The following is a 57671-nucleotide window of genomic DNA, read 5'->3' as shown; positions in this document are numbered from 1 at the left end:
CCTGCATGGGCTTATCGCCTTCGAAGACGTACAGCTTTTTAGCGTAAAATTGGTGCGAATTCACATCCATCATGTTTGGCATACCTCCTCGCCCCATTTAGGACCAATCGGTGTATAGATCCGTCCTGCGGTCACGCCATGTGGTGACAGAACCTTTTTCGCGGACAAGGGTTAGTAAATCTAGATCCAAATCAGCCGTGACCACCATGTCGCCGTTGATTTCGCCTTCGACCATAATGCCTTTTGGCGGAAAAGGCACATCATTCGGGGTTAGCACTGCAGCCTGCCCGAAATTCGCCCTCATGAAATCAACCGTTGGCAGCGCGCCGACCGTACCCGTAGTAACGACGTAGATTTGATTCTCAATAGTCCGTGCATGGCACGTGTAGCGCACTCGGTGGAACCCATGCCGGTCATCCGTACAGGAAGGAGCGAACAGCACATCAGCGCCGCGAGCTCTAGCCATTCGGACGATTTCCGGGAATTCCACGTCATAGCAGACGAGTATCGCGATGCGGCCTTTCTCCGTGTCAAAAACCTGCAGCGAATCCCCAGCACCCATATTCCATTCCTTCACCTCGGTCGGGGTAATGTGCAGTTTTTTCTGCTCCCCAACACGTCCGTCCGGATAAAATAAAAAGGCCGTGTTATACAGCTTACCCTCTTCAGAGGTAATGTGCGTGCCGCCAATGATATGCATGTCTGTTTGCTTCGCCAACCCCTGAAATAGCGTCCGATAAGCCTCCGTAAACGACGGCAACGCCTCAATCGACAGTGCTTTGCCATTCTCATCGCCAATGGACATCAATTGTGTCGTAAACAGCTCTGGAAACAGCACAAAATCCGCCTCAAACTCCTGAGCCACCTTCACATAATGCTCCACCTGCGCAGCGAACTCTTCAAAATTGTGTATCGTATGCAAATGGTACTGCACGGCCGAAACTCGCATTTTCAACGTCATCTCTCCCAACTTGTCATCATTTGTATGGGCCAGAGTTACAAGCTAACAAGCACTCGCCCTCTAACTTTCCCGTCCAAAACCTCTTGTGTCGCTTCGGCAACCCCATCCAATGTCACTTCTTTGTACACCATCTGCTCGATCAGCCGCGGCTTCAATTCCCCAGCTATCCGTTCCCAAAGGGGCCGCCGAATATCGGATGGGCAGAGCACCGAATCAATACCCAATAGATTCACGCCCCGCAGTATAAAAGGAAACACCGTCGCGGCAAATTCACCGCCGCCTGTCACTCCGCTCAGCGCTACGGATCCGCCGTATTTCATCCGGCTCAGCACATAGGCTAGCGACTCTCCTCCCACCGGGTCGACACAGCCTGCCCAATATTCCTTGTCCAGCGGCTTTCTGACGGACGGGGAAAGCTCTTCCCGGGGCACGACACGTTTCGCCCCCAATTCGAGCAAATAGGCATGGTCAGCGGACTTGCCCGTACTGGCCTCCACCTCATAACCGAGCGCAGCCAGCATCGACACACTGTTGCTGCCTACTCCGCCGGTAGCACCGCGAACGAGTACAGGACCCTTCTCTTTGCTCAGTCTATTCTCCTCCATGCGCTGAATCGAGAGAGCTGCCGTAAAACCAGCCGTCCCCAGTATCATGGACTCCCTGTGGGACAACCCCTTCGGCAGCGGCACAACCCAATCGGCTGGAACGCGCGCATAGGCGCTAAACCCGCCGTAATGTCCCGTTCCCAGCTCATAGCTGGTCACAAGCACCTCATCCCCTTCGCGAAAGCGCGGGTCTGACGAAACAGCCACAGTACCTGCCAGATCGATGCCAGGCACGATAGGATACTTGCGCACAACACGCCCGTTCGGCGTGCAGGCCAACGCATCTTTATAATTAATACCCGAGTAGCGCACGCGTATCGTCACTTCACCCGGTGGTAAATCTTCAATTCGCAGCTCTTTCACTTGGGCGGAAAAACGTTCCTCTGTCTTCTCCACCATTAACGCCTTAAAGCTATCCATGCTGGTTTAGCCTCCTCGGTCCTCCTAGGATTCGATCAAGTGAACCTTCCATCAACTACCTTTAGTTTACTAAAATCGTGTCCAGTATTCAAAGGGTTGATGCTTCACCAAAACCGCTAGACGGGCGGGTACCGCCTGCACAATATACCACCTCACGTGCACTTAGAGCACTCCTCCCGCTGAAATCCCCCTTGGGTAGATCGGATGAAACTTCTAAAAGGGTGGTTGCACGAAAGGAACTACAGGGTCTTAATTCGGAGGAACAGGCCTATTTGTAGGTCCAGGCGGAACTACAGGGTCTTATTCACGCTCAAATCTGCTTATTTCCATCAAAATAGCCAAAATAGTGGACTGTAGTTCCCCCTCGCTGCCTCAATCGGCTATTCCCATTGAAATAGCGCCCTGTAGTTCCCCTAACAGTACGCGGAGTGCTCCTCCTCCTACGCCAAATCGCAAAAAACTCCCCGGTCCATATGACCAGGGAGCTCCTCTTTATTGCTGCTGCGCAAAGCCAGCAGCTATCAAAAACCGTTCAAAAGCCGCTTGCCCGGCTTCATCACGCTTGAACACGCCCGCGTCGAGCAGCACGTCCATGAACTTGCTGCCAACTTCCTCCTGCAGCAACGCTTTCGCGCCGTTCGCCGTCAGCGGAGCGCTGATCTTCGCGAGCATCGCCTCGATCCAAGCCGCATGCTTATGCAGCGGATGGGCGGCCTCATCGCGGATTGCGCTGCCGAAGTCGGCTTCGCCCGTGAGGATCTTGGCGATATCCGCCAGCTCCTCCTGCAAGCGGCCAGGCAGTACCGCCAGCCCCATAACCTCAATCAAGCCGATGTTCTCCTTCTTGATGTGGTGTAAGTTCTGGTGCGGATGGAAGATGCCATCCGGATGCTCTGCGCTGGTGCGGTTGTTCCGCAGCACCAGGTCAAGCTCGTACTCGCCCCGTGCGTTGTTGCGGGCGATCGGGGTGATCGTGTTATGCGGGATCCGCTGTCCGTCCTTCTCGCTGAAGGCGAGGACGTCCGCTTCCGCATCACTGTACGCACGCCAGTCTTCGAGCAGCTTGCTCGAGAGCTTATAAAGCTGCTGCTTGTTATGGCCGCTCAAGCGGATTACCGACATCGGCCACTTCACGATAGCGGCCTTCACACCAGCGAACTCAGCGTTCGTGAAGGCTTTCTCACTTGGCGCTTTTTCCATCGGGAATTGATGGCGTCCGCCCTGGAAGTGGTCATGATTCAGGATGGAGCCGCCCACGATCGGCAGATCCGCATTGGAGCCGATGAAGTAATGCGGGAATTGATCGATGAAATCCAGCAATCGATAGAACGTATTCGCCGTAGTTTTCATCGGGATGTGCTTCTCATGGAAAATAATGCTGTGCTCGTTGTAATACACGTAAGGCGAGTATTGCAAGTACCATTTCTCATTATCCAGCTCTAACGGAATGATCCGTAGATTCTGTCTTGCCGGGTGATTCACACGTCCGGCATAGCCTAAGTTGTCTGCGCAGAGCAGACATGCGGGGTAGCTGCTTTGTGGCAGCGTTTTGAGCAGGGCAATTTCCTTCGGATCCTTCTCCGGTTTGGAGAGATTGATCGTGATCTCCAGATCGCCGTAAGCTGTCCCAGCGAGCCAGTATTCATTTTTCTGAATACGATCCATCCGAATATAATTAGAATCAATGGACTGCTTGTAAAAGTAATTCGTTGCCGACTCTATGCCATTGGTCTTCGCTGTGTTCCAGAATTGATTCACAACCTCGGAAGGACGAGGCATGAGCAGCCCCATAATCCGTGCGTCCAACAGATCTCGGTACGTGGCTGTATTCTCTTCCAGGAGACCCGCCTCGAAAGCGGCATCCAGCAGCTCTTCTAGCAGGGCTACAGGGCTGCTTAACTTCTCATCTGGCACTTCTCCTGCATAAGGCTCAGCAAGCCCGAATAAATCAAGCAAAGCATTTCGTGAAATATAGACATCCAATTGCTCGATAAGTCCATTTTGCTTCGCAAACTGAAGGAGCCTTTCTATGGTCAATGCGGTAAACTGCGATGCTTCAACTGTCCGTTCCATGTGATCCACATTCCTTTCTAAGCAAGCTTACTCAGCGTAACCGCTCGGGTTATTTTGGTGCCAGTTCCATGCGCTTTCAATGATCGATTCCAGGGAATCGCGGCTCGGCTTCCAGCCCAGCTCCGTTCTTGCACGCTCTGACGAGGCAATCAATGTTGCAGGGTCACCCGCTCTGCGCGGCTCCATTACTGCAGGAATAGCATGCCCTGTTACTTTGCGGGCGATTTCAATTACTTGCTTAACCGAGAAGCCTGTGCCATTGCCCAGGTTATAAATATTGCTTTCCGCTCCGCCACGCAGCTTCTCTACCGCGAGCACATGAGCGCTAGCCAAATCGCTGACGTGAATGTAATCGCGCACGCAAGTGCCGTCTTCCGTAGCATAATCGTCTCCGTAGATGGAGATATGCGCTCTTTGACCGAGTGCCACTTGTAAAATGATTGGAATAAGGTGCGTCTCTGGGCTGTGATCCTCACCGATTTTGCCGCCGGCATGCGCGCCCGCTGCATTAAAATATCGCAAAGAGACATATTTGATGCCATGGGCCGTGTCGAACCATTTCATCATTTTTTCCATCGCGAGCTTCGTTTCGCCATACGTATTCGTAGGCAAGGTACGGTCGCTTTCCAAAATCGGAATGTTCTCAGGTTCGCCATACGTAGCTGCTGTTGACGAGAACACGATATTTTTCACGCCGTATTGATTCATTTTTTCAAGCAAGCAGAGCGTTCCGTACACGTTATTATGATAGTATTTGGCTGGATTAGTCATGCTCTCGCCAACTAGCGAATTCGCTGCGAAATGGATGATGGCATCAATGCTGTTTTCTGAAAAAACAGTATCCAGAAACTCGCCATCACGCAGATCACCGACATACAGCTTGCCGCCAAGCACAGCATCTCTGTGCCCTTGTTGCAAGTTATCGACAATAACAACCTCTTCGCCTTTTTCCAGCAGCTCAGCCACTGCATGCGAACCGATATACCCGGCTCCGCCCGTTACTAGAATCGCCATTTACAACGCCTCCTCGATCTGTTCAACGCCATTTCCGATATCGCATACGTAGAAACTTGGTGTCAAACCTGTTTGTTCTGTATATTCTTTGCCGACTTGATCGATAAATGTTTGTACACTGTCTTCATGAACCAAGGAAACCGTACATCCGCCGAAGCCTGCGCCAGTCATGCGTGCACCTAGTACACCTGGAACCTTGAGCGCTGCCGCAACCATCGTATCCAGCTCAACGCCAGTTACTTCATACAGATCACGCAGAGAGTTGTGGGAACCAACCATTAGCTTGCCAAAAGATTCAAGATCATTTTGTTCTAGAACTTCGATCGACTTAAGAACACGATCAATTTCTTCTACAACGTGCTGCGCTCTGCGGCGAACCGTTTCGTCCGGAATCAGATGCTTGTATTCGTTGAACTGATCAAGGTTTAACTGACCAAGCAGCGTGATCGCTGGGAACTGCTTCTGCAAGTAAGTGACCGCCTGCTCGCATTGGCTTCTTCTTTCATTGTAAGCGGAGTCGACGAGCCCTCTGCGTTTGTTCGTATTTCCAATCACCAGCTTGTAGCTGCCGCTTTGGAATGGCACATGGCGGTACTCAAGCGTATCGCACATGAGCAGGATTGCGTTATCCTTTTTCCCATTAGCTACAGCGAATTGGTCCATGATGCCACAATTCACGCCAACGAATTGGTTCTCTGTTTTTTGCGCTAGCAGGGCAATCTTGACGGTATCAATCGGATACTTCTCAAGAGTTTCAAGGGCATAGGCTGTTACAACTTCGATGGAAGCTGAGGACGAGAGCCCAGCGCCATTCGGAATTTCACCATGGAACAAAAGGTCGTAGCCTTTCGTAACTGGCATGCCTTCTTGGGCCAAGTGGAAGAAGATGCCTTTCGGATAGTTTATCCAGTTATCTTCTTCTTGGTAGGTCAAGTCATCTATGGAAATTTGTTTGCGAAGCGCCAGATTGGTCGATGCAAATCCAATGACACGATCTTGTCTTGGACGGATCAGCAGCGTCGTTCCGAACGTTAATGCCGCTGGGAATACATAACCCCCATTGTAATCCGTGTGCTCACCGATCAGGTTAACCCGGCCTGGAGCATGAAACGCTGAAATTGGCGCTGCGGATTCCCCGTAAATTTCAATAAACGTGTCTTTTAAAGCTTGCAAATCTGCCATTCTGGCACCGCCTTTAGTTTTTTATAGGATTGATGTAAGAGCAAGTTTGTAACTTCAGTATAAGAGAAGAACGCACTGTTGGCTATGGAAGCATGTTATCTTCACATGGAAAAATGTGATTTCGACCTTTCCTCATGACTGCTGACTATGGTAAATTAAAAGGACTATTAAGACATATCCATCGGAGATGAAGACAAGTGATGCCCAAGCAGGAAAGCTACTATGTCGTCTCTAATCCATTACCATCTGGAGAGAGCGCTTTGACCGTGCTGTTTGCTGGAGAGAGTCAGACGAAGCCTGTACACCGTCTAGGTCCCAAGGTGTACGACTACTACTTAATTCACTATGTGATTTCAGGCAGAGGCGTGTTTTCCACACAGGGGGAAGAATATGCGTTAGGTGCAGGAGACAGCTTCATCATCGAGCCAGAGCAGCTTATCAGCTATGTTTCGGATGAAAACGATCCGTGGCATTACTGCTGGATTGCCTTCACGGGCGAACAAGCTCCCACTTTGGTAGCTTCGACAGGCATCAATCCTCTGCAGCCTATCCTGCATAGCAAACGCAATCGACACATCCCTGTGCTGTTTCGCCATATTCAACAAGCCTTGCGTGCCAAGAAAGTGAGCGCACAGCTGAAATCCATCGGATATCTACTCCTATTATTAGGTGAGTATTGCGAAGCTCTATCTGCCTCCACAACAGCCGGTATCGTCACGGAGGCGGAAAGCGATCGAATCGTTCAGCAAGCTATTCACTATTTGTCCACCCAATATGCCGAGCCGATTACTATTGAAATGATGGCAGAGAGCTTAGGCTATAATCGCGCCTATTTGTCGCGCCTATTCAAGCGTCACACCAAGGTCACTCCCGTCACGTTTCTGCTCAAGCTTCGCGTCGATAAAGCGCGTCAACTGCTGCGTGAGCGGCTGGAACTGACAATTGAGCAGATCGCTGCCTCTGTGGGCTTTTATGATCCGTTATATTTTTCCAAACAATTCCGCCGCTTATACGGCGTTTCTCCGAGCGAGTACAGGAATCAGATCAAATCGCTGTGAGCTGATTCCCTATAACTGCTGCTGCCACTCCTCCACTATTACTACTCCTGTCCTACTCCGATTGCTACCGTTACTCCCCCTGCTGCTCCTCCCGCTATTGCTACCGCTACTACTACTCCTACTCCTACTCCCACTTCTATCGCTACCGCTTCCCCCCTGCTCAGCGAAAGGGAACTACGGTCCCCTATTCAGCTGATTTGCTGCTATCAAACACCATTCGAGCGCGAATAAGGCCCTGTAGTTCCGCTTGACCCCTCAAATCTGCCTAATCCCCCGAAATAAGGCCCTATAGTTCCCCACACACAAAAAACACCCCTTAGAATTCAATCGGATCAACCCAAAGGGGATGTCCAATGTCTATTCTAAGGGGTGTACTTCCTAGTTCTTATCGTTTGCCCGGATCGTATGGCTCACCAAGAGCCGATGGCGCTTTCGCCCGGCCCACTGCGCCTGCCAGTACTAAGATCGTTAACACATAAGGCAGCATGTACAGGAACTCCTGCGGGATGTTCTTGGAGAAATCAAACAATCGCATGAAGTTGTTCAGCGCCTGCGCCATACCGAAGAACACGGCAGCGCCCAGTGCGCCAAACGGATGCCACTTGCCGAAGATCATCGCAGCCATAGCGATGAAGCCTTGGCCGGAAATCGTGTTATGCGAGAAGGCACTTGTTGTCGTCAACGTGATCGTCGCGCCGCCAAGACCGCCAAGCAAACCGCTAATCAGAACAGCGATGTAACGAACCCGTTTCACCTTGATTCCAACGGTATCCGCAGCACTCGGATGCTCACCAACGGAGCGAAGGCGCAGACCGAATGGTGTTTTGAACAAAACATAGTACGTAACAGCAACGAGAATTAGAGCAATATAGGTAGTCGGATAAGCGGTAAATATCGCATATCCGATATACGGAATTTTCGACAACAGCGGAAACTCCCATTTGGAAAATACATCGTTTAACGTTTCCGTTTGCCCAGCGCCATTGAATAGTACTTTTACCAGAAACAACGTCACGCCAGCAGCCAAGAAGTTAATAACGACACCGCTGATGACCTGATTCGCTTTAAAGGTAATTGTCGCTACCGCATGTATAAGCGCAAAAATCATGGCAAACACCATAGCCGTTAGTAAGCCGATCCACGGAGACCAAACTCCCATGTTCGCCTCTTCCGCATAATAAGCGCCAACCGCAGAAGCGAAGGCTCCAGAGACCATAAGTCCCTCAATCCCGATATTGACCACACCGGAACGTTCCGAGTAAATACCAGCTAGAGCTCCGAAGATAAGCGCCGTCGAGTACACGAGCGTTGTGTTAATTAGTTCACTGAATTTCGTGAAAAACGCGTTGAGCATTGTGAGCAGGTCCATGTTACGACGCCCTCTCTTTCTTGCGTTTGCTATAGAACGGGATGAGCACCCATTTGACGATACCTTGTGTGGCCACGAAGAAAATCACGGAGCCAATAACGATGCGGATAATTTCCGGCGGCACATCGGCCCCGAAGCTCATTCCCGCTGACCCGTAAGATAGTCCGCCGAATAGCGCGGCTCCAAGGACAATCCCGATCGGATTGTTAGCGCCTAGCAAGGATACCGCAATCCCATCAAATCCGTAGCCCGGCGTACCTGCCGCAACAACCTGATAGTGGAACACACCCAGAATTTCAAATACGCCGCCTAGACCGGCAAAAACACCCGAAATAAACATCGCTTTAATAATGTTACGATTCACATTCATGCCCGCATACTTCGCAGCATCAATATTATGGCCAACGGCACGCAGCTCGTAGCCTTGTCTTGTTTTCCAAAGAATGACATAGAAAATGACCGCCGCGAGGATCGCAATGACCGTCCCCCAGTGAATCCTGGCATGGTTCATTAGGTCCGACAACCAAGTGATACTAAGCGAAGCTGAGTCCTGAATCATATAAGAACGTTGCTGCTTCGGCTCCAATAGGAACGTATTTACGATATAGTTCGACAGGAATAACGCAATCCAGTTGAGCATGATCGTTGTGATAACTTCGTTAACACCACGTTTTGCTTTCAAATAGCCTGCGATAGCTCCCCATAGCCCACCAATAAGCGCCCCGACGATAACAGCCAAAGGTGCATGAATAATCCATGGAAGACCTGTCACTTTCACACCGATAAAAGTAGCCCCCGTCATCCCCATGACGAACTGCCCTTCAGCCCCGATGTTAAAAAGGCCTGTCCGGAATGCAAATGCAACGGATAATCCCGTCAAAATCAGAGGCGTAATCGCACGGATCGATTCCCCAATATCATACGAATTTCCGAAAACCCGGGAAAATAATGCCCCATAAGCAGCAATCGGATTATAGCCGCCTGCGAGCATGACGAGCGCTCCGAATAAGAGCCCGAGCACAATCGCCACGATGGGATTCACCGCTGATTCACTTGTAAAAATACGAGCAACCTTATTCATGAGCAGCTCCTTTCCCTGTGCGTTTACTGCCAGCCATCAGAAGTCCGATCTCTTGATCATTCGTCTCTTGCGGCAGCACTTCTCCCACAATCTGTCCTTCGTAGATAACGGCAATGCGGTCCGATACGTTCATAATTTCATCCAGCTCAAAAGAAATCAGCAAAACGGCTTTGCCTTTGTTCCGCTGCTCGATCAGTTGGCGATGTACGAATTCAATCGCTCCTACATCCAACCCACGCGTTGGTTGGGCGGCAATTAACAGATTTGGATTCTTGTGTATTTCCCTGGCAATAATTGCTTTTTGTTGGTTTCCTCCCGACAAAGAACGGGCCTTATTGTAAATGCTTGGCGTCCTTACGTCGAACTGCTTAATCAGCGCTTCCGCATGGCGATCAATCGCTTCGTAATTGAGAAAGCCTGCTTTGTTATAGGCAGGATGGAAATACGTCTCCAGCACCATGTTCTCACTCATGGAGAAATCGAGCACGAGGCCATGCTTGTGCCTGTCCTCCGGAATGTGCGACAAGCCTGCCTCCGAGATCTCTCTCGGTGTATGGTTCGTGATGTCGCTTCCTGTTAGCAGAACCTGTCCGCTATCAATAGATCGCAGCCCCGTTAATGCCTCGATCAACTCACTCTGTCCGTTGCCATCAACGCCGGCAATACCCAGAATTTCTCCGGCTTTCACTTCGAAATTGATTTCTTTCAATGCAGCAAGACCTTGTTGATTGCGAACAACCAAGTTCTTAACTTGGAGAACAGGTTCCCCAAGCTTCACTTCTTTCTTCTCCACTTTAAAGGAGACATCGCGCCCGACCATTTTCTCCGCCAAAATTTGCGGATTCGCGTCCTTGCTTGCAATGGAACCGATCACTTTCCCGCGGCGAATAATCGTTACGGTATCCGCAATCTCCATAATTTCTTTCAGCTTATGTGTAATGAGAATGATGGACTTGCCCTCTTTCACAAGATTGCGCATGATGACCATCAATTCACTGATTTCTTGCGGCGTTAGTACAGCTGTTGGTTCGTCAAAAATGAGAATATCGGCGCCGCGATATAGCGTTTTCAATATTTCAACGCGTTGCTGCATGCCGACGGAAATATCTTCAATTCTTGCTTTTGGATCAACGCGAAGCCCATATTGCTCAGATAGCTTGCGCACTTTGTCTTGCGCTGTTTTAATATCGACATTCAGACCTTTTTTAGGCTCCATGCCCAAAATAATATTCTCAGTTACCGTAAACGGCTGTACAAGTTTAAAATGCTGATGCACCATCCCGATGCCCAGCTCAATCGCCCGATTCGGGCTATCAATAAAAACCTCGCTGCCTTGCACTTTAATAAAACCCTCGTCCGGCTGATACAATCCGAACAAAATATTCATCAGTGTGGATTTACCCGCACCATTTTCGCCCAGCAGGGCATGGATTTCGCCCTTCATCAGCTTCAAGCTGATTGCATCATTCGCCACAATGCCTGGAAACCTCTTCGTAATGTTGTTAAGCTCAACAACAGGGACTACTTCACTCATCAGATCACCCTAAGGATCAATTTTTTTAAATACCTCAAAACTAAGAACAAGGCTAGTTATTATAACTAGCCTTGTTTGAACACAAGATTACCTATCGTTCCTAGCTGCTAAGCCTATTATACATGTATTATGGTTTTTCTGGGACTTTGATTTCGCCGCTGATGATTTTTGCTTTGTACTCGTCAACTTTTTTCAAGATATCAGCTGTTACGTTTTTCTTGGATGTTTCTGGAAGACCTACGCCATCATCTTTCAGACCCAGTGTAACGACTTTACCACCTTGGAATTTGTTGTCGATAACGTCTTTGGATACACGAGCAACCGCGTTGTCAACACGCTTCAACATGGAAGTCAGTGTCACTTCATCACCGAACTCAAGGGATTGGTCTTTATCTACACCGATAACCCATACTTTTTTACCGTTTTTCGCACGATCTTTCGCTTCGTTGAATACACCGTTACCTGTGGAACCAGCTGCGTGGAAAATGATGTCTGCGCCATCGTTGTAGATTGTTGCTGCTGCCGCTTTACCAAGGTCAGGCTTATCAAATGCGCCTGTATAGTTGATTTGAATTTTTGCATTAGGGTTAACTGCTTTCACACCAGCTACGAAACCAGCTTCAAAGCGCTTGATAACCGGGATGTCGATACCGCCAACGAAACCGATTTTGTTGGATTTTGTCGTAAGACCTGCAACCACGCCTACAAGGTAGGAACCTTCTTGTTCGGAGAATGTTACGGATTCTACGTTTGGAGCTTCTACAACGTTATCAATGATCGCAAGTTTAGCATTTGGGTTTTGAGTAGCAACTGTTTTAAGCGCGTCACCCATCAAGAAACCAATACCCCAAGTCAGGTTATAACCGTCTTTTACGAATTGGTTCAAGTTAGGCGTGTAGTCTGCATCGCTTTTACTTTCCAAGTTCTTAACGTTTGCGCCAGTAGACTTTTTCAGTTGTTGCAAGCCTTCCCATGCACTTTGGTTAAAGGATTTATCATTTACGCCGCCAATGTCTGTAACCATGCCGATTTTAACATCTTTACCACTGTTATTGCTTGGTGCTGCAGATGCTGCTGCACTTGCAGCTGGAGACGCGGAAGCGGCTGGTTTTGTTTCTTCTTTTTTGGCACCGCAACCTGTCAAAGCAACCGCGGAAACAGTGACAGCCATTAACGCTGTTGTGAATACTTTTTTCATCATCTTTACCCCCAAAATAAATTTAAAATTGTACCTTAAATCCCACATTCTAGGTTGACCAAATTTAGTTAATTTATGTATGTCTGATCATAGACCGAGTGTATCACTTCAAAACATAAGTGAAAAGCAATCCACGCAGTAAATGAGCATAATTCGTGATGTTAACCAAGTTGACATGGTCTTTTTGTAAAGCCCCACAATATAGGTTTTAAGCCCCAATTATTTATTATACTACCGCCGGTCAATAAAATCTAGATGACCTATTTTTAATTTTTTTCGGTCATCAATGTCAGGAATTGAGCAGGGGATAGCGGACTACTGAACAGTTTTCCTTGCACCTCCGTACATTGCAGAAATTTCAGGTACTCGAACTGTTCTTCCGTTTCGACACCTTTCGCTATTAAATTCAACCCTAATCGGTTAGCCATCCGTACGATAGCAGCAGCAAGCAGTTGATTTTCGTCATCATCGACAAGATCTCTGATCAGCGTGCTGTCGAGTTTCACGCTATCAAGCGGCATACCTTCTAATCCGCTACGTGTAAATAGTCCTGTACACAAGTCATCCATGGCAATGCGTACGCCAATCTTTTTCAACATCGTCAGCTTCTTGCTCGCTTCTTGCACGTTCGACGACGTGATGCTCTCCGTAAGGTCTAGCTCGACCAGACAGGGATCAATCCCCGTTTCTTGCAGCACATCAGCTATATAGGCAATGAAATGATCATCTTTGAACTGTGAAGATTTAATCGTGAACGTCATTCTAAGAGGCTCTTGGCCGGCTTCCTGCCAGACTTTCATCTGCTTGCATGCGGTTAGAAATGCCCATTTACCGATAGGCACCATGAATCCCAATTCATCCGCAGCTTTGTGCCAATCCATGAGCTTGCGCAGCTGCTTACTCCCCTTCTCCCAGTGAAGGCTGACCTCGGTGCCAATGAGCTTACGGCCTGCAATTTCATATTGCGGCTGATACCGTAATTCGAATTGCTCCTGCTCTAAAGCCAATTGGAGTTCGTTCTCCATGTGAGCTTTGCTCTTCACCATTGTATCAATGTCCGACGCATAGAATTGAAAGCGATTATTCTCAAGGTTTTTGGCCTCGTACATCGCTTCATCCGCACGCTGAAGAAGCTGCTCAGGTCGAGTGCCATCTAACGGATACAACGCAATCCCCATGCTAGCGGTTATCGTAACTGTTTTTCCATCCAGGATAAAGGGTTCATCGAGCACATTTTGAATGCGTGTAGCCACTACTCTGACGTCCTCAGGCTTGGTAAAAGATTCAAGCAAAATAATAAACTCATCGCCGCCCTGCCGGTACACAGTATCCGATCCACGCAAACAACCTAGCAGCCTCTCACCAGCCAAACGAATGAGCTGATCGCCAGAGGCATGGCCAAATACATCGTTAACCTCCTTGAATCTGTCCATATCGAGGAATACAACAGCTGCAAGCTGGTCATAGCGCTGAGCATGAAGGAGCACACGTTTCAAGCGGTCCTCGAACAGCCGTCGATTCGGCAATCCCGTTAATGTATCATGGTACGCTAGATAAGCTAGCTGCTTGCTCTTCTCCTCTTGCTCGATTCCGTTAAGCCGCAGGTGACGGATACAGATGGCAAAAAAGAAGCAAATGAGCGCTTGAATGAGAACGTACACAATAATCTTCGGGGTAAATGTAAAAGAAGCAGCAGCAAGCAGATTGGCCGTCAGCAGAAAGAAACCCAGTATGCCCAAATAGCGGAGTTCCTGCGCTTTCGTCTGTTGAATCCACTTTGTAAAAAGGCTTCTCATTCGGGGGGAACCTCCATTCCGGTCATCAAAAAAGGCTATTCCATTGGGAATAGCCGTAGGCGTACCTGTATCGGTAAATTGCTCCTGTCGGCAGCCCAGCCGTCATCGTTGCGGGTGCAACCTAAGACCCGGAGCTTTGCGTCCTTACCTTTCGGTAAGTTTGCCTTTTACGATATTCAGGTATTAATAGAAAAAGCAGGACTAATTAACTATATCACAATTGTTTCTACTCTGGCTATTTTTACTTAAATTAGCAAATTAAAAAGTTTGGGATCTTTATTAATTTCAATGTATCCATAGTCCTTACTGGACAAGCGCTCAATAAGACCTTCATAATCATCCTTATTCTTCAACTCGATGCCAACTAGTGCTGGAGCATCATCCCGATTATTCTTTTTCGTATACTCAAAGCGGGTAATATCGTCCGTCGGCCCCAGCACTTCCTCCAAAAATTCCCGTAAAGCGCCTGCGCGCTGAGGGAAATTAAGGATAAAGTAGTGCTTCAATCCCTCGTACACGAGCGATCTTTCCTTGATTTGCTGCATCCGGTCGATGTCATTATTACCACCGCTGATGATGCAAACTACGTTTTTGCCGCGAATTTGATCCCGATACGCATCAAGTGCCGCAACTGGAAGAGCGCCTGCAGGCTCGATAACGATAGCATTGTTATTGTAAAGCTCCAGAATCGTCGTACATTCCTTGCCTGAAGGGATAACCACGATATCATCCAGCTTTTCTTTGCAAATATCAAAAGTAAGCTCGCCTACCTGCTTCACAGCTGCGCCGTCGACAAACTTCTCAATCGTCTTGAGGGTTACGACTTTCCCCTGCTTGAGCGATTCCTGCATACTGGCGGCACCCTCTGGTTCAACACCAATAATCTTAGTACGCGGAGAAACGCTGTCGACATAAGTCGCCACACCAGCTACAAGACCGCCGCCGCCGATGGTTGCAAAGATAAAGTCAGGCGTATCGGACATCTGATTCATGATCTCCAGACCAACAGTCCCTTGTCCCGCAATCGTGCGAATATCATCAAAGGGGTGAATAAACACCTTGTTCTCTTTGGCGCAGTAAGCCTTGGCGTGATTCGATGAATCATCGAAAGAATCCCCTGTTAGAATTACTTCTACAAAAGGTCCGCCAAATAACTTCACCTGCGAAATTTTTTGTCTTGGTGTTGTCGTCGGCATGAAGATTTTCCCTTCAATCCCTAACTGCTTGCAAGAGTAGGCTACACCTTGCGCATGATTGCCGGCGCTTGCGCACACGACTCCCGCTTCGCGTTCTTCCGGCGTCAAGCTTTGGATCACATTGTACGCCCCGCGAATTTTAAAAGACCGAACGATCTGCATATCTTCACGTTTCAAATAAACGTTACATTCATACAAGTTAGAGAGCAGCTCATTGCGTTGCAGGGGCGATGGTTCAATCACCTTGCTGAGCACATGATTGGCCCTAATAATTTCTTCCAAACCTACTTTTCCGGAAACAACCATTTTCTCTTACTTCCTTTCTCTCCAATATGCGTAATAAATTTTAAAGATTATTGTAGCACACTGAAGAGCGCCTGTAAGAAAATATTATTGGAACATTTTATGAATGCTGATGTTTCACTCCAAAATGTGGCGGGTATTAACTAGCAAGATACTTATTAAGGAGTGATTACGATGTCGACTCAGCCACGTAATATTGACATTGAGGAACGTCATGTGGAAAAGAAATCGGATTCCAGTTTAGTAGCTTCCACCTTCATTAAGTATGCAGCTTACATCATTATCATCTTCGGAGTTCTATATTTCTTAGTCCACTATGTATTTCCAATGTTTTAGTACATGGATAAGCGCGTGAAGAAGTGGCTATCTTGCGGGTCTATGACCTGTAAGATAGCCTCTTTTCATTGTACACGATGATTGACCACGCAAATCTCGCGCCATCGGGGAACTATGGTACTCTATTTATTGAAAGAGCGCCTCTTCCTCTAGTCACGGGGAACTACAGTCCTTTATTTAGCCCATATCCTGATACAATAGAGCGTTTGGGGACAAATAAGCCCCTGTAGTTCCCATCAACCTCAAAATCAGCTCATTTCGCTCAAATAGCGCCCCGTAGTTCCCTTTCACACAGGGTGACGTGAACCTCACATGGCCTTTCATGCATCACGCTGACTTTATGCCATTCATCCCAACTTACTAGTAGTAGTAACGGGGCTGATCCTGCAGCTCCGCCCGCTTCTGCAAGAAGCGGAAAAAAGCGCTGGCTGCTTGAGCCCGTGACACTTCCTGCTGCGGTGCAAATTTGCCATCATTGAGGGACATAATGTTAAGCCCTACAACAATTGCTGCTGTACCCACTTGTTTCACATCAGCGGCATCCGAGAATTGGCTGTTGAACACGCCATCGAATTTCGCCAAACTTTTGTACCCAAGTGCCTTAACGATCAGTTGTGCCATCTCTTCGCGACTCAGCGTAGCCTCCGGATTGAAATCAGCACCTACATCCAGCAGACCACGATCAACTGCATTTTCGACATAGGCGAAATAAGGCGAAGCGTTGCTTACATCAGCAAAGGAGGCTTTGCGCTCCGCTCCGTAATAAATGCCGCCGTTTCCGCCATTCATCGCGATGACCAGCATTTTGACCAGCTCGCCCCGCTTAATCAGTTGATCCGGGTTGACCTTGCCATCTTGTACATCCAGTGCTTGATAGTCCAGCATCAGTTGAAGCTCGTTCTTAGCCCAGTGATTGTCGATGTCGCTGACGGTCACTTTATCCAGGGTCATGACTTCGCCTGTTTGGCTGTTTCGCCATTTCCCCGTTTGCGCATCAAGCAGGTACGGTTCCCGGCTGAATTTGGGAATAAGCGTGTAGACGAGCTTAGCTTCTAATTTCTCATTTGCGTTGGTTGCAGGTGCAGTTGGAGGAATTTCTCCCGCAGCCACCATAACTTTGTATTTCTCAATTGGCAATACGCCGTTGTATCCGCCGTATTCGAGCACATAGTTTAATTTAATGTCGAATTGGGAAAGCCATAATTCTTTCGCCTTATCGAGGGCCAGAATCTCAGGTTTCTCCTTCGGATACGGCATGTCGCTAAGTCCGAATTGGTAGTTCATGATTTGACCTGTTACACGGTCGATACTGATTGTCACAGCCTCACCACCTGCACTAACACCGTCAATGACGCGATTGAAGCGGATATCCCAATTCCGCATATGCTTCAATTGCTCTTCCGGATAATCCTTGGCGGATGGCTGATTGAGCACCAACTGATCGGTATAAGATGGAATCTGCTTTTTCACAAATTCTACGCTTTTGGCTACAGCATCGTCCAAGGAGATTTTGCCCTCGATATCTTTATTGTTATCAGGGCCATATGGCAAATAGCTATTAAAATTAGTGACTTCTCCCGTTTTGCTATTTACACTTGCCCAAGCTCCACTCCCCATAATCTTGCCCGTAGGGTCCTTCTCGGAGACCGTATTCCAGCTCAAGTTCCAATTGGAGTTCGTTTCCCCCGTTTCAGGGTTCGTCCCTTCATTGTAGGTGGCTTCTTGGAGCTTATAGTCCGTAGAAAGGTTGAACACCGTGCTCACTTTCTTCACGGCTTCTTCCTTGGTTAGGTTCAAAGCGGAGCTCGGACCTTCAGCCAGCGGTTTGTCCGTTACCGGCCCCGATGCCTCCGGATGTGGAACTGGATTCCACAAATCGCCGGTTACCGCATTAAGAGAAAACGCTCCCAACATATAAGAAATAATCGGTAGTTTCTTGCCTTTGGCACCATATGGAATCTGGTAAAGCAGCGACATATCCGCTTTGTCGTGGAACAATTGAGCTGCTTTCTCTTTCGTAATAGGTCCACTATTCGCTTGGAAAGTAACGTCATCCGTCCAGTTGTAATTGTAATTCGTAACTTGACCATCCCCATTTACACTTACCGAAATACCATTCGCAGCAAAAGGAACGCCGTCAACCGAACGATCGAACCGGATGTTGTACTGGTAATTCCCGTTCAGAGGTGTGCGGAACGCTTTCTCTTCCGAGTCGTCGTAAAGCAGTTCTTTCTGCTTGTCTGGATTTACCTTAGCAATGAAGGCGGAAGCGACATCTTTGGCAGCAGAGAAATCAACCTTCGGCGGATAAGCAGGCTTATGATCAGGATCACTGTCATTCATCGAATAAGCCGTTAGCGTTCCGTCCAGACCATTAATCGATACGTTCAAGTAACCGTAGTTCTGATCTTTTACCTTTTTCGCATAATTAATGTTCCACGTAGGGATATTTCTGCCGTTCATCCCATAGTAAGCATTTAAGCTGATCGATTGAAATGTGAAGCCTTCAGGCAGCGTGATGTACGCCTTAGCCCGCTCTTGCGCTTGTTCTTTCGTTATTTTGGCATCTAACATCTTGCCATCGATAACGCCAGGATAGGCCGGGAGTGCAATACTTGTGCTGTCTACACTTACCTCACTTGCCCAAACGGCTGGAGCAGCCGTGAGCAGTAAACTCGAAGCTAGTACTAGCGTTCCTGCTTGTTTGACTAATTTCAAAGTCCTCTTCCTCCTCTTGAAAATAAAATTACCATAATAATCCTTGACGCTGGAAACGAAGGAAAAGTTGCTGAAAACCCACAAAGAAATTAAAAATAAAAAACACATCCCCAAGCCCCCTCATAAGGAGGCATGAACATGTGCTGCTGCTTTAACTACCGCTTGGCAAATTGCCCGATTTGGCATTTTCCTGGCTCAACGTGAGCATGAGATCCTTCATTTCCCCCTGCGTCAAATCGCGCCATTTGCCTACCTTCAAGCTCCCTAGATGAATATGCATGATCCGCACGCGCTGCAGACGCACCACCCGATACCCGAACGCTTCACACATACGGCGAATTTGCCGATTGAGTCCCTGCGTCAGGATAATTCGGAAGACTCGATCGCCAACCGGATAAATCTCACATGGCTTGGTTACCGTGCCCAAAATCCGCACTCCAGTAGCCATCCCCTTCAGAAACATCGGTGTAATCGGCCGATTCACAGTTACGATGTACTCTTTGTCATGATTATTTTCAGCACGCAAAATCTGGTTCACGATGTCTCCGTTATTCGTTAACAGAATGAGACCTTCCGAATCTTTATCCAGCCTGCCGATCGGGAAAATACGTTCCGAATGCCCAACAAAATCCACAATGTTGCCTCTGATATGAGCTTCCGTCGTACTGGTGATTCCTACTGGTTTATTGAGCGCAATATAGACATGCTCCTTCTTCTCGCCAATCGGTTTACCATCAATCCGAACTTCATCGCCAGGACCTACAACACTTCCGAGCCCCGCAACCTCGCCGTTGATCGTAACACGCTTCGCCTCTACCCACTTGTCCGCTTCCCGTCTGGAGCAAACCCCTGTCTCGCTAATAAATTTATTGATTCTCATACTTGGGAAATCCCTTCTATGCCGTAATCCTATTTCACTAATATCTCCTATTATGCTGGATTCGCTACTTTCGTTCAAGTCAGGTGTATAATAGAAACCTACAATGTTTGAAACATGGAGGCTAGCATGCATTTTCTTCTATTAGGAGCAACAGGAAGAGTCGGAACTCGCGTTCTAGAGCGAGCTTTGGCAGATAACCATAAAGTGACTGCACTCGTACGCAATCCGCAAAAGGTCAACCAGCACTCCGAGCAGCTTACCTTACTGCAGGGTGACGCCTGCAATCCGGATGACATTCATCGTGCTTTGGCAGACGTAGACGTCGTCATCAGCTGCCTCAATACCGATGGCGGCACGGTGCTGACGGCGTCCATGCCCTTTCTCATCGAAGCCATGAAGGCTCAAGGCGTTAGCCGGATCGTCACCATCGGCACAGCCGGCATCCTGCAGAGCATAGAGCACCCCGGCTTGCTTCGCTACGAGACGCCAGACACAAGGCGTTCCTCTACGCGTGCTGCCGAGGAGCATCGCAAGGCTTGGGAGCTGCTGCAAGCTTCGAGCTTGGCGTGGACCGTCGTCTGCCCAACCTACTTGCCAGACGGCGAGGCGCTAGGAACCTACCGCGTGGCGCGCGATTTTCTGCCGGAGGACGGCAGGTCGATCTCCGTGGGCGATACGGCAGCTTTTACTTACAACACGGCGTGTTCGAACGAGTACGTTGGCTGCCGCGTTGGATTGGCCTACTAGCAGGGAATGAAAAAGAAGCTCTCCCATAAGTCATCTAATGACCAAGGGAGAGCTTCTTTTGGTTTCACTAACGTCTGCTTCTTTCCTTGGACAAGGCAGAAATGTTAAGCCCTGAAATCACGATACCGACAATGCGGAATACATACCCCGCAACCGGGATGAAACTCAAGAAAGACATAATAATGTTAATCACTGTCTTCGTCGTTGTTCCATTATGGGTGAGGATCGCAAACACTAAATTCACAAACACGAGCGGGATCACCCATGTGTATGACCACAGGTAAACGAATGGGATCAGTCCCAGCAAATACCCCACAGCAATCGCGATTTCCGACAGCAGTTGAAGCAAGTTTAATAATCGAAGTGTATCTGAACGCATATAGACCCTCCATTTCAGCAAGAAAATTATCTATTGTTATTGTAGCATAGGAGGCACAAAAAAACCGTAGGCAACCTTGATGCCTGACGGTTTTTTCTACGTTGTACAACGTGCAACATTATCAAGGAAACTAGACCTCCGCACATCTGTATGTTGTACTTTGTGCAACATCACAGGTGGGAAACTGCCATATTGAGGACTATTCCACCCATTTAATTGCACTTTGTACAACGAAGAGCGGAATAGCAACATGTACTGCGCTTTATCGTTGCACTTATTACAACGAAGGCCCGGTTGACTGAGAGGTCAGGCTGCCCTACAAGCCGCTGCGCACTTCGTCCTCGCCCGCGGCTGCCGTCTCCGGATGTCCCTGCTGCAGCTGGTACATCTGGAAGTACCGCCCGCCGAGCACCATCAGCTCGTCGTGATTGCCGCGCTCGACGATTTCGCCGTGGTCGAGCACAAGAATTTGGTCGGCGCTTTTGATCGTCGACAGCCTGTGCGCAATGATGAAGGTGGTCCGCCCCTTCGACAGCACCTCGAGCGCCGCCTGAATGACGGCCTCGGTCTCGGTGTCGATGGAGGCCGTTGCCTCATCGAGGATCAAGATCGCCGGGTCGAACGCCAGCGCCCGGGCGAAAGAGATCAGCTGCCGCTGCCCAGCCGACAGCGTGCTGCCCTTCTCGATCACGGGCTCGTCGATGCCGCGGGGCAAGCTCTGAAACATGGCCGCTGCGCCTACTTCACGCAGCGCGGCCTCGACCCGTTCCCGGGTGATGGACGGATCATCCAACGAGACGTTGGATGCGATCGTCCCTGTGAACAGGAACGGATCTTGCAGAACGATGCCCATATGCTGCCTAAGCAGCTGTTTGGGCATCTCGCGCACGTCGCGGCCGTCAACCGTGATGCGGCCTTTATCCACATCGTAGAAGCGGAACAGCAAATTCAAGATGGAGCTTTTGCCCGAGCCGGTGTGCCCCACGAGCGCAACGGTTTGCCCTTGTTTGGCCTCGAAAGTGATATCTTTCAGCACATCTTCGCCTTCTTTGTAAGCAAAACGAACCTGCTCAAACTTCACGTTCCCCAGATAACGCTCCGACTTCTCGGTCGCCACTTGAATGCCCTGCTCATCCAGCAGTTCAAATACACGATCAGCCGATACAATGGCTCGTTCCAGGTTGGGCAGCTGATTCACGATCCCCACCATAGGGTGGAACATGCGGTTCAAGTAATCAACGAATGCATATAGAACACCAACCGTGATTAGCGAATGAATGGAGCTGCCACCGACATACCAAATGAGACCGAAGAAGAACAAATTCCGCACAACGTTCATCAGGTTATGGGAGGTCAGCGAGTTGAGGCTGAGTAATTTGTTTTGAAAATGCGTGTATTCATCGTTCAATTGCTCGAATTCTTGTGTCGTTTCCTTTTGCCTGCGGAACGCTTGAATGATCGTCATCCCTTGAATCGCCTCATTGATCATTCCGTTGATAGAACCAATCCGCTCACGAATCTCATGATTATAATGAGAAGCATATTTGCGGTAAACAACAATCCACACGTAGAGCAGAGGAAGCACCGGCAGCGTGAATAAGGCTAATCGATAATCCAGAATGAACAACGCCACAATAATACCTACGATATAAATCGTACCTGTAAAAAAGTTCGCCAACACTTGAACGTAAAGGTCTTTGACAGACTCCGTATCGTTCGTAATCCGTGAAACAATTTTACCAGCAGGCTGATTGTCAAAATAATTGATGGGCAGCCGCTGAATTTGCGCAAAGACATCGCTCCGCATCCGCTGAATGATCCGATTCGCTGCGGACTGCAGCAGATACCGCTGACCGTAGGTAAAACCGGCGCCAATGAGTATCAGCACGAAGTAGATACCAGCCAGCTTCATTAGACTGACAAATTCAGGCTCGTAGAACATGTACAGTTCCTGGATGCTTAGCTTTCTGGCCGGATACTCCACTTGCTCCGTTCCCTGTGTAATCGTTAACTTCCCATCCGCTGTCAGCTTACGGGCGCCATCAAAGAGGATAGGCTGATCCACCCACACAAACTGGGTACCCACCTGCAGAATTCGAACCTCCTGCCCCCTCGGCTCCCCTTCTGCATAATGATCGCCCCGTTTATAGAGGACGCCGTCCATTGGAACCGCGTTTTCCGTTTTTATGGCCGACGTGGTCTGGAACCACGGCTTCTCAATACCGAGAATGTGTGTGTCGATCATCTTCTTGGCGATGAAAGGACCTGCCAGCTCCGTCGCAACAGCGACAGATAAGCATAACAGTGCGATCAGCAGAGGTTTTTTAAACAATGCTGCATATTGAAATAATCGCTTACTTGTTTGTTTCATTAGGGTTTTCACCTTCTTTTCATGAAATCATCTATAGGTCCGTTCAGCCAACCTGTTGTTCTTCTAATTGCTGACGGTCATACTGCTCTTTATACCAGCCACCAAGGGCCAGAAGTTCCTCATGCGTACCTTCTTCCACGATATATCCCTCATCGAGCACGATAATTCGATCAGCATGTTGGACCGCAGACAGGCGGTGCGTTGTGATGAGGGTCGTTTTGCCAGCACGCTCGGAGCGAATCCCGCGGATGATTTCGGCTTCTGTCTTGGCATCCACGGCAGATAATGCGTCATCCAGCATGAGAATTTCCGGATCCACATAAAGCGCTCGCGCGATAGATACGCGCTGCTTCTGACCACCGGATAAAGCCACGCCTTTCTCGCCAACTAAGGTTTCTAAGCCTTCTGGCAGGAACTGAACGTCCTTGCGGAATGCCGCGAGCTCAAGCGCTTGGATAAGCTGCTCTTCTGTGCCTTGGCTAGCACCGAACTTAATGTTTTCTTTCACCGTTTTGGAGAACAGAATCGGCTCCTGTGGAACATACCCGATCCACCCATGCACCGTGTCGATCGTCAACTGCTCAATCGGTGTATCCGAGAGGGTAATCGTGCCCTTCCCGATCGGATATTCACGAAGCAGCTGTTTGAGCAGCGTCGTTTTGCCGCTTCCTGTCCGCCCAACAATACCGAGCGTCTGTCCACGCTTCAAGTCAAAAGAGATATTGACGAGATTGTCGATGGAAGATGACGGATAGCGGAAGGTCACTTCTTGGAAGCTAATCGAACTCGGCAGCAGCATGGTTGTTGCATTCGGTTCGTCGGTAACATCTGGTTTATAACCAAGCGTCTCATTGACCCGGTCCAGTGAGGCATTGCCGCGCTGCATGATGTTCATGAGCTCCCCGATTGCAAACATCGGCCAAATCAACATACCAAGGAATGTATTGAAGGATACTAGCTCCCCGAGCGTTAATTCGCTATGAAACACCATGTATCCGCCGTAGCATAATCCGATTAAATAAGAAATCCCGACAAGAATTTTGACCGTTGGTTCGAAAAGAGCGTCGATAAAAGCAACCGCAATATTTTTCCGAAAGACATCGTCTGTCATCGTTTTAAAGCTTTGTTCACTAGCTTTTTCTTGCACAAAAGCACGAATGACTCGCACGCCGGCGATCGTTTCAAGCACCCGGTCGTTCATTTGGCCGAAAGCATCCTGAGCAAGTATGAACCTCTCGTGGATGCGCCCCCCGTAGATCGTAATCGCAGCAGCCATAAGTGGCAGCGGAAGGATCGAAGCAAGCGTCAGCTTCCAGCTAATGAAGAAGCCCATCATACTGAGAATAGTTAGCATAAACAGCGTTGAGTCTACAAAGGTCAGAATCCCAAATCCTGCTGTCGTAGAAACCGCTTGGAGATCGTTCGTAGCTCTAGCCATGAGATCGCCCGTACGGTTGCGTTCATAAAACGTTGGCGTCATGCGCAGCAGCTGCCTCATTAGACGTGAGCGGAGTACGCGCTCCAGAACAAAAGCGCCCCCAAACAGCTGATACAGCCAAACATACGATAATCCATAACCAGCTACAATTAACGTCCCCCAGAAGGCGAGCAGCTGGAACAGCTTGCTGCCTGTTAAAGTCCCCATGTGTATCCCATCAATCGCATAGCCGATCAGCTTCGGAGGTATCACATCAATGATCCCGACGATGATAAGCAGCCCAATCGCTAGCGTGTATCGCTTCCAATTCGCTCGGAAGAACCAACCTAATTTTTTTAATACTATAAACATCGATTTCATCACTCCTTACTTTACTTATCCACGCAAAAAGGCACACCGCACGCAGCGATATGCCTTTTCAAAAACAGAAAAGCGCTCGTTACGAACTTCTTCGTAACCCGCGCTTTCTTCATCAGCGTATATGAAGGGGTTGCAGCAGCCGAACAAACACCATTAAGGGGATTGGGTATCGGCTAACAGGCGGGTTACTCCGTATGAATTTGTATGGTTGTTATCTTGGTGCTTACGATGTGCATTTGGAGCTAGAACCAACTTAATCATCTTGAAACCCTCCTTCTCTACCGCAAACCTGCTGCGTCTTTATCATTTCCAAAAGTTGTATAACTGCGCTTACAGAGGTGATCTTAACACCCTTTTCAAGCCCCTGTCAATCGGAGAAAAAGACTATAAAAGAACTATCTTACCCCGTCCATTTCGGATCAGAATACTTGCTTTTTCCCTCTACACAAATGTCACACATGTTTCAAAATCTCGCGGCATATTCATAGCATAAGAGTTCATATCGCGCAGAGGGAGTGGATGGGCATGGTCGATCAAGTGTTTGCTTTGTTAGGATGGATTGCTGCATTCGGAGTCGTCATTGGAGGCGTTATTGCACTCGTTGCCCGGTTTGTATCGCGCGATTCGACGAAGTACGATATGGTTTTTTTGTGGGATCATCGTTTTACGTTGGAGGAGCTGGAGCTGGACGAGCCTGCATGATGAGGATAACGTATTATGGACATACAACAGGGCTATCTCATGAGGTCTGAATAGACCTGATGGATAGCCCTGTTTTATTTATTTGAAGGAGCCGACGATGTCGTTGGTGAAGCCGCTGGCCCCTTAGCTCCCTGAGCGCCAGGGACTTGTCCATTGGGCTCACCTTGCCCACCTGGTGCTTGTCCACCCTGTGCTCCGCCCGCTGGTGCCATTGCAGGTGCATTCATGGGTCTATGTACCATTTGACCGCCAAGATGGCCTGTATAACTGACGAGGATCACCGCCGCAAGCGAACCGACTAAATACATCGGATGCCGACCGGCATCTTTCTTTTTCCAAATGAGCAGACCAACACGAATAACCGCAAGAACAATCGCTGCAAGCATCGTTAATTTCGCATAAAATTCATGGGGAACAACCAGGGGATTGCGCCAAGGAGACGGGCCCGTCATGACAGCCGCAACCGCGCCAAGCGCACCTACCACAAGGCAAAGCATACCGGCAGAGTGCCACTCCCGTTTTTTCATGATCATCGCAATGATATCAAAAACAAAGCTGAAAATAAGAAGGGCGATAGGGACATGCGTCACTATGAAGTGCAGATTTTTCAAGATATAATCCATCAATCTCTCTCCTCACTCATCTATTTTATCTACACTACAAAGTGTAGTGTTAAATAAATGGAAAGTCAAGCCTTGCCAATCAGGGCTCTAAATGAGCCCCATTAGCAGGATTACAATGAGCAGCGATATTGCTATACGAAGCCGTGGCCACGGTAGATACAAGGTCATTTGCGGGTCAAGAATATGTTTAATTCGAACATTCATGGATGTTTCAGCGAAAGAGGCGTGAGATAGGGATAAATTTGGAACAGGTGACTGTTGTTTGAGTAGTTTGAGGAGAGCGCTGCCTAGATCTGCAGGCTGATTCATTTGACCAATGGCATACTTATCTGCCCTAAGTTCAATCATAATCGGGTATTTCTTAGCAATCCATGCAAAGATCGGGATGTATAACAGCGCCTTAGAGATCACAGAAAGCAGGAAAATAGCGAGCGGATCGCGATGCTTCACATGGCATTTCTCGTGGTCGATTACAGCATGAAGCTCTGTAGGATCCAGCATGTCGAGCAGACCGGTCGATAGAATGATTCGCGGCTTCAAAAAGCCTATCGTCATAGCTGTTGGTGCTTTGGAAGAGATAATTCGCAGTTGATGCTCATCAAGCCGATACATGCCGCGGTACTGCGAGGTGAGTGCAGCATCTTGGTATCTTGCAACCAGCCTCTTCGCTTTCATCGCTTGGAAGACTTGCCGCACCACCAGCACAAGGACAGAACTAAGGGTATAAAGGATCACAACATTCACCAAATTAAATGCAATGGGTGCAGGTATATGAAGATTTTTGAATAAGATGACGCACAAATCAAAGATGTTATAGCGTGCTTTCCATTTGAAGAGATGCTGTCCGACAAAGAGCAGCATTTGTCCCAAGACAAGCCCCGACAAGGCTAACGAAGCCGCATACAGCCATTTCAATCGCTTTTCCATCATCGTTATCGATCCTTTTTCATTTCTTTGATTTTTTGCTCCAGTTGGTCGAGTAGACCTGGATCTACTTTATCCAGCGCATCCACCATGTGAGTCACCGCCAGGGAGCCGAACTCTTCAATCAGATCAAGCGTAAGCTCTTTGGACTGAGTTTCCATGAAGGCCTCTCTAGTAACAACAGGCTTGTACTGTGACGAACGAGCAACCGCTTTTTTCTGCAAAACACCTTTGTCCACCAAGCGGTTCATCACAGTCATGACGGTGTTGAAATTGTTCGCTTTAGCCTCCTTATCGAGCTTCTGTTGGACGTCTTTAATCGTCATTTCCTCGGCATTGTTCCATAGAATCTCCATGATTTTGGCTTCTAATGGACCGAAGAAACGGTTAAGCCCGCTTCCTTCATATTTAAAATTTTGCATTTTCATGTAGGCACGCTCCTTACACTACAAATTGTAGTAGGAGTCGTACAGGGAAGTCAAGACATACGGTTAAAGAGCCGCGATTTTACTTTACATAACGCTTAAAAAGATTTATAATACTTACATATAGTAAGTAATTAAATAATTTAAAGCGAAGGAGCGATTCCTATGCTTACACAAGTATTTTCGGCGGACCAACAGGGCGTTGGCGCATTTGACGGCGACAAATTTATTGAGCAGCGTGCCATCAGCTTTCCAAGAGAAAAAACGGCTGTAGATCGTGTAGGTCCCTTATTTTATTGGGCTTGGGGCAAATCTACTGATGTTTCAGAGATCGACATGCACCCGCATAAAGCGTTCGAAATTGTCACTTACGTGATTGAAGGTCTCGTGGAACACCGCGATTCTCTTGGCTCTCTGGAGACTGTATCAGACGGCGGCGCTCAAGTCATTCAAGCCGGGTCCGGCGTTTATCACTCTGAGGCATTCCGGACAGTAGGCACCGAAGCCATGCAAATCTGGTTCGAGCCTCATCTTAGTCAATCGGTGAAAAAGCCGGCCACCTACAATCAATATGAACATGAGCAATTCCCTGTCGTCGAGCAGGATGGTGCAACAGTGAAAAAAGTCATTGGCGGAGACGCTCCGATACAGCTGGATACAGATGCGACTATGTTCGACTGGAGGCTTGAGCCGGGCGCAACGTTCACCTACTCGCTCGCTCCGAAGCAGCAGCTTGCTTTTCTCGTTATCCGAGGGCAAGGCAGCAGCGAAGCCGCTGTAGACGGCAAGGGGCTTCAAGCTTTGTCCCATAAGGATTTCGTCGTTATCCAGAGTGACAAACAAGCGGAAGAGGCTTTGCTTTTGAGAGCCGATAGCGAGCAAGGTTTGCGCATCATTGCGATTGAAGTTCCGGAAAATCCGGGATACCCGTTGTACCATAAATAATAAGGTGAGAAGCCGAGTTAGAGGGGCTATCTGTGAGGATCGGGAGTGATCTGACGGGTGGCCTCTTTTTGCTGCGGGTGTGGTTGGTGTGCTGGGGTTGCTGGGGTTGCTGGGGTTGCTGGAGTGGCTGATGTGCTGGGGTAGCTGGGGTGGGTGATGTGCTGGGTTAGCTGGTATGGCTCGTATGGCTCGTGTAGCTGGGGGAGTTGATGTGGCTTAGAGTAGCTAGAGTAGAGCACGTGCAGATGGACGAAATCAGCAAGTGGGGAACTATGATCCCTTATTCTTCGAGTAACTGCCCCATCGGCTAGCGGAAGGGAACTGTGGTCCGCTATTTTACCCATTCGGGATCAAATATGAGCATTCCTAGACAAATAGGACCCTGTAGTTCTGCTTAATCCAAAAAACGAGGCATTTATCAGAAATAGCGCCCTGTAGTTCCCCAATACCCCCTTATCCTTCTATCTCACTCTAGATCCTCTAGTTCCTCTATTTCTTTCTATCTCGCTATATCTCACTCTAATTCGCTCTATCTCACTCTAGTTCCCCCTATTACCCTCTATCTCGCTCACGCAAACGATCACCCGTAAGAACCGAACCAAAGCACTCACACGCCAACAACTTCCACCAAAAACACAAAGGAGCCAACCCCCAAGTAGGTGAACTACTTAACGGTTAGCCCCTTCGATTTTATTCCAGCGATTGAAGCCTAGCTTCATCCTCGCTGAGCGATTCAGCCGCTTGCTGAACAGCCGGCGCATCGGATTGATCTGTAGCCTGATCCAGCGCGTTCTCGGCTTTACCGATAGCATTACGGGCCTCTTGCAGCGTTTGAGGTGTCGGATGGGACAAAGCATGATTCACCGCTTGATGGACATTATCCGCTGAATTTTGTGCGGAAGAAATAGGATTCTGTGACTGTAGGCTTGAATCGGTCTTGGTCATCGTTAGAAATGAGCCTCCTCAAATTGAAATTGGTACAAGGGCTATATTGAGACAATTGGTCACATTTTATACCCTGTATTTCATTTCAACCCCACCTGAGGCATCCTGTCTTGTGAAAGCCGCAAATATCCCATAGGCCAGACTTGCCCCCAATATGTTCAAAATCAAATCATCCACATCCAAGCTCCCCACCCTGAGCAGCATCTGCAGCACTTCCAGGCCTACCAGCGGACAACCAAAAAGCAGCAAAAATGACCTGTACCGCCTAGCCACCCTGAACAAATACGGCAGCATCAACCCATACGGTATGAAGACACCTACATTACCAAATAAATTGATCACCCACGTCCGCATCGGAAAGAGATCGGCATGCCGTATATACATCGCAATGGTCCTGAAAGGAACTACATTATAGTTATAGTCGAAATGTCCCCCGCTCCGCAGACTATCACGCCCGAAGCCCAAAAACATCCAATACAGCAAACAACCCGTGTACCCGATAAAAAGCAGCCATACGAGCGTCCGGATACGCTTCTTCCTCATGATGATCGCCCCCCTCTTCCGCCAATAAAGAACCCTCCCTTCAGTCACGACTGATGAGAGGGTCTTACATTCCCTGTTGCTTTCGCAGTACTATTTGGTCACGGTATCCAAAAATTGCAGAGAGGCAAAAGCTTTATTCAACCGAGCTTCATTAGCGTCCGTTCGAACGGCCGCGTCCATGCGCAGCCTAACGGTATAGGCAATCTGATTTTGACTGAACATGTACGTTGTTTCTTTATAAGGAACTTTGGCACTTACATAATTAACTTCGTATTTCTTCGCCTTCACGCCGCCAAGTATAGTGGTCTCCTCATCGGTGTAGGCATATTCGCTATCGCTTTCGTGACTCTTCTTCTGCGCGGCGTCTTCTTCTTTTACCAAATCCTCATAAGAAGTATTGGTGTCTGCATCGATCGTCAAGTAGCCTCCAGTGAAGAGGAAGGACTTGCTCACCTGATCTTTATTGTCATAGGACTTGCTGCTTGTCCACATTTCTGGAATTTGCAGCGTGTATTTATATTTCTGATTCTTGTAGGTAATGGTACGATTCGGATCGATCAGCTCGTCCAGATCTTGAATGAAGCCAAGCTCTTGATCCCTGTTGTCTTTATCCACTTCAATCGTAGAGGTCAAGCTGTGCAAGAGATCATCGAGCTCAGACCCTTCCTCATCCTGCGGATAGCTGACATCGACCTCATACTTATATTTATCCTTAATGAAAAAGAGGGAATACCCCGCGGTCCATTTGTTACCGAGTGTTTCTGCGTAAGTGGTCTTCAAAGCTGGAACGCCAGCCAAAGTAAGCTCCTCAGGATCTGTAATCTTACGGTATTTCTGCACATACTGCGCTTCAAACTGCTTGCGCTCACGATCAGCCCACGCGGCCAGCGTATCACCGGAAGAAGCCGAAGTAACATGGACCTGAAGCATTTGCGAATAATCAGCGTTAAAGAAGGCTGAATTGCCGGTATAGCTGCTTTTTTGCCAACTTGTAGGCAGTGCAAAGGATAAACCATACTCATTCGTATAGATGGTATTGCCGCTAGAATAACTCGAAATATCCTTGAGCGATTCATCCTGCGCATTGAAGGAAAGCTTGAAGGAATCCAGTAAATCATTATAGCTATTTTGTTTAAAATCGTTGTTATAGTGATCTTTCATGACAAACAATTGCACTTTGTATAGGCGTCCCTCGTGAAGATAACCACGGGTTTGAATATAGCCATCGTCCCCAGAGCGACCCACAATTTTGGCAAATGGGCTGCCTTCTCGCTTCACATATTGACGCTCCAGAATGGTGGACGGTGTCATATCGTCATAATCATCCTCTTCGCTGCCAGTCAATAAGTTCAAAAGCGCCGAAGGAGATAACTCATCGCTCTCATTATCTACTTGGATGGACAGGGAGAACTCCCCTTTGGCATCCACGAAGCTAACGGAATCTCCCTCCTCGGATTGATGCCCCTTCACTAAGCCTGCTGGATATTTCATCGACCAGCCAAAATGGCTGTCGCCGATCTTCGTCTTACCGCGGTCTGCATCCAAATCAGACCCCTCCGCGTCTTCCCTCCACTTCGTTTCGGGATGGAGCACTTCGCCCAGGGTGACAGACTTCGTCACGGTCTTACCCTCTGACTGGATCGTGATATCGACTTTCTCATCCGGCAAATATTTCTTAATCGCCTCATTGTAATCGACCAGCGTCTTCACCTTGTTTGCGCCGATCGAAACAACCAGATCATCCTGCTCAATCCCAGCGGCGGCCGCTGGTGAATCAGGGTCAACATAAGCAACCCGAAGACCTGTGGAGCTAGGTAAGCCCACGACGGCTTCCCAGCTTTCTTCGAGCTCCAGCCCCAGATAAGGACGCTTCACTTTCCCATACAATTGAAAATGCTTCAACACATATTTGACCGTGTCCACGGGAATGGCAAAGCCGAGATTTTCAACCCCGAAATCGGCATATTTCATCGTATTAATACCGATAACTTCACCTTTCATGTTAATTAAAGCGCCCCCGCTGTTGCCTGGATTGATCGCCGCATCCGTCTGAATGAGCTGATATTGAGAGCTCACCGAGCGGTCAAGGCCACTGACGATCCCTACGGTAACGGAATTTCGCAAAGCGAAGGAAATCGGCGTCCCAATAGCCGCGACGGTTTCTCCCACTTTAATGTCTGAGGAAGAAGCGAACGTCGCGGGCGATAGGCCTGATGCCTCGATTTTGACCAAAGCCAAGTCGCTCTCCTCATCAATGTTCGTCGCATGCCCATTATACGTAGTGCCGTCCGATGTGACGACTACGATATTAGTCATATCCTTAACCACATGCGCATTCGTCACGATTACGCCATTAGACTCGACGATTACGCCTGTACCGTGTGCAAGATTAAACCGATTTTTCTCTAGTGTTTTATCTGAATCGTAGGATGGCTTGCCGATAATCGCAACAACGGATGGTGAAGCTTTGTCGATCACCTTAGGAACCTCGGCATTGATTTCGGCTGCATACGAAGGCGACGGCCCCTGCAGGGAAACAAGCAAGAAGGCTGCCAGTAACGCCGTTGCCCCTTTTTTAGCAACTGTATTCCAATTCCCCATGACGGTCTTCCTCTCTTAACAATATATGACAGTAGCTAGAATCTAGCATATTTGTGATAGAGAGACAATACAAATTTTCCCACATAAAAAGGGCTTTATCGACATTCCGTTATGCGCTGCGGGTGGGTGTAAACGGTTAATTGATCCCTTCGAATGAAACCAACAACTGTAATCCCTAGATCCTGCGCTAATCTAAGCGCCAAGTCGGTTGGCGCAGATTTCGACAGCAAAATACCGACCCCGATTTTGGCAGCTTTCAGAGTGACCTCAGAAGAGACCCTTCCGCTAAAGGCAATGATTTTATCCCGCACAGAAATCCGGTGCCTCAACAAGTGACCGTATATTTTGTCCAGAGCATTATGCCGACCAATATCCGACCTGCTTAAGAGAAGCTCATCCGCCGTGCATAGAGCAGCATTGTGCAGCCCGCCCGTAGCCCGAAAATCGGCCGACTGCTCTTGCATCAGGTTCATCAGATGAAAACATTGTTGAACGGTAATCTGGAGCTCCGTGCGAACGGTTTTGGCCGTGCGAGCGTCGTTGTGAAAATAAAACTGACGGCTTTTGCCGCAGCAGGAGCCGATGAATCGTTTGGACACCATCTGCCGGCTTAGCTGGTGCAGATGCCGCAGCTTCACGTGCGCGAAGCCGCGTTCCACCTCCAATGTGAGGGACTCGATCTGATCAACGAATCGTATCAAGCCCTCAGAAGCAAGAAAACCAGTAACCAAATCAACTGTATCTGTTGGCGTGTACACCAGCGTTGCGAATTCCTCGCCATCCACCTTGATCGTTAACGGCGTCTCAGTCGCGATCGTGTCCTCCTGAGGGAGAATCTCTGTGCCGTTATAACGGTAAATGCTCCAAGTTGTCGTTGACGAAAGTCCCGACTCTGCAGATCCAGCAGGGCTAACGGACTCAACTTGGTCCTGTTCGTTATCCATCGTCTTCACCCCGCTTCGATCTCCAGCTCTTCAATCCGTTTCTCGACGTATCGCGTGTCTTTGTGGGCATGGTACGTTTCTGCCTTCTCCACGATTACTGCTGTATTGTATTCCGGGATGCCGGCATGCGGCTCGTAAACGCCTTTTGGGATCAAGCTGTTCCCTTCCGGCCAATGGACTTCGATATTACCGGTTTTGATCTCAGCAAATTTGACCCGGCCATGCATGCTGCCGAACCGGTTGTAGACGACAATCGCTTCCCCTTCACTTAGCGCAAGGGGAGCCGCATCCCCGGGATGGATCAGCACATCGTAACGATCCGCATCATTGAATGGATCGATGTCGCTGTAGATCATGGAGTTGAACTGCTTGCCGCGCCGCGTCGTCACGGCGAAGTGCCCCTCCGGCTTCCGCAGCTGCGGAAGCTCGATCGGCAGCAGCGCGCCGCGGCCATCCGGCGTCGGACAGACGCCGTCCTCGCACAGCCACGCGCCGCCGTATTGAAACACATCACCGCGCTCACGCAGGTGTTGAATGCCGTTGTAGCTCGGCGCGGCCAGAGCAATCTCCTCGCGAATCGCCGCGGCGCTGCCACAGCCGAGATGCTGAACGGCTGCCTCAGGCTTCACGCGGCTGGCCAGATCGGCATAGATCGCCCACTCCGCGCGGGCCTCGCCGATCCGGGGACCCGCGATCTCGGGCGAGAAGTACACCATCCGCTCCGTCGAGGTGGACGTGCCTCCCCCAGGCTGCTCGTAGCGCGTCATCGCGGGCAGCACCACTACAGCCTCCCGCGCGTCCAGCAGCGTGGAGGTATTCAAGATGATGTCCTGGTGCACACGGACATCGACAGCGGTTAGGGCTTCACGGACGAATGCCGGGTCAGGCATCGTCTCCAGGAAGTTGCCTCCGGATGTGTAAAACAGCCGGAGCTTCCGCTCCTGCTCCTCGGGCAGGAGCGCGTTCTCCAAGGTGACACCGACGATGTCACCCTGCCAGCTCGGCAGCACGAAGCCCCAGAGCTGCTCGATGCGGCTGCGGTCGGCGGAGCTGCTTATGTCGCCGCCGGGCAAGGAGAAGGGGTCCGCGCCCATTTCGCCGGAGCCCTGCACGCCGCTGTGGCCGCGGATGGGCATCAGCCCGCAGTGCTCGCGGCCAAGGAAGCCCCGCAGGAGGGCGAGATTCGCCACCTGCGAGATGTTGTCCGTGCCGAAGCGGTGCTGTGTGAGCCCCATGCTCCACACGAAAACCGCGGACGCAGCACGCGCCAGCAGCTCAGCGAACTCGCGCATGCGTTCGCGGGAAAGCCCGGACGACTGCTCCAGCGTCGTCCAGTCCTGCTGCGCCACGTGGGCGCGCAGCTGCTCGTAGCCGTTCGTGTGCGCCTGCACGAACGCATGGTCGATGGCGGAGCCGGGCACGGCCTCCTCCATCTCGAACCAGACCTTCATGACGCCGTTCATGAAGGCAATGTCTCCGCCGATGTTCACTTGGTACACATCGTCGGCGAGTTTGGTCCCGAATAACGCGGATTCGGGAATGGAAGGGATCCAGTACTGCTCCATAGAGGGCTCGTAGTACGGGTTAATGACAATGATCTTCGTCCCTTGGCGCTTGGCCGCATACATATACTTCGTCGAGACCGGCTGATTGTTCGCGGCCACACTGCCCCAGAACACAAGGACATCCGTGCCGATCCAGTCCTTGTAATTACAGGTCGAAGCACCGACGCCGACGGAGCGCTTCAAGGCCGTCTTCGACGGCGAGTGACAAATGCGCGAGGCATTGTCGATGTTGTTCGTGCCGAGCAGCCTCGCCACCTTGGCGGCTGCATAATACGACTCGTTCGTGATCCCTCTGGCCGTCAGGTAGAAAGCCATCCCCTTCGGGTCAATCGCGCGTGCCTTCGCTGCGATGATGTCCAGCGCCTCATCCCAGGTGGCGCGGCTGAACTTTCGCTCCCCGTGCCGGCGTATGAGCGGATAGGGAATACGCCCGAGCTGCCTTAGCTCTGTGCTGCTCATGCGGCTCAGCTCGTCGATGTCCGCGTGGAGCACCTCCTCGCGGATCGCCGGCATCGTATTCAGCCGCAGCACGTTCAGCCGTGTCGTGCAGAGATGCGGTCCAGCCAGCGTCTGGTCGTACAGCCCCGACACGCCTAGTGCGCAGCCGTCGCATACCCCTTGTGTCAATATCCGGTACGCATAAGGGAGATTATCCCGATTCTGCCAGGCGATTTTGGCTGTTTCCCGAATATGCTGCGGCTTCACTTTGCCCAGCCCGAACGGGACCTTGCTGACCCACAGCTTCGGATCAGGTTTTGCGGGCAGCTTGATCGGCCCAGTGTGCTTCGTTTTTCCCATAATGAGCAGCTCCTTCATCGCGATATTGGATTGGTATGAAGCAAAAAACCACCGCAAAACACGCCCTGCAAACTTCCTTTTTCAAGAAAGTTACAAGCGATGTTCTACAGTGGTTAGTCTCCGGCAGGTTCGCTACCAAGTGCCAAGCACTTTGATTATGTATATGTCATTTTTAGCTAATCTTGCCTTGGGTGGCATGTTTGCCTTTGCGTTTGAGCCTGCATTGGCGGGTGTTTGACGGTGCCCATGTATGGAGGTCACGCTCCCAAACTGCAAAAAGTACAGCAAATTCATGCTGACTACGTATTACTTACTTAGAATCTTGCAAAAAGTACATCAAAATTGGGGCTGAAGCTTCATTTGGGGCTAGAACCCGTAAATTTGCTGTACAAAATACACGATTCACTCTCAAAATCGCAAAATTGCGATGTTTTGCTGCACTTTTTACATGATTGTACAGCTTCAATGGTGCGGTCTGCGGTCTGCGGTCTACGGTCTACGGTCTACAGTTAGACAAAGTTCCCCATGACAACCACAATCTACTTCCCGCCAAACTTCCTCTCCAAATCCTGATCAAAAACGAATACGGACATCCCCAAATCCTGCTCAATATCGATGTCAACGAACAGCTGGACGAATTTCGCGCCAAGCAGCTCCTCCATCTCCACAGGGGGATGATCGCGATACATCTCTTTGACCATTTCCGTGCGAGCCGTGCGGAGCATTTGTCTGCCATCGCCCGTCTTCGCCATGAACTTCTCCACCGGTGATAGGTTGCCAGCCATCTCGCAGATCGCCCAGCACTTGCAAAAAGTCGTCGTCACGCGCTCCGGCCCTTTGCCCATATGCCGTTTGCGATAAGCCTTGACCAGGTTACTGAATTCGGCCTCCATTCGGTTCATTCGGCCAGCCACCTTTATGTTTGCTCTTTCAATCATAGCAAGAAAGCGCATACCTGACTAGAGGGAGGCTACGCACGCGGGCCGCTCCCCCCTTAGTCGTGCTCCTCTTCATCCCATCTGCGGGAGTATGCCTTCCGCGTTACCCAGAACGTTGCTCCAAGTATGATAACGAGGGCAATTACGCCCAAAATTATAGCCGCAGTCATTCCTTCCACTCTCCTTTTACACCTTACCTATACAATACCTGAAAAGCGTGGAGCCGTGCAAAGAGCATTTTACGGGGTAGGAAGAAGTGAAATCGTGTATTGACAGTTTGGAGCAACGTATCTAAGATATTAATTAGTCACCTAACAAAAAGGAGGATACCCGTTGTCGCGTCACCCGAATCCCGAATCTCTTACACATATGATGTCTCATTTGCTAAAAATGCACCGCCGTACGATTGATCAAATCATTCATCCGTATGACGTTTATCCCGGTCAACCGCCATTGCTCCTAGCCTTGTCCGCTGAAGACGGACTCAGTCAGCGCGAGCTTGCCGAGCGCATTCACAATAAGCCCGCAACGTTAACGGTTATGGTTGATCGCATGGAGAAAACGGGCCTTGTAGAACGCCAGCCTGACCCTACAGATCAGCGAGTTACCCGCGTTTATTTAACCGATAAAGGCAGGGAAGTCACCGTCCATGTGAAGGAAGCCATTAAGGCAACGGATGAGTTGACGTTTTCGCATTTTTTGCCTGAGGAAATCCTCTTATTCCGCCGTCTCTTGCTTCAAATGCAGGATAATTTGCGCCCGAAAGAGGAAGATAATTAGTTAGCCACCAAACAAAAGAAAGGATTTCTTGCGATGTGGAAACTACGATCATTTGTTAAACCTTATTGGCTGATCACCTTGCTAGCCCCATTGTTGATGGTGATGGAGGTCTGGATGGATCTAACTCAGCCCCGCCTGATGGCGGCCATTGTGAATCATGGCGTTGCAGACGGTAATCTCGCGCTCGTTTGGTCCACGGGCTTGCACATGTTGGGCGTTGCCTTCGTTGGCCTTGTCGGCGGGGTGGGCTGTACGTTTTTTACTGTGAAAGCTGCACAGAACTTCGGTGCTGACCTGCGGCTTAGCGTATTCGAGAAGGTGCAGTCCTTCTCGTTCCGGCAGTTGGACACTTTTTCAACAGGATCGCTGATTACTCGCTTAACCGGCGATGTGATGCAAATGCTGAACATCCTGCAAATTTTACTGCGGCAATTCGTGCGCGAGGCTTCGCTGCTTATTGGCAGCATCGTTATGGCGATTGTGATTTCGCCGCGCCTTTCTTTGATTTTGCTGGTCGTCGTACCGATTCAATTCCTTATTTTATATGTGCTGATGAAACGCTCTACACCACTCTTTCGGTTGATGCAGGCGAGGCTCGATCGCGTTAACACCGTTATGCAGGAAAGTACATCAGGCATTCGGGTGATCAAAGCTTTCGTGCGTGCCGCTTTCGAGCGAACCCGCTTCGGCAAAGCCAACACTGCCCTGCTGGACGCAAGCCTCAGCTCCGCCCGCGCCCTGGCTACAAGCGGACCGCTGATGACTTTAATTTTGAACGTCAGCATTGTTGCGGTTCTATGGTTCGGCGGCGGACAGACCTGGAGCGGCTCTATGGCCATCGGGGATTTGGCTGCTTTTATCATCTATATCACTCAAGTTCTCTTCTCGCTGGTTTCAATCAGCAATACGCTAATGAATATTTCCCGCGCCCAAGTTTCTGCTGAGCGCATCCGCGAAGTGTTGGATACAGAACCGGATATGAATGAACCCGTGCAGGAGCGCAGTGACGCTGAAGTACATAGCGAGATGAATTCACCTATGCTAGGCTGTGAGTTGGAATTTGAGCATGTCTCCTTCGTGTATGATTCGGCTCCCGACCAGCCTGTTCTGGAGGATGTCTCTTTCAAGGTGCTGCCAGGACAAACGATCGGGATTCTTGGAGCGACGGGCTCCGGTAAATCCACACTCGTCAGCTTGATCCCACGGCTCTATGACGCAACAAAAGGCCGCATTCTTCTAGGCGGCGTTGATATTAAGGAGATGCCCGTCGAGCAGCTGCGCGGTCAGATTGGAATTGTCCTGCAGCAGTCTATTTTGTTTAGCGGCACGATTCGCGAGAACCTTCTTTTCGGCAGGCCTGGGGCCACTGAAGCGGAGATCGAGGCAGCCGCCAAGGCTGCGGAAGCGGATAGCTTCATTCGCAAGCTGCCCGAGGGTTACGAGGCGAAGCTGGGACAGCGCGGCGTGAATCTGTCCGGCGGTCAAAAACAACGCATAGCGATTGCCCGAGCGCTGCTCCTGCGCTCACCGCTGCTTGTACTGGATGACAGCACCAGCGCCATTGACCTTGGCACCGAGAAGCGTATCCAGCGCTCTCTGCTGCAGTTGATGGCCGGCAGCACACGCATCATTATTGCGCAGCGCGTCTCATCGGTGCTGCACGCCGATCAAATTCTTGTTCTCGATGAAGGACGCATCGCCGCACGCGGAACCCATGAGGAGCTGCTGGCGACAAGTGCCATCTACCAAGACATTTGCCGCTCGCAGCAAGGAAAGGAGACTGCCCTTCATGGCTAAAAAGCAGACACCACCACGCGCCCGTCATATAGGTGCGACCCTCCTGCGCATGTGGGGTTATCTTCAACAGCAGCGCATCGGGCTGCTCACTGTTATTATCCTTACTGTCCTCGGCAGCGGACTTGCACTGCTCGGGCCTTATTTGATAGGCATCGCCATCGATGATTACATCGTACCGCGCGACAGCAGCGGCTTGCTTGGACTCTGTCTCCTTTTGCTTGGCTGTTATTTGTTCAGCGGAGCGGCTACGTGGATTCAATCGTATGTCATGGCGGGGGTATCTCAGCGTACCGTATGGGAAATGAGACAGGATCTGTTTCGCCACCTTCACAAGCTGCCGATTAGTTATTTTGACAAGACTTCTCACGGTGAACTTATGAGTCGCACGACGAATGACGTCGATAACGTAGCAACTACGCTCAGTCAAAATTTAACGCAGATCATTACAAGTATCGTTATGATTGCTGGTTCTTTTATCATGATGATTACTTTGAATATTTGGCTTACTCTTATTACATTGATTACTGTTCCAATCGTTCTATTCACAACAAAGCAGATTACGAGGCATACCCAGCGTCTATTCAAAGAGCAGCAGCAGCGGCTCGGTGAACTGAATGGACTCATTGAGGAAACGATTTCTGGGCAAAAGGTCGTCAAAACGTTTCGCCGTGAAGCCGCGACAGTCCGCCAGCTAGACACGATTAACAGGCAGCTCCGTGCTGCTGGTACAGGTGCTCAACAGCTCTCGGGCATGATGGGACCTAGCATGAATATGATCAATCATTTCAGCTTCATCCTGCTCGCTGCCATTGGCGGCTGGATGGTGCTTAAAGGTTGGACGATGGTTGGGGTTATTATCAGCTTTCTCAACTATTCCAGACAGTTCAGCCGCCCTATCAACGATCTCGCGAATCAGTATAATATGATTCAGTCCGGTATTGCTGGGGCCGAGCGTGTATTTGAAGTGATGGATCGCGAAACGGAATACGATCCTGTGGGGGATGCTGTAGAGCTAACAGAGGTTAAGGGCGAGGTCGTCTTTCAAAATGTCTCCTTCCGCTACACCGACGATGTGCCTACGCTTAATAATGTTACGTTCGCCGCGGAGCCCGGTGATTTGATCGCCTTAGTTGGCCCGACGGGCGCCGGCAAAACGACGATCATCAACCTGCTGACCCGCTTCTACGACGTCGGCGAAGGCTCCATCACCATCGATGGCCGCGATATTCGCAGCCTCGACAAAGACAGTCTGCGCAGCCGCCTCGGCATCGTGCTGCAGGATGTGTACCTTTTCTCGGATACAATCCGAGAAAACATTCGCTTCGGCCGTCTGGATGCGACGGACGAAGAAGTCGAAGCCGCCGCGAGGCTTGCCAACGCGGACGGGTTCATTCGCAAGCTGCCTAACGGCTATGACGCCATGTTGACCGCCGGAGGCGGCAACCTGAGTCAGGGCCAGCGGCAGCTGCTCACGATCGCGCGGGCGATTCTCGCCGACCCCGCGATCCTCGTGCTCGACGAGGCGACGAGCTCCGTCGACACGCGCACGGAGCTGCACATCCAGCAGGCAATGGGCGTTCTGATGAAAGGGCGCACGAGCTTCGTGATCGCCCACAGGCTGAGCACGATTCGCGAAGCGAGTGCGATTCTTGTGATCCACGGCGGCGAGATCGTGGAACGGGGCACGCATGAGGAGCTGCTTGCGCTCCGCGGGCATTATTATGAATTGTATGCAAACCAATTCAGCCAGGTTAGCTCGCTTTGAGGAGCCATTAATTATTTAACGGACCTCATTGACGTTATATTCGATTATTTCCCTATTTCTCAAACGTAACGGACACCAGAGTCCTTAATAGTTAATAAAACAAACAAAGCGCACAATTTAGGTGTGAATAGCAGCTTTGGAGTCCGTTACAATTTGAAAATGCCTCGAATTCATTGAATAAGGGCAACTCTGTCCGTTAGAGGAAAGAATACAAAAAAAGAGGGTTCCCAATAAACTGGAAGCCCTCTTTTTTGTTACTTACTTGTAAAGAATTCCTTATGAAGTATCTACGGTTTTACCGTACTCTTTTTAAATTAATATAAACTATAGTTTAAACTTACACTTATAGGCTTTCTAGCATAAAATTCTTTAGCTGTACTATCCTGATAAGTAATATTAAACTCCGCCATTTTCCAAGCCGATAGTCCTGCACTAAATTCCCAAAGAGACGTATATGTCATTTTTTTTGTAATTACACCAGTTCCATTTGCTCTTATTCCAGTGGTAGGAAAACTACCTGTAGCTGAAATAGCCACAGTGTCTACAGATTCTAAAGTAAAACCACCTGAATTTACTACAGCCATAGTTTTAGACTCAATCGAGTTTATTTGTCTAAACCCACCGGAACTATAAACATTCATTTTAACTGTTAGTCTAGTAACAGCTTGTGTACCACTCGGACCATCTGTTCTATCGCTAGTAGTAGTCACTATGTAGTAATCGCCACTTGTAATGGAATTAATATTCGACTTCTTCTGCTGTTGCTTTCAATTGTTTCTCGATATGTATTTAGCAATATTCCGGTTTTTGTATCAATAACTTCAACCTTAGCAGAATCGATAGTTTCACTTCTGACTAAACTCACACTTTCAGAAAAGGGAATATCAACATACGTCAGTTTTAGTTTAACTTTTTGCGTGGAAACTACTTCTTCTGCCGATGCCTGAAAAGGTATAGATAAGACAAAACAAAGTACCGTTAAATCTATGGAAATATTGTAATTTATTAGAAATATAAAGTATTATATAGAAAATGAATGTCTATATCTGGGAGGGTGGTATACTTTGGATTTTTCAGAACTTCACCAGTTTTATAACGATATCAGTAGTAGGATTGGTAATGTAGCGGATCAAACCAGCAACCTTTCACGACAACTACAAACAGATATAACTCAATTAAAGGCAGAACTGCATACCACGAATATTTTGCTTACCCTATTTTTAATCGTGAACATTATTGGTTTAATTCTCAACTTTTTTAAAAGAGGGAAAAAATAAAACTTATTTTTATAATCAAGCATTTTATGCACGCATAGCGCCTTATTGGGCTGCATTTAAATTGAGTGAAGTATGTCTGTTCACTTAAGTAGGTGCAATCCTAATAGGGTTTTTTTATGCTTTCAATCAGGGCACCCTACCCCTAACACGAATTATCTTCAGCCGTAGTTATCCATCTTAAATCTTAGTTATATCAACACCCTACAGGATTCAGGTACTCTTAGAGATGTAAGCACAGTCATTTCTAAGTACACGGGAGGTCACATATTAGATGAAAAAATCATTCAAACAATGGATTGGCGTTGGCACGACGACTGTTATGGCAGCAGCGGTATTAGCAGGCTGCGGCAGTACAGCGAACACGGCACAGCCATCTACTGCGCCAAGCACCGGTGCTGCTGCAACCGCTAACGCAAAGCCATACGCAGGTAAAACGATCTCGCTCGTAACAGCCAACCACCCTTGGGCAGATGCCATCAAGCCTTTGCTGCCGGATTTCGAGAAGGAAACAGGCATTAAGGTGAATGTCGAAAGCTTTTTCGAGGACCAGCTCACGCAGAAGCTGACGGTTCAATTCACATCTGGCTCCGCAACGCCTGACGTTTTCATGTACCGCCCGCTTCAGGAAGGCAAGCTTTTCTATAAGAACGGTTGGGTACAACCTCTGGATGACTATGCTCAAAAAGCGAAGGATTACGATTTTAACGATTTCTCCAAATCCTCTATCGGCTCCACAACGGTCGAATCGAAGTTAGCAGGCATTCCGATTATTACGGAGCAAGAGATTCTGTACTACCGCAAAGACTTGCTGCAAAAGGCAGGCATCGCTGTACCGAAAACGTTAGATGAGCTTAATGCTGCGGTGAAAAAACTGCACGATCCGAAAAACGAGATGTACGGATTCGTTGCAAGGGGCCAGCGTTCTCCGCTTGTAACGCAAGTGTCGTCCTTCCTGTACTCGGAAGGCGCAGACTTCACGACAAGCGAGAAAGCCAGCATCAATACGCCTGAGGCGATCAAAGCTTTCACCACTTATGGCACGCTGCTCAAAGATTACGCGCCTCCAGGTGTGCTTAACATGTCCTGGCCGCAAGCCTTTGGTATTTTCGCACAAGGAAAAGTCGCGTTCCTAACAGATGCTAACTCCCTGTACCAGAACGCAACGGACCCAGCCAAGTCCAAAGTAGCGGATCAAGTCGGATTCGCTGTATTCCCTGGCGGCAAAGCAGGCTCGAAGCCTTACAGCATCACATCTTGGGGACTTGCCATGAATGCCAAATCCGGCAATAAAGATGCGACTTGGGCCTTCATCCAATGGGCAACAAGCAAAGATGTTGTGCTGAAAACACAGCAAAAAGGCAACCCTGGCGCCCGTACCTCGGTATGGGATAAACCAGAAGGCACAACCGGATTCCCTGCGGAGCTGGTTCCAATCATCAAGGAAAGCGCCAAAACAGGTGTCGACCACGACCGTCCAACGGTGATCAGTGTAGGTGAAGCTCGTGATGCGGTTGGTGAAATCGTGCAAAAGGTAATGTCCGGTGAAACCAACATAGGGCCTGTTGCAGATAAAGCTAATCAAGCGCTGCAAACAATTATCGATAAAGACAAAACGAGATAAATAGGCGTTTGAGAGGTGAAAAGGGTCATCTGATGACCCTTTTTCCTTTCATACAGCTCCATCCTATACGAACCATCAGAAAGGGTGACTTCAGGTGCAATACAGCTGGTTTAACCGCAACTTAAAATGGATTTATACCCTGCCGGCCGTCATCTTCGTCCTGCTGATGATGCTGTTTCCAATCATCTATACTGTCCGCATCAGCTTTTACGAATGGAGCATGTCCGCTACGACGCCTCCCCTTTGGGTGGGCTTATCCAACTACACGGCCTTATTAAAAGACGAGCGTTTCTGGCATGCAGCAGGCTCGACGTTTTATTTCACCTTCGCTGCACTCGCCTTGGAGGTTATCCTTGGCATCGCCATCGCTTTACTCCTATCCAGAGAATTCCGAGGGAAGAATCTCGTTAAGACAGTTTTCCTGCTCCCAATGGTCGCCACACCTGTTGCCATGGGCTTGGTCTGGATGCTGATTTATGAACCGACAATCGGCGTTGCTAACATGATGCTTAAATCGTTTGGACTCGAACCGCTGCTATGGCTGGCTTCTCCCAATCAGGTCATTCCCTCCCTCGTCATCGTAGATGTCTGGGAGTGGACGCCGATGATCGCGCTCATCATTATGGCCGGGCTCGCTACACTGCCAACAGACCCTTATGAAGCCGCAGATGTAGACGGCGCAAGCACATGGAGAAAGTTCATTTCCATCACGCTTCCACTTCTAAGACCAACAATAATCGTGGCAGCTATGCTTCGATTAATCGATGTTTTGAAAACGTTTGATATCATCTACGCAACAACCCAAGGCGGACCGAACTTCGCTTCGGAGACGCTGAATCTTTACGGCTACGTACTCGGCTTCCAATACTTTAAGCTCGGTATGGCATCGTCCTTGCTTGTCATTTTCTTCGCGCTAGTGATGGGGCTTACGTTATTTATGATTTGGATGCGCAAACGAATGGAGGGAGCCACTTCATGAAGAAAAAAAGAGGTTCAAGGTTCCTGCAAACCCTGCTCACCTTCATTGTGCTGATCGTCTTTGCATTCCCATTTGTCTGGATGCTGCTCGCTTCCTTCAAAACACAATCGCAAATTTTGTCGACAGGCCAACTATTTATTTTCAAACCAACTTTTCATAATTACGTCAGTGTATTCAAAGAATACGACTTCATCAAATTCATCTGGAACAGCTTCCTAGTCGCTTTCGGCTCAACACTGCTGTCCCTTATCCTAGGTCTTCCGGCAGCTTATGCGATTGCAAGGCATCACCTTCACAAGCTCGGGCTTCTTATTCTCGTCGCGAGGATCATTCCAGGGATTACGTTCCTGATTCCTTGGTTTATTTTATTCTCCAAAATCCACTTGGTGGACACGTATACAGCCCTCATTTTAAGCCATATGCTCGTCGGACTTCCTTTTATTATCTGGATTATGATCTCCTTCTTCGAGGCGCTGCCGACTGAAATTGAGGAGTCAGGCCTTATTGATGGCTGTACGCATCATCAGGTTTTCTTGCGAATTATTCTGCCGATCTCTGGGCCTGGTGTCATCACGGCATCTCTGCTTTCTTTTATCTTCTCGTGGAACAATTTCATGTTCTCTGTCATCCTAGCTGGGGACAAAACGAAGACGCTGCCGATCGCCGTATTTAACTTCATGTCTTATTCCGAGATTAACTGGGGCGCTCTTATGGCTGCAGCTTGCATCATCACACTTCCTGTACTAATTATCGCTCTAGTATCCCAACGTTATGTTGTTAGCGGACTTTCCGCAGGTGCTGTAAAAGGTTAATCCTAACGGGTTACCGCAGATTACATGTACGAGAGAGGTTTCCATTCATTTGGAGGACTTCTCTCGTAGGCGTATACTCTAAGTTATAACGCTTAGATGACCCGGAAGGTGATTGGGCATGCCCTATAAACTTAATATTTTTAGCAAAATCTTAATCTTGTTGATCTTACTGCTTATTCCTATTGTGCTGCTGTACAGCTATACGAACCGAATTACTAACCATGTTGTGCAGGATCAAATCCAATCATCGAACTTAAATCAGCTCTCCTTCTTCATGCATCAGCTCGATGCAGATGTGGAACGGCTTGCTATGTCCCCCGTTATTCTCGGGAGCGATCCTTATATGAGGGAATATATCAACCGGAGTGATTCGCCGGATTATGACGTGCTGAAAGAGCAATCCCGGATGATCCAGAAGCTTAGCTTACAAAGTGTCTCCAGCGGCTGGGTAAATGAACTCACGGTGGCCATTCCTAATGGAAGGCAGGTGCTTTCCTCCAGCATTTTCGTCAATGGCACGGATGTGTGGCCTTGGCATCGAGCTATTCAGCGCACTTGGACGTATGAGGTACGGGAAGGCGACAAAGGGATTGGGTCGTTCATCCGAGAAATTAGCGAGCCCATTCGCGCACAGACGGTGGATCAAGCCAATGTGCTCTATCAGGTCAGGTTCAGCGTTCAAAACATGGTAAATCTGATGGACGTGTACAAGCAGGACAAACGCAGCGATCCTTTTTTGGTGGACGGTAAGAACGCCCTGATTGTGAATAGCTCATCTAACCAGCAGATTACGAATGCCATTAGAGAGCAGCTTATTCTTGATGAGGACCTGCCTAATTCCGGCCAAATCCAGTTCGAGATCGATCGCCAGCAGTATTTGATTAGCTATGTGAAGTCCACGCAGCTAGGTTGGTATTTAGTGGATTATGTGCCTGTTGAAAAAATACTCTCACCCATTACTATGACGCGCAAATTGTTTTATATCACCATTGGTCTTCTGCTCGTGATGAGTGTGCTCGCTTCTTTCCTTCTGTACAGGAACGTGCAAATACCGATTGGCAAAATGATGCAAAGTGTGCAAAAGGTGAAGCGCGGCGATTTATCTGCCCGTATCCACTATAAGGCCAAGAATGAGTTTGATTTCCTTATTCAGCGTTTCAATGAAATGGCCGAACAAATTCAAGTACTGGTCGAAGACGTATATGCCGAGAAAATCCGGTCTCGTGAGGCAACCTTAAAGCAGCTGCAGTCGCAGATTCATCCGCACTTTCTCTATAACTCCTTGTTTTTCATTATTAATTCGGCTGAGATGGAGGACAAAGAATCTGTTGTGGCTATGGCGCAAAATTTGGCCGAATTCTACCGCTATACAACCAGGGTTGAAAAGCAAGCCGTCAAGCTGGCAGACGAGCTCGACTTGGTCGGCCACTACCTGAATATTCAGCATCTACGCATCCATCGTCTGAAATATGATATCTCGGTTCCCGCGAACATGCTGGAAGAATGGGTTCCCCGGCTGATCCTTCAGCCATTGGTGGAGAACGCTATCCTCCATGGCATTGAGCGCAGCGTAGAAGGCGACCTTATCACCATAACCGGTGAGCAGGATGAGAGCTGGAACCGCGTCATTGTTGAAGATAACGGCGCTGGACTTAACGAGGCGGGGCTAACCCGGCTGCTGGAACAGCTGCATTCACCGATGTCCGATGACATTGGCTGTGGCACTTGGAACGTCCACCACCGGCTGTATTACCAGTTCGGAGAAGGATCAGGGCTTACTTTTTATCCCGGTGAAAAAGGAGGCTTGAAGGCCATGTTAACTTGGAAGCGCAGTGCGCAGATGAACCTTCCAGAAGCTGACGGGGAGAACCGACAATGATGCAACTTTTGATCGTCGATGACGAGGCGCATGTTGTAGATCGGCTTCATGCCACCATTGATTGGGCATCCCTTGGGATTGAACAGGTGTTCAAAGCCTACTCGGGCAAAGAAGCGCTGGAGCTGCTCGAGCAATTCTCGATTGATATCGTGCTTACCGACATTCAGATGCCTGGCATATCCGGCTTGCAGCTCATTGCGGAAATCAACCGTAGATGGCAGAAAACAAAATGCATACTTCTATCGGGCTACTCCGATTTCAACTATGCCAAGGAAGCCATTCTCCAAGGAACCGAGGATTATTTGTTAAAACCCGTTACGGAACAAGATCTGCTTGCTGCTGTCGGGCGGGTCATGGAGAAGCTTCAGAACGAGTGGCAGGAGGTTTTTTCTAAGCAGCGGCTTACCTATACGGTCAAGGAAAATCTCCCTCTGCTGCGGGGGAACTTACTGAGCGACCTCCTTCAGGGGCGTAAACTCACTGAGCACTCCCTGCGGGACAAAATGCAGATGCTGGAGCTTCCGGATTTCCACGAACATCCCTGCGTGCTGATGATGATTCGGCTTGAGTCGGATTTTCTGGAGTACGATCTGAGCCGCCTATCCCTTATGGAGTATGCCATTAGCAACATGGTCGAGGAGTTGTTCGCGGAGAAATTTGATAGCTGGCACACGAAAGATGCACATGATTATTTGATTTTTGTGATGAAAAAGAAGCCGTTGGCCGCGGGTCAAGAGGACTCCTCCTGGCTTGAACGAACCGCCTCCGTGCTGCAATCAGCGGTAAAAAACTACTTAAAGGGGAAAATCTCCATTCTGCTAAGCAGTTGGGGGCTATTTCCGAGCGAAATTACAACCCTGTACAATGCCTCTTTGAGCGCTTTTCGCAAGCAAATTGGCAGCGAGCATGAACTGTTGATACGACTCGGGGACGAATCCGTCCAACCAGAGCTCTCAGCGCTCCAAAGATTGTATGAACCGCCTACACTCAATCATCTTCTGGAAGCCGCCCGCTGGGAGGATACGGAGGATAAGCTGACTCTGATTTTCGACGAAATGGAAACGAAATTCTCCGAGTCTCAGGAGCATTTGCTGGAGGTTTACTTCTCTGTAGCGTCTGCTTTTGCTTATATTGCTCACAAAAATGGCCGCCCTCTGCACCAGCTCATCGGCGGAGATTACGACCGAATGACCGAAGGTATCCCCTTTCGCACGGTCAACCAGCTGCGTGAATGGACGATTCGTTCCTTGCATCGGATGCGGGAAGACATGGATCAGGAGCGGAAAAACAGCAGAGTCACCCTGATCAATGACATCAGGTCCTTTATTGATCAGCGTCTAGCCAGCGATGTCTCGCTGCAATCCATTGCCGATCATGTTTTTTTGCACCCCGTGTACGTGTCCAAAATCTATAAGCTGGAAACCGGTGATAACCTCAGCGATTATGTCAACCGCGTGCGCATGGATCGAGCCGCCTATCTGCTGAAGAACGGTCACGACAAAATATACGAAATCGCTACACAGCTCGGATACCAGCGTCCCCACTCCTTCAACCATGCTTTCAAAAAACATTACGGCATGACCCCGCAGGAGTATCGTGATCAATACTCATAGCGCTTTTTCCACCCGTGCAGGAGGAAGTCAGGTTGCACTTAGCGAAATTCAGAAGGGGAATTATAAAGCGATTACAACTCATGCCGAGCAGCTGATGGCGGCAGTAAACCAGTAAGACATTCTATGGTTTGGGAGAGGAAATTTACCATGAAGATTACGAAGTTAGAACTGTTTAAGGTGCCGCCAAGATGGTTGTTTTTGAAAATCGAAACGGATGAAGGCATTACGGGTTGGGGCGAGCCGATTGTAGAAGGGAAAGCGGATACAGTCGCAGCCGCTGTTATGGAAATGAGCGAGCAAATCATCGGCAAGGATCCGATGCGGATTGAAGACATGTTTCAAATCCTGTACCGCGGCGGCTTCTATCGCGGAGGGCCTATCTTGACAAGCGCGATCTCCGGCATCGAGCAGGCACTGTGGGATATTAAGGGGAAATTCTACAATGCCCCTATCTATGATTTGCTTGGCGGTGCGTGCCGTGAGCGCACTCGCGTTTATTCCTGGATCGGCGGCGACCGTCCGAGCGACGTTGGGCTGGCGGCCAAACAGCAGGTAGCCGCAGGGTTTACTGCCGTGAAGATGAATGCCACGGAGGAAATGCACTACATCGACTCGCTCAGCAAGGTGGACGAGGCTATCGCTCGTATTGCCGCTGTCCGTGAGGCGGTTGGCCGAGATGTTGGCATCGGCATTGACTTCCACGGGCGCATCCATAAGTCCATGGCCAAAATCCTCGTCAAAGAACTGGAGCCGTACCGTCCGATGTTCATTGAGGAGCCTGTTTTGCCGGAAAATAATGAGGCGCTTCGGGAGATCGCCCGCCACACCTCATGCCCGATCGCAACCGGCGAGCGGATGTACACACGCTGGGGCTTCAAAGATCTGTTGGCGCAGGGCTATGTAGACATTATCCAGCCCGATCTTTCCCATGCCGGAGGCATTCTGGAGACTCGCAAAATTGCCGCGATGGCGGAAGCCTACGATGTTGCCGTTGCGCCGCATTGCCCGTTAGGCCCTATTGCTCTGGCCTCCTGCTTGCAGCTGGACACTTGCTCCCCGAACGCTTTCATTCAGGAGCAAAGCTTGGGCATTCACTATAATCAGGGCAGTGACCTGCTTGATTATTTGAAGGACCCAGCGGTGTTCCAATATGAAGACGGCTTCGTCAAAAACCTAACCGCCCCAGGTCTCGGCATCGAGATCAACGAGGACAAGGTTCGTGAAATGGCGGCTATCGGGCACAACTGGAAAAATCCCGTTTGGCGCCAAGCCGATGGTACGGTGGCTGAGTGGTAGGTTTCAGTTTCTAGCATAGCGTGAAAAGTATAATAAGGCTGTTTCCGAAGGTCTAAAAGACCGGTGGGACAGCCTTTTTTTGTGATCTAGCATGATACAGTCACTCTTCTGTAACGGACTCAGCAGCCGTTATTCTGCCAAATTCAGCAGATTTCACGGCGCTAACGGACTGAAGAGGCGCTATTTATGGATTCTGCAGCTGTTTTTTGCATTTTCATAGCCAATAGCGGTTCGTGAGTCCGTTAGATGCTACTTCTACCCTAAAAATGGCAGATAACGTCCTCTCAGTCCGTTAGCCGATTGCATGACAATCGAACACATCCATTTGTTCTCGGGGGATGTTCTAACAGAATATCAAAAAACGGAGCCACGCAAAGTTTGCGGGCTCCGTTTTTGATGCTAAGGATTATTTCAATTCTGCAATGAATCTCTCCACTTCACCATTCGGTGTAGTCACCGATTCGTAGACTCTGATGGAGACATTATTTTGAATCTGGTTTTGGGTCAGATTATTGAAGCTTAGCGATTGGGTGCCGCTCACTAACCGATTGGTTCCGGTGAATGGGAACGAGCTCGAACCCAACGAACTTCCAAACCCATCAATCAATTCAAATTTCAATTTGGAGAAGTTATTGTCTATGATTACTTCAGGATCACGAGTGAAATCCAAATCCATATTTAGTTTATACGTATAAGATATTGACGGAGTCGTCATCATCAGCTGAGTTAATGTCCAGTTTTTGATATTCAGCTTGAATGGATACAAGGAGACATTGTTATGATCATTTTCACTTTGCGTGCTGACCGTGTAGCTGGCAATGGTAGATTTATAAGCAGAAGAACCATTAGCCGGTTGTCCTTGTGAAGCTCCTGAAAGGACTCCCTGCACGTTCATTGTGTACTGTTCACTTTGGTCAGTCGATGGAATCATATAGCCATAGCTGACTACGACACCTGTTCCAGGAGCAATATCCGAAGTACCCATGGTTTGACGGCTTCCTGTATAGGTGTTACCATCTTTCCCTGCCAAGTCCGCGGCAAAAGCTGGTACTGGAATGGGTTTATCGCCTTTATTGATTAGTTTGAACTTAGCTAATCCTGTTTTATTTCCGGTTTCTTTATTATTGGTTACATGCAATTCTTCCAGCGATACAGCCAGATTGGGATTGATGAACTCATTTCCTTGCTGGAATACCATCGGTGTACCAAAAGTATAATTGCCTCCAGAAGGGACTGTGCTTGCATCTGTTCCTCCATTAGCCGGAAGCCCGAATCCAATGCGACCTGTATAATATTGAATCGGTGTAGTCTGGCCTTGTTTCAAGAAGCTTTCAGGCGTAAGAACGTAGAAGGCCTTCAATTGCGTATTGGTATCTGTCGTAACCGCAAAATGAATATATTTCTGCTCGCCGGCATTAAGGCTTATCGGAGATTCTTCAACTCTTTTGCCAATATAAGATTGTCCATCTGATTTCCCGCTAAGTGTAAAGTCTGGAATGGTTTCCGCATAGCTTCCTGAATTCTGGACTTTCACCTGTACGATATACGTTGGCGATTGCCCAGTGAACTGCTTGGACATACTTGCGGCCGAATATTTCAGAGATGAAGTCACGCCTGGAATAGAGAAGGAAGCTCCCCACTGCCCCATGAGCGCAGCGTCATTGATCACAGCATCGTTACCGCGCCATACAATGGATCCAACGGGGGAATCCGCAAGCAGCGTCTCCTGCTTAGGATATACTTTTGTATTCACATCGATCCAAAGAACATCTGTTAAACTTACTTCTGACTTTACATTAATATCGGTCATATAACTAAGCGTCACATCACTCTGTGGCAGAATCGAACGAGCGTTGCTTGCGCTTGGCAATAGCGTGTAATCTGTGCCATCTGACGTTTTGACACGAAGTTCGTAATCGGGAATGCGTATCGTCGAGTTGGATGAATTCGTCAGCTTGACGACGGTTCCGACTCTCCAGCCATCCGTTGTTTTCTCCTGCAGGACACTCTTGACTTGAGCCTGCGAACCGCCTGGGAGGCTGTAGGCTTTCAAATCTTCTGCATGGATTTCCGAATGCTGTCCGGAAGACGTATTCCCAGGTACAACTAGCTGCTTAGCTGCATAAGAGGAAGTAACCAGCAGATCGCGTGTCGCAGGTTGGATGCCCCCGAATGTACCGTCAGCCTGGTTCCCTAGCAAGTTCAGTTGAATAGCCAGAGCTGCGTACCCCTTGGCCCAACTCGAGACGGTGCTATCATTTACCTCTGTAGTTCCTTTAGCTTCTGCATCCTTGTTCAATCCCCGAATGAGGAATGCAGCCAGCTGTTCTTTCGTTACTTCGCCTGCAGGGTTGTATGTGCCTTCACCAAAGCCATCGGTAAGATTAGCAGCTTTCAGTGCTTCGATATAAGGCAGCGCATAGCCGTTAGCTGGATCTGAGCTGCTCACGTCGCTGAAACTGGATACCTGCAAAGTTGATTCCACCTTCAATCCGAAGATTAAAGCCGCCACTTTGGCGAATTGCGCACGATTCATTTTATCATGAAGGCCAAAAACGCCATTGCTTACTCCATCAAAGATACCAGCAGAAATCATCGCATCAAACTTAAGTTTCGTTCCCGCGTCAAGCTGGTTTAAATCACTGAAATCCGCAGAGGATTTCGCGGCTGTCGCACCTAGAGATACAGATGAAAACAAAGTAAGGGCCATAGCTGTGCTCACGATAACGGATAATTTTTTCTTCATTTTCGTACTCCTCTCAAAATTTACTCTTTCACTTCGGTTGGTGCTTTTTTTCTCTGGATAAAGAAAAGGACGAAAGGTATACATATGAAAGCAGGAATCGCAGAAATATAAAAAGTGTCAGCGATGGACCTGACCAATGATTCCTTTTGCATAAATCCTGCTAGATACGTGGCTGCAGTTCCTGAAGCTGTTGTCATATCCACCGACCAGGAATAAATCGAGCCTGAAAGCATGGATATCGTACTATTGGCTGAAACTGAATCAACAGGCACACTATCGCTGATATGTTGATAGTGAGTAATCTGACGATTGCTCATAAGGGCCGTAAAGATGGCAATTCCCAGGGAACCAGCAACCTGGCGAACTACGTTGGATAGCGGCGAGGCGTTACCAACCTGCTGTGGAGATACCGCACGCATCCCCGCAGTGGTGAGCGGCATCATACAAAGCCCAATACCAATACCGCGAATGGTTAATACGGTATTTAGCCAATGGTTAGGCGTATCCGCCGTGAGATGATGCAGATCGAGTGTCGTGACACCAAGGATGGTAAGACCCGTGATACACAAGGGGACAATCCCGAATTTATCGGCCAGCTTTCCACTTATGGGCATCATGAGCGCCATCGCTATGGATTGAGGCATCATGAGAAGTCCCGTCTGCATCGCTGTGAGCCCTTGGATATTTTGCAAATATAAAGGGGTCAGGAACGTGCCGCCCATCATCCCCATCATGACCAGGCTCCCTGCAATAACACTAATCGCAAACTTTAAATTTTTAAAAAGCTTCAAATCGAGCACAGGCTGCTCGACCCCGAGCTCCACCCAAATCAGGAGTAGCAGGCTGAAGAAGGCAACAAACAGCAAACTAATGATGAATAAAGACGTCCATCCTTGCTGCTGCCCTTTACTTAGTGCGAGTAGCAGGCTTCCAAAGAAGAGCATGGACAGAATGGCCCCGGTCAAGTCGAACTTTAATCCTTCTCTTCTCGGAGAATCTTTCAGCAGGACCTTCCCAAGTATGACGGCAAGAATCCCAATAGGTATATTGATGAAAAAGAGCAATCTCCAGCTGAAATTTTGGATCAGATAGCCACCAAACGTTGGCCCGAGTGCAGGGGCACACATCGCCGCTACGCCCCACAAGCCAATCGCTGTACCGGTCTTCTCCCGGGGAAACGTGGTATAAATAATTGACATCCCGATTGGCATAATAAACCCGCCGGCAAAACCTTGGATAATCCGGAACAAGATCATCGTACTAGAACTCCAAGCCAGTCCGCACACCACGGAAAATAAGGTAAACCCAGCTACAGAGTAAATAAATATATTTTTATTTCCGAATTTGGCACCGAGAAAGCCGCTCATCGGAATAACTATCGCAGATGCCAGGGTATATCCCGTAATGACCCACTGCATCGTATTGATATCCGAGCCGAATACGGCAACGAACTTGTTCATGGCCACATTCATTAAGCTGCTGTTCAAAACGGCAACGAAGGTCCCCATGACGATGGCGATAAGCGACAGCCACATTTTGCCGGAGCCTTCTGATTCTTGTTGTTTTACTGCCGATGCATCGGCCATAGCTGCGCCTCCTATTCGGCTTTTACCTTCGTGCCTTCAGCAATCTTGTCTGCAGGGTTCACGACGATTTGTTCATTAGCCTTTAATTTATCGGTAGGCAGCACGTACAACCAATCCTGGTTTTTCTCCTCTGTTTTCACTTCAACGAGGTGGGCTGTATTGTCGCTTACTGTGAACAAATATTCTTTTTGATCTTTTTTAATAACTGCGCTTTTCGGAACTTCCAGACGGCTCTCCTGAGCTGCATTCAATTTAACTTCTGCCACCATACCTGCAAAAAGCGAACCGTCTTTATTGTCTACTTTCACTTTGACAGGGAAGGTATTGCTGTTCGCGTTAGCAACTGGACTTACGAAGAATATCTCGCCTTTAAAGGTTTGATTCGGCAAGTTTTGAATGGCAACATCTACCTGCATGCCCGCCTTCACTTGCGTAATTTGGCTATCGGATACACTCAGTTCCACTTGTACTTGATCCATGTTCACAAGCGAGAGGATCTGTACACCAGGTTGAGCGAGTTCACCCACCGAAATGCTTTTTTTAACAATAAGTCCGTCGATTGGCGCGGTAATTGTAGCGTTGCTCAAACCGCTGCTGGCAAGTTCTAAGCCTGCATTCAAACGGTCAACATCTGCCTGAAGGGCTGAAATCGTGTTATCCGTTGGCCCGACTTTGGCTAATTGCAACTTAGCTTCTGCTCCTTGCAGCTGGGCTTGAGCCGCTTTTTGCGCACCTTGTGCTTGTTCAGAGCCAGCTTTCGCCTTCTCATATTCAAGGGTACCTTTATCCAAATCTTCCTGAGTCACACCGGAATTACTGTCGTATGCATTTCTTAAACGATTATAAGTGCTTGTAGCCAGATCTAATCCAGCTTTGGCTTGCTCCACAGCCGCGGTTGCTTGTTGATAAGCACCTTGAGCTGCGCTGACTGCGCTTTGGAGACCTTGAATTTCCTGTGAACGGGCGCCGGCCTTCGTATCAACAAGTTTCGCTTGCGCTGCAAGAAGGCCAGATTCAGCTTGCTTCACTTGCTGCGTCAGATCACTTGTTTCCAGTTGAACCAGCACATCGCCTTGTTTGACTTTGCTTCCTTCTTGCACATTCACACTGGCAACTTTACCAGCTACTTTGGAGACAATTTTGATATCCTGATCGGGAATAACTTTCCCGCTTAATCCTGCAGATGCAGGTTGTCCCACTTTAATAACTTGGACCGGAACGGCTGTGGAATCCGCTTGTCCGGAGACCTTGGCGCCACATCCAGGAAGGATGGCAATAGCTGCAAATATGAGAATCGCTGGAACGATTAATTGATTTCGTTTACTCATCGTCGACTAACTCCTCTTGTTTTAGTTGCCCTTCAAATGAATTTTGATCGAAGTGCTTATTCCGGGTGACAAATCAAGCCCTTGGTTATCATCGATCGAGATTTTGATAGGAATACGTTGGGTTACTTTCGTAAAATTCCCGCTAGTATTGGTAGAAGGAAGCAGCGAAAAGGTCGATGCTGTAGCCTTACTAATTTCTTTCACTTTGCCTAGCAGCACTTTGCCTGGAATATTGTCCAAATTGATTTCTACGACTTCGCCTTCCTTGACCTTATGAATCTCTGTTTCCTCGACATTAGCAGATACATACAATTTGTTCGTATCTACAACCATCGCTACGGTTTGACCTGGCGAGGAGACTTCTCCGGTTTTGACCAATGTTTTAATGACAGTCCCTTCAATTGGTGACCGAAGGGCCGCTTGATCCAGGCTGCTTGTGGGCAAATTATTGTTGTCTTGCTGCCCAATGATCTGATCAGCCAGCACATGATCACCTTCGTTAACCTGCAACGAAGTGACTTTCCCGGTTATTCGCGGCATTACTTTGTAGATGTCTCCGGCCAGTCTGGAATCATCTGTAGAAAGATAGTTTTGGCCTTCATACCAGAAATAACCGCCGATTCCTCCACCGACGACGACCAAAGCTGTCAATATGACATACAACATTACTTTACGCTTCATGATTTCTCCTCAACCTTCTTTTCCAAATGTCTTGTAATCAAATCGAAAGAACTATGAATGGTCACTAATTCTTCTTCTGAGAATCCATTTAAAAATTTAGAATAATTGCTTTCTTGAAAAAAAGAGTTATCCTCAAACTTTGCTCGCTTTTTCTCAGACATATAAATCCAAGTCACGCGGCGATCCACTTCGTCTTTCACACGTTCAATCCAACCATCGCGTTCAAGCCGATCTATGATACCCGAGACGGTGCTGTAGGATAAATCAACAGCGTCGACAATCTGCCCGATCGTCTTAGGCTCCTTCTTAATTTGATACAACGTCATGAATTGGGGAGGTGTTAAACCCAAACAATTAATTCTTCTCGTTAATGACTCTTTATGGTATCTCGTCAATTGCCTCAAAAGTTTAGCAATGTTCGTCTCAAGATACATCCACACACCTCATTTCACACAAATAGATTTGAAGAGTCGCATTGACTCCCCCAAAAACAAGTTGTATCATAAAACTACATTGTTGTATTATACAACTTCATGGTG

47 protein-coding genes and 1 riboswitch (1 of these 48 running past the window's edge) are annotated in these 57671 nt (G+C 48.8%); of the genes, 15 read left to right on the top strand and 32 right to left on the bottom strand.

The genetic code is table 11. The features are described 5' to 3' along the window. From GQF01_RS12575 to GQF01_RS12550, 6 genes are all read right to left on the bottom strand, one after another. Positions 1–73, bottom strand: partial view of a GNAT family N-acetyltransferase gene (locus tag GQF01_RS12575; protein ID WP_235959486.1) — the start only. Its footprint begins 626 nt before the window's first position; the window shows 73 of its 699 coding nt (coding positions 1–73); it begins with the start codon at positions 71–73; its stop codon lies off the left edge, out of view. Positions 74–97: 24 nt separating this feature from the next. Beyond that, positions 98–955 (bottom strand): carbon-nitrogen hydrolase family protein, encoded by an 858-nt coding sequence (locus GQF01_RS12570; protein WP_161407089.1) that lies wholly within the window; start codon positions 953–955, stop codon positions 98–100. A gap of 41 nt (positions 956–996) precedes the next feature. Next, on the bottom strand, positions 997–1986 hold the full coding sequence (locus tag GQF01_RS12565) for an acrylyl-CoA reductase family protein (protein WP_161407088.1): 990 nt from the start codon (positions 1984–1986) through the stop codon (positions 997–999). A 492-nt stretch (positions 1987–2478) separates the two neighbouring features. Further along, complete coding sequence (locus tag GQF01_RS12560) at positions 2479–4059, bottom strand: UDP-glucose--hexose-1-phosphate uridylyltransferase (RefSeq protein ID WP_161407087.1); 1581 nt, start codon at positions 4057–4059, stop codon at positions 2479–2481. Between the two features lie 27 nt (positions 4060–4086). Further along, entirely contained in the window at positions 4087–5073 is a 987-nt protein-coding gene (gene galE, locus GQF01_RS12555) for a UDP-glucose 4-epimerase GalE (protein WP_161407086.1), read from the bottom strand. Continuing rightward, positions 5074–6255, bottom strand: coding sequence for a galactokinase (locus GQF01_RS12550; protein ID WP_161407085.1), 1182 nt, complete (start codon positions 6253–6255; stop codon positions 5074–5076). A gap of 200 nt (positions 6256–6455) precedes the next feature. Here GQF01_RS12550 and GQF01_RS12545 point away from each other — a divergent pair, with 200 nt between their 5' ends. Then, positions 6456–7313, top strand: coding sequence for an AraC family transcriptional regulator (locus tag GQF01_RS12545; protein WP_161407168.1), 858 nt, complete (start codon positions 6456–6458; stop codon positions 7311–7313). 385 nt (positions 7314–7698) lie between these two features. Here GQF01_RS12545 and GQF01_RS12540 read toward each other — a convergent pair whose 3' ends face one another. From GQF01_RS12540 to ilvA, 6 genes are all read right to left on the bottom strand, one after another. Further along, positions 7699–8682, bottom strand: coding sequence for an ABC transporter permease (locus GQF01_RS12540; protein WP_161407084.1), 984 nt, complete (start codon positions 8680–8682; stop codon positions 7699–7701). A gap of 1 nt (position 8683) precedes the next feature. Beyond that, the gene (locus GQF01_RS12535) at positions 8684–9763 is read right to left on the bottom strand and encodes an ABC transporter permease (protein WP_161407083.1); all 1080 of its coding nucleotides are present in this window, start codon (positions 9761–9763) and stop codon (positions 8684–8686) included. Next, positions 9756–11297, bottom strand: coding sequence for an ABC transporter ATP-binding protein (locus GQF01_RS12530; RefSeq protein ID WP_161407082.1), 1542 nt, complete (start codon positions 11295–11297; stop codon positions 9756–9758). Before GQF01_RS12530 ends, GQF01_RS12535 begins: the two co-directional genes overlap by 8 nt. Before the next feature lie 127 nt (positions 11298–11424). Next, on the bottom strand, positions 11425–12495 hold the full coding sequence (locus GQF01_RS12525; protein WP_161407081.1) for a BMP family lipoprotein: 1071 nt from the start codon (positions 12493–12495) through the stop codon (positions 11425–11427). A gap of 266 nt (positions 12496–12761) precedes the next feature. Beyond that, positions 12762–14291, bottom strand: coding sequence for a putative bifunctional diguanylate cyclase/phosphodiesterase (locus GQF01_RS12520; protein WP_161407080.1), 1530 nt, complete (start codon positions 14289–14291; stop codon positions 12762–12764). A gap of 86 nt (positions 14292–14377) precedes the next feature. After that, a riboswitch (cyclic di-GMP riboswitch) is annotated at positions 14378–14466 on the bottom strand. 70 nt (positions 14467–14536) lie between these two features. Further along, complete coding sequence (gene ilvA, locus GQF01_RS12515; RefSeq protein ID WP_161407079.1) at positions 14537–15793, bottom strand: threonine ammonia-lyase IlvA; 1257 nt, start codon at positions 15791–15793, stop codon at positions 14537–14539. A gap of 171 nt (positions 15794–15964) precedes the next feature. Here ilvA and GQF01_RS35920 point away from each other — a divergent pair, with 171 nt between their 5' ends. Further along, positions 15965–16126: a hypothetical protein gene (locus GQF01_RS35920; protein WP_186456555.1), complete on the top strand. Its 162-nt coding sequence runs from the start codon at positions 15965–15967 to the stop codon at positions 16124–16126. 360 nt (positions 16127–16486) lie between these two features. Here the strand turns inward: GQF01_RS35920 and GQF01_RS12510 are convergent, their stop codons facing one another. Beyond that, complete coding sequence (locus GQF01_RS12510; RefSeq protein WP_161407078.1) at positions 16487–18844, bottom strand: S-layer homology domain-containing protein; 2358 nt, start codon at positions 18842–18844, stop codon at positions 16487–16489. A gap of 151 nt (positions 18845–18995) precedes the next feature. Beyond that, a complete protein-coding gene (rluF, locus tag GQF01_RS12505; RefSeq protein WP_161407077.1) occupies positions 18996–19724 on the bottom strand; it encodes a 23S rRNA pseudouridine(2604) synthase RluF in 729 nt (242 codons plus the stop codon). Between the two features lie 126 nt (positions 19725–19850). On the opposite strand from rluF, the gene GQF01_RS12500 reads away from it, so the two are divergent. Continuing rightward, entirely contained in the window at positions 19851–20471 is a 621-nt protein-coding gene (locus GQF01_RS12500; RefSeq protein ID WP_161407076.1) for an NAD(P)-dependent oxidoreductase, read from the top strand. A 67-nt stretch (positions 20472–20538) separates the two neighbouring features. Here the strand turns inward: GQF01_RS12500 and GQF01_RS12495 are convergent, their stop codons facing one another. The 3 genes from GQF01_RS12495 to GQF01_RS12485 all read right to left on the bottom strand — a co-directional run bounded on the left by GQF01_RS12495 (position 20539) and on the right by GQF01_RS12485 (position 25010). Next, positions 20539–20850 (bottom strand): hypothetical protein, encoded by a 312-nt coding sequence (locus GQF01_RS12495; protein ID WP_161407075.1) that lies wholly within the window; start codon positions 20848–20850, stop codon positions 20539–20541. A gap of 316 nt (positions 20851–21166) precedes the next feature. Continuing rightward, positions 21167–23221: an ABC transporter ATP-binding protein gene (locus GQF01_RS12490; RefSeq protein WP_161407074.1), complete on the bottom strand. Its 2055-nt coding sequence runs from the start codon at positions 23219–23221 to the stop codon at positions 21167–21169. Positions 23222–23264: 43 nt separating this feature from the next. Next, the gene (locus tag GQF01_RS12485) at positions 23265–25010 is read right to left on the bottom strand and encodes an ABC transporter ATP-binding protein (protein ID WP_161407073.1); all 1746 of its coding nucleotides are present in this window, start codon (positions 25008–25010) and stop codon (positions 23265–23267) included. Positions 25011–25544: 534 nt separating this feature from the next. Between GQF01_RS12485 and GQF01_RS12480 the strand changes: the two genes are divergently transcribed. Continuing rightward, positions 25545–25721 (top strand): hypothetical protein, encoded by a 177-nt coding sequence (locus GQF01_RS12480; protein ID WP_161407072.1) that lies wholly within the window; start codon positions 25545–25547, stop codon positions 25719–25721. 74 nt (positions 25722–25795) lie between these two features. Here GQF01_RS12480 and GQF01_RS12475 read toward each other — a convergent pair whose 3' ends face one another. From GQF01_RS12475 to GQF01_RS12465, 3 genes are all read right to left on the bottom strand, one after another. Next, entirely contained in the window at positions 25796–26344 is a 549-nt protein-coding gene (locus GQF01_RS12475) for a DUF2231 domain-containing protein (RefSeq protein WP_161407071.1), read from the bottom strand. Between the two features lie 87 nt (positions 26345–26431). Beyond that, positions 26432–27271 (bottom strand): M56 family metallopeptidase, encoded by an 840-nt coding sequence (locus GQF01_RS12470; RefSeq protein WP_161407070.1) that lies wholly within the window; start codon positions 27269–27271, stop codon positions 26432–26434. A gap of 5 nt (positions 27272–27276) precedes the next feature. Continuing rightward, positions 27277–27696, bottom strand: coding sequence for a BlaI/MecI/CopY family transcriptional regulator (locus GQF01_RS12465; RefSeq protein WP_161407069.1), 420 nt, complete (start codon positions 27694–27696; stop codon positions 27277–27279). 162 nt (positions 27697–27858) lie between these two features. Here GQF01_RS12465 and GQF01_RS12460 point away from each other — a divergent pair, with 162 nt between their 5' ends. Next, on the top strand, positions 27859–28638 hold the full coding sequence (locus tag GQF01_RS12460; RefSeq protein ID WP_161407068.1) for a pirin family protein: 780 nt from the start codon (positions 27859–27861) through the stop codon (positions 28636–28638). A gap of 690 nt (positions 28639–29328) precedes the next feature. Here the strand turns inward: GQF01_RS12460 and GQF01_RS12455 are convergent. From GQF01_RS12455 to GQF01_RS12430, 6 genes are all read right to left on the bottom strand, one after another. Then, positions 29329–29583: a hypothetical protein gene (locus GQF01_RS12455; protein ID WP_161407067.1), complete on the bottom strand. Its 255-nt coding sequence runs from the start codon at positions 29581–29583 to the stop codon at positions 29329–29331. Positions 29584–29649: 66 nt separating this feature from the next. Then, positions 29650–30126 carry a VanZ family protein gene (locus GQF01_RS12450; protein WP_161407066.1) on the bottom strand — a complete coding sequence of 159 codons (477 nt, stop codon included), beginning with the start codon at positions 30124–30126 and terminating at the stop codon, positions 29650–29652. A 90-nt stretch (positions 30127–30216) separates the two neighbouring features. Next, entirely contained in the window at positions 30217–32727 is a 2511-nt protein-coding gene (locus GQF01_RS12445) for a S1C family serine protease (RefSeq protein WP_161407065.1), read from the bottom strand. A gap of 95 nt (positions 32728–32822) precedes the next feature. Then, positions 32823–33671, bottom strand: coding sequence for a formate dehydrogenase accessory sulfurtransferase FdhD (fdhD, locus tag GQF01_RS12440; RefSeq protein ID WP_161407064.1), 849 nt, complete (start codon positions 33669–33671; stop codon positions 32823–32825). 5 nt (positions 33672–33676) lie between these two features. Then, entirely contained in the window at positions 33677–36034 is a 2358-nt protein-coding gene (locus GQF01_RS12435; RefSeq protein WP_161407063.1) for an FdhF/YdeP family oxidoreductase, read from the bottom strand. 539 nt (positions 36035–36573) lie between these two features. Then, a complete protein-coding gene (locus tag GQF01_RS12430) occupies positions 36574–36936 on the bottom strand; it encodes a DUF2294 domain-containing protein (protein ID WP_161407062.1) in 363 nt (120 codons plus the stop codon). A 369-nt stretch (positions 36937–37305) separates the two neighbouring features. On the opposite strand from GQF01_RS12430, the gene GQF01_RS12425 reads away from it, so the two are divergent. Genes GQF01_RS12425 through GQF01_RS12415 form a run of 3 tightly spaced genes read left to right on the top strand, consistent with a single transcriptional unit; the run spans position 37306 to position 41314 of the window. Beyond that, entirely contained in the window at positions 37306–37752 is a 447-nt protein-coding gene (locus tag GQF01_RS12425; RefSeq protein ID WP_328803445.1) for a MarR family winged helix-turn-helix transcriptional regulator, read from the top strand. A gap of 33 nt (positions 37753–37785) precedes the next feature. Then, entirely contained in the window at positions 37786–39549 is a 1764-nt protein-coding gene (locus GQF01_RS12420) for an ABC transporter ATP-binding protein (protein WP_161407061.1), read from the top strand. Next, a complete protein-coding gene (locus GQF01_RS12415; protein WP_161407060.1) occupies positions 39542–41314 on the top strand; it encodes an ABC transporter ATP-binding protein in 1773 nt (590 codons plus the stop codon). Before GQF01_RS12420 ends, GQF01_RS12415 begins: the two co-directional genes overlap by 8 nt. 314 nt (positions 41315–41628) lie before the next feature. Here GQF01_RS12415 and GQF01_RS12410 read toward each other — a convergent pair whose 3' ends face one another. Continuing rightward, on the bottom strand, positions 41629–42024 hold the full coding sequence (locus tag GQF01_RS12410) for a hypothetical protein (RefSeq protein WP_161407059.1): 396 nt from the start codon (positions 42022–42024) through the stop codon (positions 41629–41631). A gap of 354 nt (positions 42025–42378) precedes the next feature. On the opposite strand from GQF01_RS12410, the gene GQF01_RS12405 reads away from it, so the two are divergent. From GQF01_RS12405 to dgoD, 7 genes are all read left to right on the top strand, one after another. Next, positions 42379–42591, top strand: coding sequence for a hypothetical protein (locus tag GQF01_RS12405; RefSeq protein ID WP_161407058.1), 213 nt, complete (start codon positions 42379–42381; stop codon positions 42589–42591). Between the two features lie 271 nt (positions 42592–42862). Continuing rightward, on the top strand, positions 42863–44212 hold the full coding sequence (locus GQF01_RS12400; protein ID WP_161407057.1) for an ABC transporter substrate-binding protein: 1350 nt from the start codon (positions 42863–42865) through the stop codon (positions 44210–44212). Positions 44213–44306: 94 nt separating this feature from the next. Then, entirely contained in the window at positions 44307–45191 is an 885-nt protein-coding gene (locus tag GQF01_RS12395; protein ID WP_161407056.1) for a carbohydrate ABC transporter permease, read from the top strand. Continuing rightward, entirely contained in the window at positions 45188–46003 is an 816-nt protein-coding gene (locus GQF01_RS12390) for a carbohydrate ABC transporter permease (RefSeq protein ID WP_161407055.1), read from the top strand. The genes GQF01_RS12395 and GQF01_RS12390 overlap by 4 nt, the downstream gene beginning before the upstream one ends. Positions 46004–46121: 118 nt before the next feature. Next, positions 46122–47882, top strand: coding sequence for a sensor histidine kinase (locus GQF01_RS12385; protein WP_161407054.1), 1761 nt, complete (start codon positions 46122–46124; stop codon positions 47880–47882). Further along, positions 47879–49495 carry a response regulator gene (locus GQF01_RS12380; protein ID WP_161407053.1) on the top strand — a complete coding sequence of 539 codons (1617 nt, stop codon included), beginning with the start codon at positions 47879–47881 and terminating at the stop codon, positions 49493–49495. The genes GQF01_RS12385 and GQF01_RS12380 overlap by 4 nt, the downstream gene beginning before the upstream one ends. A 147-nt stretch (positions 49496–49642) precedes the next feature. Next, positions 49643–50791 (top strand): galactonate dehydratase, encoded by a 1149-nt coding sequence (gene dgoD, locus GQF01_RS12375; protein ID WP_161407052.1) that lies wholly within the window; start codon positions 49643–49645, stop codon positions 50789–50791. A 406-nt stretch (positions 50792–51197) separates the two neighbouring features. Here dgoD and GQF01_RS12370 read toward each other — a convergent pair whose 3' ends face one another. The 5 genes from GQF01_RS12370 to GQF01_RS12350 are packed head-to-tail and all read right to left on the bottom strand — an operon-like array spanning position 51198 to position 57566. Next, positions 51198–53537, bottom strand: a complete 2340-nt coding sequence (locus GQF01_RS12370; RefSeq protein ID WP_161407051.1) for an S-layer homology domain-containing protein — start codon at positions 53535–53537, stop codon at positions 51198–51200. Positions 53538–53557: 20 nt separating this feature from the next. Then, entirely contained in the window at positions 53558–55123 is a 1566-nt protein-coding gene (locus GQF01_RS12365) for a DHA2 family efflux MFS transporter permease subunit (RefSeq protein WP_161407050.1), read from the bottom strand. 11 nt (positions 55124–55134) lie between these two features. Continuing rightward, positions 55135–56451 (bottom strand): efflux RND transporter periplasmic adaptor subunit, encoded by a 1317-nt coding sequence (locus tag GQF01_RS12360; protein ID WP_161407049.1) that lies wholly within the window; start codon positions 56449–56451, stop codon positions 55135–55137. Positions 56452–56472: 21 nt separating this feature from the next. Further along, positions 56473–57132, bottom strand: a complete 660-nt coding sequence (locus tag GQF01_RS12355) for an efflux RND transporter periplasmic adaptor subunit (RefSeq protein WP_161407048.1) — start codon at positions 57130–57132, stop codon at positions 56473–56475. Next, positions 57129–57566 carry a MarR family winged helix-turn-helix transcriptional regulator gene (locus GQF01_RS12350; protein ID WP_202556284.1) on the bottom strand — a complete coding sequence of 146 codons (438 nt, stop codon included), beginning with the start codon at positions 57564–57566 and terminating at the stop codon, positions 57129–57131. The genes GQF01_RS12355 and GQF01_RS12350 overlap by 4 nt, the downstream gene beginning before the upstream one ends. Between the last annotated feature and the right edge of the window lie 105 nt (positions 57567–57671).

It is taken from the genome of Paenibacillus silvestris, assembly GCF_009882985.1.
In the GTDB taxonomy this organism is placed as follows: Bacteria; Bacillota; Bacilli; order Paenibacillales; family NBRC-103111; genus Paenibacillus_E; species Paenibacillus_E silvestris.
The sequence above is the reverse complement of the archived record's forward strand: the minus strand, read 5'-3'. Positions and strand labels throughout refer to the sequence as shown.

Excerpts from the sequence above, each read along its gene's own strand:
- GQF01_RS12480 (WP_161407072.1), top strand. The coding sequence starts at position 25,545 with ATGGTCGATCAAGTGTTTGCTTTGTTAGGATGGATTGCTGCATTCGGA.
- GQF01_RS12530 (WP_161407082.1), bottom strand. The coding sequence starts at position 11,297 with ATGAGTGAAGTAGTCCCTGTTGTTGAGCTTAACAACATTACGAAGAGG.
- GQF01_RS12370 (WP_161407051.1), bottom strand. The coding sequence starts at position 53,537 with ATGAAGAAAAAATTATCCGTTATCGTGAGCACAGCTATGGCCCTTACT.
- GQF01_RS12360 (WP_161407049.1), bottom strand. The coding sequence starts at position 56,451 with ATGAGTAAACGAAATCAATTAATCGTTCCAGCGATTCTCATATTTGCA.
- GQF01_RS12475 (WP_161407071.1), bottom strand. The coding sequence starts at position 26,344 with ATGGATTATATCTTGAAAAATCTGCACTTCATAGTGACGCATGTCCCT.
- GQF01_RS12535 (WP_161407083.1), bottom strand. The coding sequence starts at position 9,763 with ATGAATAAGGTTGCTCGTATTTTTACAAGTGAATCAGCGGTGAATCCC.
- GQF01_RS12445 (WP_161407065.1), bottom strand. The coding sequence starts at position 32,727 with ATGGGGAATTGGAATACAGTTGCTAAAAAAGGGGCAACGGCGTTACTG.
- GQF01_RS12415 (WP_161407060.1), top strand. The coding sequence starts at position 39,542 with ATGGCTAAAAAGCAGACACCACCACGCGCCCGTCATATAGGTGCGACC.
- GQF01_RS12520 (WP_161407080.1), bottom strand. The coding sequence starts at position 14,291 with ATGAGAAGCCTTTTTACAAAGTGGATTCAACAGACGAAAGCGCAGGAA.
- GQF01_RS12400 (WP_161407057.1), top strand. The coding sequence starts at position 42,863 with ATGAAAAAATCATTCAAACAATGGATTGGCGTTGGCACGACGACTGTT.
- GQF01_RS12495 (WP_161407075.1), bottom strand. The coding sequence starts at position 20,850 with ATGCGTTCAGATACACTTCGATTATTAAACTTGCTTCAACTGCTGTCG.
- GQF01_RS12500 (WP_161407076.1), top strand. The coding sequence starts at position 19,851 with ATGCATTTTCTTCTATTAGGAGCAACAGGAAGAGTCGGAACTCGCGTT.
- GQF01_RS12355 (WP_161407048.1), bottom strand. The coding sequence starts at position 57,132 with ATGAAGCGTAAAGTAATGTTGTATGTCATATTGACAGCTTTGGTCGTC.
- GQF01_RS12525 (WP_161407081.1), bottom strand. The coding sequence starts at position 12,495 with ATGAAAAAAGTATTCACAACAGCGTTAATGGCTGTCACTGTTTCCGCG.
- GQF01_RS12435 (WP_161407063.1), bottom strand. The coding sequence starts at position 36,034 with ATGGGAAAAACGAAGCACACTGGGCCGATCAAGCTGCCCGCAAAACCT.
- fdhD (WP_161407064.1), bottom strand. The coding sequence starts at position 33,671 with ATGGATAACGAACAGGACCAAGTTGAGTCCGTTAGCCCTGCTGGATCT.
- GQF01_RS12390 (WP_161407055.1), top strand. The coding sequence starts at position 45,188 with ATGAAGAAAAAAAGAGGTTCAAGGTTCCTGCAAACCCTGCTCACCTTC.
- galE (WP_161407086.1), bottom strand. The coding sequence starts at position 5,073 with ATGGCGATTCTAGTAACGGGCGGAGCCGGGTATATCGGTTCGCATGCA.
- GQF01_RS12565 (WP_161407088.1), bottom strand. The coding sequence starts at position 1,986 with ATGGATAGCTTTAAGGCGTTAATGGTGGAGAAGACAGAGGAACGTTTT.
- GQF01_RS12550 (WP_161407085.1), bottom strand. The coding sequence starts at position 6,255 with ATGGCAGATTTGCAAGCTTTAAAAGACACGTTTATTGAAATTTACGGG.
- GQF01_RS12365 (WP_161407050.1), bottom strand. The coding sequence starts at position 55,123 with ATGGCCGATGCATCGGCAGTAAAACAACAAGAATCAGAAGGCTCCGGC.
- rluF (WP_161407077.1), bottom strand. The coding sequence starts at position 19,724 with ATGAGAATCAATAAATTTATTAGCGAGACAGGGGTTTGCTCCAGACGG.
- GQF01_RS12490 (WP_161407074.1), bottom strand. The coding sequence starts at position 23,221 with ATGAAACAAACAAGTAAGCGATTATTTCAATATGCAGCATTGTTTAAA.
- GQF01_RS12540 (WP_161407084.1), bottom strand. The coding sequence starts at position 8,682 with ATGGACCTGCTCACAATGCTCAACGCGTTTTTCACGAAATTCAGTGAA.
- GQF01_RS12485 (WP_161407073.1), bottom strand. The coding sequence starts at position 25,010 with ATGTTTATAGTATTAAAAAAATTAGGTTGGTTCTTCCGAGCGAATTGG.
- GQF01_RS12455 (WP_161407067.1), bottom strand. The coding sequence starts at position 29,583 with ATGACCAAGACCGATTCAAGCCTACAGTCACAGAATCCTATTTCTTCC.
- GQF01_RS12380 (WP_161407053.1), top strand. The coding sequence starts at position 47,879 with ATGATGCAACTTTTGATCGTCGATGACGAGGCGCATGTTGTAGATCGG.
- GQF01_RS12350 (WP_202556284.1), bottom strand. The coding sequence starts at position 57,566 with ATGTATCTTGAGACGAACATTGCTAAACTTTTGAGGCAATTGACGAGA.
- GQF01_RS12420 (WP_161407061.1), top strand. The coding sequence starts at position 37,786 with ATGTGGAAACTACGATCATTTGTTAAACCTTATTGGCTGATCACCTTG.
- GQF01_RS12460 (WP_161407068.1), top strand. The coding sequence starts at position 27,859 with ATGCTTACACAAGTATTTTCGGCGGACCAACAGGGCGTTGGCGCATTT.
- GQF01_RS12385 (WP_161407054.1), top strand. The coding sequence starts at position 46,122 with ATGCCCTATAAACTTAATATTTTTAGCAAAATCTTAATCTTGTTGATC.
- ilvA (WP_161407079.1), bottom strand. The coding sequence starts at position 15,793 with ATGGTTGTTTCCGGAAAAGTAGGTTTGGAAGAAATTATTAGGGCCAAT.
- GQF01_RS12450 (WP_161407066.1), bottom strand. The coding sequence starts at position 30,126 with ATGAGGAAGAAGCGTATCCGGACGCTCGTATGGCTGCTTTTTATCGGG.
- GQF01_RS12560 (WP_161407087.1), bottom strand. The coding sequence starts at position 4,059 with ATGGAACGGACAGTTGAAGCATCGCAGTTTACCGCATTGACCATAGAA.
- GQF01_RS12430 (WP_161407062.1), bottom strand. The coding sequence starts at position 36,936 with ATGAACCGAATGGAGGCCGAATTCAGTAACCTGGTCAAGGCTTATCGC.
- GQF01_RS12545 (WP_161407168.1), top strand. The coding sequence starts at position 6,456 with ATGCCCAAGCAGGAAAGCTACTATGTCGTCTCTAATCCATTACCATCT.
- GQF01_RS35920 (WP_186456555.1), top strand. The coding sequence starts at position 15,965 with ATGTCGACTCAGCCACGTAATATTGACATTGAGGAACGTCATGTGGAA.
- GQF01_RS12470 (WP_161407070.1), bottom strand. The coding sequence starts at position 27,271 with ATGGAAAAGCGATTGAAATGGCTGTATGCGGCTTCGTTAGCCTTGTCG.
- dgoD (WP_161407052.1), top strand. The coding sequence starts at position 49,643 with ATGAAGATTACGAAGTTAGAACTGTTTAAGGTGCCGCCAAGATGGTTG.
- GQF01_RS12465 (WP_161407069.1), bottom strand. The coding sequence starts at position 27,696 with ATGAAAATGCAAAATTTTAAATATGAAGGAAGCGGGCTTAACCGTTTC.